48 protein-coding genes and 1 pseudogene (2 of these 49 only partly in view) are annotated in these 57,349 nt (G+C 62.8%); 28 read left to right on the forward strand and 21 right to left on the reverse strand.

Translation table 11 applies throughout. The annotated features are described in order from the left end of the window. The 7 genes from NKH16_RS07730 to NKH16_RS07760 form a co-directional block, all read left to right on the forward strand. On the forward strand, positions 1 to 753 hold the 3' portion of the coding sequence (locus NKH16_RS07730) for an ABC transporter ATP-binding protein (RefSeq protein ID WP_352448436.1). 45 nt of this gene lie to the left of the window's left edge; the window shows 753 of its 798 coding nt (coding positions 46-798); its start codon lies off the left edge, out of view; it ends in the stop codon at positions 751 to 753. 391 nt (positions 754 to 1,144) lie between these two features. Beyond that, complete coding sequence (locus NKH16_RS07735; RefSeq protein WP_352448437.1) at positions 1,145 to 1,342, forward strand: twin-arginine translocation signal domain-containing protein; 198 nt, start codon at positions 1,145 to 1,147, stop codon at positions 1,340 to 1,342. 58 nt (positions 1,343 to 1,400) lie between these two features. Then, positions 1,401 to 2,702: an MFS transporter gene (locus NKH16_RS07740; protein ID WP_352448438.1), complete on the forward strand. Its 1,302-nt coding sequence runs from the start codon at positions 1,401 to 1,403 to the stop codon at positions 2,700 to 2,702. A gap of 19 nt (positions 2,703 to 2,721) precedes the next feature. Continuing rightward, positions 2,722 to 5,172: a nitrite reductase large subunit NirB gene (gene nirB, locus NKH16_RS07745; protein ID WP_352448439.1), complete on the forward strand. Its 2,451-nt coding sequence runs from the start codon at positions 2,722 to 2,724 to the stop codon at positions 5,170 to 5,172. A 66-nt stretch (positions 5,173 to 5,238) separates the two neighbouring features. After that, entirely contained in the window at positions 5,239 to 5,568 is a 330-nt protein-coding gene (nirD, locus tag NKH16_RS07750; protein ID WP_352743030.1) for a nitrite reductase small subunit NirD, read from the forward strand. 3 nt (positions 5,569 to 5,571) lie between these two features. Further along, positions 5,572 to 8,526, forward strand: a complete 2,955-nt coding sequence (locus NKH16_RS07755; protein ID WP_352743031.1) for a nitrate reductase — start codon at positions 5,572 to 5,574, stop codon at positions 8,524 to 8,526. Positions 8,527 to 8,628: 102 nt separating this feature from the next. Further along, positions 8,629 to 9,114, forward strand: a complete 486-nt coding sequence (locus NKH16_RS07760) for a hypothetical protein (RefSeq protein ID WP_352743033.1) — start codon at positions 8,629 to 8,631, stop codon at positions 9,112 to 9,114. Between the two features lie 27 nt (positions 9,115 to 9,141). On the opposite strand, the gene NKH16_RS07765 is transcribed toward NKH16_RS07760, so the two are convergent. Next, positions 9,142 to 10,173: a hydroxyacid dehydrogenase gene (locus NKH16_RS07765; protein WP_352743035.1), complete on the reverse strand. Its 1,032-nt coding sequence runs from the start codon at positions 10,171 to 10,173 to the stop codon at positions 9,142 to 9,144. Positions 10,174 to 10,348: 175 nt separating this feature from the next. On the opposite strand from NKH16_RS07765, the gene NKH16_RS07770 reads away from it, so the two are divergent. Beyond that, positions 10,349 to 11,785 carry an aldehyde dehydrogenase family protein gene (locus tag NKH16_RS07770; RefSeq protein ID WP_352899040.1) on the forward strand — a complete coding sequence of 479 codons (1,437 nt, stop codon included), beginning with the start codon at positions 10,349 to 10,351 and terminating at the stop codon, positions 11,783 to 11,785. Between the two features lie 37 nt (positions 11,786 to 11,822). Continuing rightward, positions 11,823 to 12,404 (forward strand): DUF1349 domain-containing protein, encoded by a 582-nt coding sequence (locus tag NKH16_RS07775; protein WP_352448444.1) that lies wholly within the window; start codon positions 11,823 to 11,825, stop codon positions 12,402 to 12,404. A gap of 41 nt (positions 12,405 to 12,445) precedes the next feature. On the opposite strand, the gene NKH16_RS07780 is transcribed toward NKH16_RS07775, so the two are convergent. Further along, positions 12,446 to 13,198, reverse strand: a complete 753-nt coding sequence (locus NKH16_RS07780; protein WP_352448445.1) for an SDR family NAD(P)-dependent oxidoreductase — start codon at positions 13,196 to 13,198, stop codon at positions 12,446 to 12,448. Positions 13,199 to 13,526: 328 nt separating this feature from the next. On the opposite strand from NKH16_RS07780, the gene NKH16_RS07785 reads away from it, so the two are divergent. After that, positions 13,527 to 14,798: an O-antigen ligase family protein gene (locus NKH16_RS07785; RefSeq protein WP_352898917.1), complete on the forward strand. Its 1,272-nt coding sequence runs from the start codon at positions 13,527 to 13,529 to the stop codon at positions 14,796 to 14,798. Positions 14,799 to 14,923: 125 nt separating this feature from the next. Here the strand turns inward: NKH16_RS07785 and NKH16_RS07790 are convergent, their stop codons facing one another. Beyond that, complete coding sequence (locus NKH16_RS07790) at positions 14,924 to 16,135, reverse strand: polysaccharide biosynthesis/export family protein (protein ID WP_352448673.1); 1,212 nt, start codon at positions 16,133 to 16,135, stop codon at positions 14,924 to 14,926. 207 nt (positions 16,136 to 16,342) lie between these two features. After that, a complete protein-coding gene (locus NKH16_RS07795; protein WP_352898919.1) occupies positions 16,343 to 17,020 on the reverse strand; it encodes a sugar transferase in 678 nt (225 codons plus the stop codon). A gap of 558 nt (positions 17,021 to 17,578) precedes the next feature. Here NKH16_RS07795 and NKH16_RS07800 point away from each other — a divergent pair. The 8 genes from NKH16_RS07800 to NKH16_RS07835 all read left to right on the forward strand — a co-directional run bounded on the left by NKH16_RS07800 (position 17,579) and on the right by NKH16_RS07835 (position 26,393). After that, complete coding sequence (locus NKH16_RS07800; RefSeq protein ID WP_352454700.1) at positions 17,579 to 17,899, forward strand: exopolysaccharide production repressor protein; 321 nt, start codon at positions 17,579 to 17,581, stop codon at positions 17,897 to 17,899. 456 nt (positions 17,900 to 18,355) lie between these two features. Beyond that, entirely contained in the window at positions 18,356 to 19,378 is a 1,023-nt protein-coding gene (locus NKH16_RS07805; RefSeq protein ID WP_352448449.1) for a glycosyltransferase family 2 protein, read from the forward strand. Positions 19,379 to 19,647: 269 nt separating this feature from the next. Continuing rightward, complete coding sequence (locus NKH16_RS07810; RefSeq protein WP_352743037.1) at positions 19,648 to 20,049, forward strand: hypothetical protein; 402 nt, start codon at positions 19,648 to 19,650, stop codon at positions 20,047 to 20,049. Positions 20,050 to 20,181: 132 nt separating this feature from the next. After that, positions 20,182 to 21,048 carry an endo-1,3-1,4-beta-glycanase ExoK gene (exoK, locus tag NKH16_RS07815; protein WP_502894792.1) on the forward strand — a complete coding sequence of 289 codons (867 nt, stop codon included), beginning with the start codon at positions 20,182 to 20,184 and terminating at the stop codon, positions 21,046 to 21,048. Between the two features lie 85 nt (positions 21,049 to 21,133). Continuing rightward, positions 21,134 to 22,465: a UDP-glucose dehydrogenase family protein gene (locus NKH16_RS07820; protein ID WP_352448451.1), complete on the forward strand. Its 1,332-nt coding sequence runs from the start codon at positions 21,134 to 21,136 to the stop codon at positions 22,463 to 22,465. Between the two features lie 31 nt (positions 22,466 to 22,496). Further along, a complete protein-coding gene (locus tag NKH16_RS07825) occupies positions 22,497 to 23,576 on the forward strand; it encodes a glycosyltransferase (RefSeq protein ID WP_352898922.1) in 1,080 nt (359 codons plus the stop codon). A 70-nt stretch (positions 23,577 to 23,646) separates the two neighbouring features. Continuing rightward, the gene (locus tag NKH16_RS07830; protein ID WP_352448453.1) at positions 23,647 to 24,933 is read left to right on the forward strand and encodes a glycosyltransferase; all 1,287 of its coding nucleotides are present in this window, start codon (positions 23,647 to 23,649) and stop codon (positions 24,931 to 24,933) included. Further along, positions 24,930 to 26,393, forward strand: coding sequence for a lipopolysaccharide biosynthesis protein (locus NKH16_RS07835; RefSeq protein WP_352448454.1), 1,464 nt, complete (start codon positions 24,930 to 24,932; stop codon positions 26,391 to 26,393). Before NKH16_RS07830 ends, NKH16_RS07835 begins: the two co-directional genes overlap by 4 nt. Before the next feature lie 222 nt (positions 26,394 to 26,615). On the opposite strand, the pseudogene NKH16_RS07840 reads toward NKH16_RS07835, so the two are convergent. After that, a pseudogene (locus NKH16_RS07840) lies at positions 26,616 to 27,668 on the reverse strand (polysaccharide pyruvyl transferase family protein); the annotation flags it as partial. 301 nt (positions 27,669 to 27,969) lie between these two features. On the opposite strand from NKH16_RS07840, the gene NKH16_RS07845 reads away from it, so the two are divergent. The 6 genes from NKH16_RS07845 (at position 27,970) to NKH16_RS07870 (ending at position 35,578) form a co-directional block, all read left to right on the forward strand. Further along, on the forward strand, positions 27,970 to 29,142 hold the full coding sequence (locus NKH16_RS07845) for a glycosyltransferase family protein (RefSeq protein WP_352898924.1): 1,173 nt from the start codon (positions 27,970 to 27,972) through the stop codon (positions 29,140 to 29,142). An 11-nt stretch (positions 29,143 to 29,153) separates the two neighbouring features. After that, on the forward strand, positions 29,154 to 30,146 hold the full coding sequence (locus tag NKH16_RS07850; protein ID WP_352898927.1) for a glycosyltransferase family 2 protein: 993 nt from the start codon (positions 29,154 to 29,156) through the stop codon (positions 30,144 to 30,146). Then, positions 30,146 to 31,096 (forward strand): glycosyltransferase family 2 protein, encoded by a 951-nt coding sequence (locus NKH16_RS07855; protein ID WP_352898929.1) that lies wholly within the window; start codon positions 30,146 to 30,148, stop codon positions 31,094 to 31,096. Before NKH16_RS07850 ends, NKH16_RS07855 begins: the two co-directional genes overlap by 1 nt. Next, positions 31,086 to 32,036, forward strand: a complete 951-nt coding sequence (locus NKH16_RS07860) for a glycosyltransferase family 2 protein (RefSeq protein WP_352681431.1) — start codon at positions 31,086 to 31,088, stop codon at positions 32,034 to 32,036. Before NKH16_RS07855 ends, NKH16_RS07860 begins: the two co-directional genes overlap by 11 nt. A 75-nt stretch (positions 32,037 to 32,111) precedes the next feature. After that, the gene (locus NKH16_RS07865) at positions 32,112 to 33,008 is read left to right on the forward strand and encodes a UTP--glucose-1-phosphate uridylyltransferase (protein ID WP_023676320.1); all 897 of its coding nucleotides are present in this window, start codon (positions 32,112 to 32,114) and stop codon (positions 33,006 to 33,008) included. Between the two features lie 149 nt (positions 33,009 to 33,157). Further along, a complete protein-coding gene (locus NKH16_RS07870; RefSeq protein ID WP_352469932.1) occupies positions 33,158 to 35,578 on the forward strand; it encodes a polysaccharide biosynthesis tyrosine autokinase in 2,421 nt (806 codons plus the stop codon). Positions 35,579 to 35,593: 15 nt separating this feature from the next. Here NKH16_RS07870 and NKH16_RS07875 read toward each other — a convergent pair whose 3' ends face one another. Together NKH16_RS07875 and NKH16_RS07880 are read right to left on the reverse strand one after the other, a co-directional pair. Further along, entirely contained in the window at positions 35,594 to 36,295 is a 702-nt protein-coding gene (locus NKH16_RS07875; RefSeq protein WP_352743046.1) for a metallophosphoesterase family protein, read from the reverse strand. 193 nt (positions 36,296 to 36,488) lie between these two features. Continuing rightward, complete coding sequence (locus tag NKH16_RS07880) at positions 36,489 to 38,396, reverse strand: propionyl-CoA synthetase (protein ID WP_352898932.1); 1,908 nt, start codon at positions 38,394 to 38,396, stop codon at positions 36,489 to 36,491. 170 nt (positions 38,397 to 38,566) lie between these two features. Here NKH16_RS07880 and NKH16_RS07885 point away from each other — a divergent pair, with 170 nt between their 5' ends. Beyond that, positions 38,567 to 39,358 carry a DUF2259 domain-containing protein gene (locus NKH16_RS07885; RefSeq protein ID WP_352898934.1) on the forward strand — a complete coding sequence of 264 codons (792 nt, stop codon included), beginning with the start codon at positions 38,567 to 38,569 and terminating at the stop codon, positions 39,356 to 39,358. Between the two features lie 284 nt (positions 39,359 to 39,642). Here NKH16_RS07885 and dhaK read toward each other — a convergent pair whose 3' ends face one another. From dhaK to NKH16_RS07955, 14 genes are all read right to left on the reverse strand, one after another. Then, positions 39,643 to 40,629 (reverse strand): dihydroxyacetone kinase subunit DhaK, encoded by a 987-nt coding sequence (dhaK, locus tag NKH16_RS07890; protein ID WP_352835627.1) that lies wholly within the window; start codon positions 40,627 to 40,629, stop codon positions 39,643 to 39,645. Positions 40,630 to 40,655: 26 nt separating this feature from the next. Then, positions 40,656 to 41,078 (reverse strand): hypothetical protein, encoded by a 423-nt coding sequence (locus NKH16_RS07895; RefSeq protein ID WP_023676327.1) that lies wholly within the window; start codon positions 41,076 to 41,078, stop codon positions 40,656 to 40,658. Positions 41,079 to 41,086: 8 nt separating this feature from the next. Further along, a complete protein-coding gene (gene ptsP, locus NKH16_RS07900; RefSeq protein ID WP_352898937.1) occupies positions 41,087 to 42,703 on the reverse strand; it encodes a phosphoenolpyruvate--protein phosphotransferase in 1,617 nt (538 codons plus the stop codon). Further along, the gene (locus NKH16_RS07905) at positions 42,687 to 42,989 is read right to left on the reverse strand and encodes an HPr family phosphocarrier protein (protein ID WP_023676329.1); all 303 of its coding nucleotides are present in this window, start codon (positions 42,987 to 42,989) and stop codon (positions 42,687 to 42,689) included. Before NKH16_RS07905 ends, ptsP begins: the two co-directional genes overlap by 17 nt. Before the next feature lie 22 nt (positions 42,990 to 43,011). After that, positions 43,012 to 43,401 carry a dihydroxyacetone kinase phosphoryl donor subunit DhaM gene (gene dhaM, locus NKH16_RS07910; RefSeq protein ID WP_352898940.1) on the reverse strand — a complete coding sequence of 130 codons (390 nt, stop codon included), beginning with the start codon at positions 43,399 to 43,401 and terminating at the stop codon, positions 43,012 to 43,014. Continuing rightward, complete coding sequence (gene dhaL, locus NKH16_RS07915; protein ID WP_352448467.1) at positions 43,398 to 44,000, reverse strand: dihydroxyacetone kinase subunit DhaL; 603 nt, start codon at positions 43,998 to 44,000, stop codon at positions 43,398 to 43,400. The genes dhaM and dhaL overlap by 4 nt, the downstream gene beginning before the upstream one ends. Positions 44,001 to 44,081: 81 nt before the next feature. Then, on the reverse strand, positions 44,082 to 45,725 hold the full coding sequence (locus NKH16_RS07920) for a dihydroxyacetone kinase subunit DhaK (protein ID WP_352898943.1): 1,644 nt from the start codon (positions 45,723 to 45,725) through the stop codon (positions 44,082 to 44,084). Positions 45,726 to 45,792: 67 nt separating this feature from the next. Continuing rightward, the gene (locus tag NKH16_RS07925) at positions 45,793 to 46,806 is read right to left on the reverse strand and encodes an ABC transporter ATP-binding protein (RefSeq protein WP_352448469.1); all 1,014 of its coding nucleotides are present in this window, start codon (positions 46,804 to 46,806) and stop codon (positions 45,793 to 45,795) included. Next, positions 46,799 to 47,911 (reverse strand): ABC transporter ATP-binding protein, encoded by a 1,113-nt coding sequence (locus tag NKH16_RS07930; protein WP_352448470.1) that lies wholly within the window; start codon positions 47,909 to 47,911, stop codon positions 46,799 to 46,801. Before NKH16_RS07930 ends, NKH16_RS07925 begins: the two co-directional genes overlap by 8 nt. A 3-nt stretch (positions 47,912 to 47,914) precedes the next feature. Further along, a complete protein-coding gene (locus tag NKH16_RS07935) occupies positions 47,915 to 48,115 on the reverse strand; it encodes a hypothetical protein (RefSeq protein WP_023676334.1) in 201 nt (66 codons plus the stop codon). After that, positions 48,112 to 49,062, reverse strand: a complete 951-nt coding sequence (locus NKH16_RS07940; RefSeq protein ID WP_352448471.1) for a carbohydrate ABC transporter permease — start codon at positions 49,060 to 49,062, stop codon at positions 48,112 to 48,114. Before NKH16_RS07940 ends, NKH16_RS07935 begins: the two co-directional genes overlap by 4 nt. After that, a complete protein-coding gene (locus NKH16_RS07945) occupies positions 49,059 to 50,006 on the reverse strand; it encodes a carbohydrate ABC transporter permease (RefSeq protein WP_031211681.1) in 948 nt (315 codons plus the stop codon). Before NKH16_RS07945 ends, NKH16_RS07940 begins: the two co-directional genes overlap by 4 nt. 110 nt (positions 50,007 to 50,116) lie before the next feature. Further along, a complete protein-coding gene (locus NKH16_RS07950; protein ID WP_352454682.1) occupies positions 50,117 to 51,448 on the reverse strand; it encodes an ABC transporter substrate-binding protein in 1,332 nt (443 codons plus the stop codon). Positions 51,449 to 51,660: 212 nt separating this feature from the next. Next, positions 51,661 to 52,350, reverse strand: a complete 690-nt coding sequence (locus NKH16_RS07955; protein ID WP_352743063.1) for a PIG-L deacetylase family protein — start codon at positions 52,348 to 52,350, stop codon at positions 51,661 to 51,663. Between the two features lie 27 nt (positions 52,351 to 52,377). On the opposite strand from NKH16_RS07955, the gene NKH16_RS07960 reads away from it, so the two are divergent. From NKH16_RS07960 to NKH16_RS07970, 3 genes are all read left to right on the forward strand, one after another. Further along, on the forward strand, positions 52,378 to 53,268 hold the full coding sequence (locus tag NKH16_RS07960) for a DMT family transporter (protein WP_352743064.1): 891 nt from the start codon (positions 52,378 to 52,380) through the stop codon (positions 53,266 to 53,268). A 75-nt stretch (positions 53,269 to 53,343) separates the two neighbouring features. Continuing rightward, positions 53,344 to 55,962, forward strand: coding sequence for an ATP-dependent helicase HrpB (hrpB, locus tag NKH16_RS07965; protein ID WP_352898948.1), 2,619 nt, complete (start codon positions 53,344 to 53,346; stop codon positions 55,960 to 55,962). 90 nt (positions 55,963 to 56,052) lie between these two features. Further along, positions 56,053 to 57,349: the 5' portion of an ActS/PrrB/RegB family redox-sensitive histidine kinase gene (locus NKH16_RS07970; protein ID WP_352448476.1), read on the forward strand. 29 nt of this gene lie beyond the right edge of the window; 1,297 of the gene's 1,326 nt are visible here — the first part of the coding sequence; its start codon is at positions 56,053 to 56,055; its stop codon lies off the right edge, out of view.

A 57,349-nucleotide genomic window follows, 5' to 3' on the forward strand; every position in this document is an offset into this window, starting at 1 on the left:
CGCGGCAGCCAGGTCAGCGACGTGCTGAAGGACATCCGGCTGACCATCGACAAGGGCGAATTCGTCTCGATCATCGGCCATTCCGGCTGCGGCAAGTCGACCTTGCTCAACCTGATCGCCGGCCTGACCAAGGTCTCGGCCGGCGCCGTTCTGCTCGAAGACAAGGAGGTCGATAGTCCCGGCCCGGAACGCGCCGTGGTGTTCCAGAACCACAGCCTGCTGCCATGGCTCACCGTCTACGAAAACATCAATTTGGCAGTCACGAAGGTCTTTGGCCGGAGCAAGAGCCGGGCCGAGCGGCATGAATGGATCATGCGCAATCTCGATCTCGTGCAGATGGGGCATGCCAAGGACAAACGTCCGGCCGAGATTTCGGGCGGCATGAAGCAGCGCGTCGGCATCGCCCGGGCGCTGGCCATGGAGCCGAAGATCCTGCTGCTCGACGAGCCGTTCGGGGCGCTCGACGCGCTGACGCGCGCCCATCTTCAGGACGCGGTGATGGATATCCATTCGAGGCTCGGCTCGACGACGATCATGATCACCCATGATGTCGACGAGGCGGTGCTGTTGTCCGACCGCATCGTGATGATGACCAACGGCCCGGCGGCCACCATCGGCGAGGTTCTTGCCGTGCCGCTGGCCCGGCCGCGCCGGCGCATCGAGCTTTCCTCCGACCGCACCTTCCTGCGCTGCCGCGAGGCGGTGCTGAAATTCCTCTACGAACGCCACCGCTTCGTCGAAGCCGCGGAGTAAGGCCATAACGGGAAAACTCGTCATCATCATTGGCAATCTGCATCGGCAATGGGCAATCTACCGCATTGCACAAATATTATGCTGCTGTGCAAGGCATTTTGACTAATCTTTGATCCGCTGCCGAGCTTGGTCAAAAGTCGCGCGGCTGCGGTTCATATTGATTTCATTCGATTATTAAGAGCGCTGTCGAATTGGCACGCTTCCTGCTTTCCGAAATGTAGGGTCCGCAAGGGCCAAGTGAAACGGCGTCCAATGGCGGGCGCCACAGGCAAAGCTGCCGCTCAGGTCCACACGCGCTCCCGGAACCCGGACGCGAAGACCTGGCCGGCGGCTTTTTTGTTTTAACGCAATCGACGGCGCTGATCCAAGCGGCGTCCAACCGGAGACGACGATGACGAAACGGATCGGAACTGCCGCGTCCCTCGCGGACTTCACGCGCCGTGATTTTCTGGCCGTCAGCGCGCTGACGGCGGCGCTGTTCACCGCCGCGCTCCTCCTCTTTCCCGACGGCGCCAAGACTGACGGCAAGGGTCTCGAAGTGACCGCGCACAGCTCGGTTTCAACCAGTTCGCCGATGCTGCGCCGCTGACAGTCGCGAACGAACAGACAAGGGCGGTGCCTCCCACGCCGCAAACCGGAGCCAGAAAATGACCGCAAATCTCCCAGCCGCGCCCAGCCAGGACAGCGCTCCCCGGCAGGCGCTTGCCATGTCCACCATCGCCTTCACCGTCTGCTTCGCGGTGTGGACGATCTTTTCAATCATCGGCGTGCGCATAAAGCAGGAGCTGGGGCTGAACGAGACGGAGTTCGGCCTGCTCGTCGGCACGCCGATCCTCACCGGCTCGCTCGTGCGTATGGTGCTCGGTGTCTGGACCGACCGTTTTGGCGGACGGCTGGTATACACCGCGACCATGCTTGCGGCGGCGGTCGCGACCTTTCTGCTCGCTTTTGCGCACACCTACGGGCAGATGCTGGTCGCCGCACTAGGCGTTGGGCTCGCCGGCGGTTCCTTCGCCGTCGGTGTCGCCTATGTCTCGCGCTTCTTCCCGGCCGGCAAGCAGGGTACGGCGCTTGGCATTTTCGGTGTCGGCAATGTCGGCGCCGCGGTCACCAAGTTCCTGGCACCGTTCGTGCTTCTCTCCTGGGGCTGGCAGTCGGTCGCGCTGATCTGGGCGGCAGCACTCGTCGTCATGGCCGCCGTCTTCTGGTTCACGACTGGCGACGACCCGGTCATCCGCGAGCGCCGCGCCGGCAAGGCAGCGCCCAAGAGAAGCTTCTTGCAGGAATTCGCGCCGCTCAAGAACCTGCAGGTCTGGCGCTTCGCCTTCTATTATTTCTTCGCCTTCGGTGCATTCGTGGCGCTCTCGCTGTGGCTGCCCCGGTACCTGATCGGCGTCTACGGCTTCGGGCTTGCGACCGCCGGCATGATTGGCGCGGCCTATTCAATTCCGGCAAGTATTTTCCGCGCCTATGGCGGCGTGCTTTCCGACCGGATCGGCGCCCGCACCGTGCTCTACTGCACCTTCGCTGTCAGTGCCGTCGCGACTCTCGTTCTGTCTCTCCCCTCGGCAGACTACGTCGTGCGCGGTATCAGCGGGCCGATCGCCTTCCATTTCGAGATCGGCCCGCTCGCCTTCATAGCCGTTGCCTGTGTGCTCGGCTTCTTCATGAGCCTCGGCAAGGCCGCCGTCTACAAGCACATCCCGGCTTACTATCCGCAGAGTGTCGGCGCGGTCGGCGGCGTTGTCGGCATGATTGGCGGGCTCGGCGGCTTTATCCTGCCAATCGCCTTCGGCGTGCTCAACGACCTCACCGGCGTCTGGTCGAGCTGCTTCATGCTGCTCTTCGTCATCGTCGCCACCTGCTTTGCCTGGATGCATTTTTCCATCCGGCGGATGGAGCGCACGGCGTCTGACGAAGCTTCAGGCCTTTCCTACGCGGCTGAGTGAGAGCGGAGTGGATCAGGACATGACCGAGAAACTCGTCATCATCGGCAACGGCATGGCCCCCGGGCGCATGCTGGAGCATCTCCTGGAAAAGGCGCCTGGGCGCTACCAGGTCACCATCTTCAACGCCGAGCCGCGCGTGAACTACGACCGCATCATGCTGTCGCCGGTTCTGTCGGGAGAAAAGGCCTATGAGGAGATCATCATCCATGGCGACGGCTGGTACATCAAGCACGGCATCACCCTCTACAAGGGCCACAAGATCGTCGCCATCGACCGGCAGGCAAAGACCGTCACCTCCGATCATGGCGTGACCGAGCCTTATGACAAACTCGTCATCGCCACCGGCTCGGTGCCGTTTATCATTCCGGTGCCAGGCCATGACCTGCCGGGCGTGCTCACCTATCGCGATCTCGACGACGTCCGGGCGATGATGCTTGCCGCCCAGTCGCGGGCCAAGGCTGTCGTCATCGGCGGCGGCCTGCTCGGCCTGGAAGCGGCTGCGGGTCTGAACGCGCAGGGCATGGACGTCACCGTGCTGCACGTCATGCCGACGCTGATGGAGCGTCAGCTCGATCCGGCCGCCGGATATCTCCTGCAGCGCGCCGTCGAGCAGCGCGGCATCAAGGTCATCACCAAGGCCAACACCCAGGCGATCACCGGCAACGGCAAGGTCGAGCGGGTGGAGCTTGCCGACGGCACAGTCATTCCCGCAACGCTCGTCGTCATGGCGGTGGGCATCAGGCCGAATGCGGCGCTGGCGAAGGAAGCCGGCATTGCGGTCAATCGCGGCATCGTCGTCGACGCCGGCATGCGCAGCAACGATCCCGATATCTACGCAATCGGCGAATGCGCCGAGGTCAACGGCCAGGTCTACGGGCTGGTCGCGCCGCTCTACGAGATGGCGCGCGTCGCCGCCAGCCATCTGGCCGGCAATGAGGCGGCGGCTTTCGTCCACATGGACACGCCGACCAAGCTCAAGGTCACCGGCATCGAGCTGTTCTCGCTCGGCGACTTCGCCGAGGGCGATGACCGCCAGGAGATCGTGCTGCGCGATGCCGCGGCCGGCGTCTACAAGCGCCTGGTACTCAAGGACGACCGCATCATCGGCACCGTGCTCTATGGCGAGACGGCGGACGGCGCCTGGTTCAACGACCTCAAGAAAAAGCAGACCGACATATCCGAGATGCGCGATACGCTCATCTTCGGCCAGTCCTACCAGGGAGGCGCCCCCCTGGACCCTATGGCGGCCGTTGCAGCCTTGCCGGATGATGCGGAAATCTGCGGCTGCAACGGCGTATGTAAGGGAAAGATCACCGGCGCGATCACGGCCAGGGGCCTGACCTCGCTCGACGACGTGCGCGCCCACACCAAGGCGTCGGCCTCCTGCGGCTCCTGCACCGGGCTGGTCGAAAAGCTGATGGTGCTGACCATCGGCGACAAATACAACCCCGCGGCGGTCCAGCCGATGTGCAGCTGCACCGCGCTTGGCCATGACGAGGTCCGCCGGCTGATCAAGGCCAAGGGCTTGAAGACCATTCCCGCCGTCATGCAGGAACTGGAGTGGAAGACCTCCTGCGGCTGCGCCAAATGCCGGCCGGCGCTCAACTATTATCTCGTCTGCGACTGGCCCGACGAATACGCCGACGATTACCAGTCGCGCTTCATCAACGAGCGCGTCCACGCCAATATCCAAAAGGACGGCACCTATTCGGTAGTGCCGCGCATGTGGGGCGGCGTCACCAACGCCGCCGAATTGCGCGCCATCGCCGACGTCGTCGACAAGTTCGAGATCCCGATGGTCAAGGTCACCGGCGGCCAGCGCATCGACATGCTCGGCATCCGCAAGGAAGACCTGCCGGCGGTATGGGCCGATCTCGGCCAGGCTGGCTTCGTCTCCGGCCACGCCTATGCCAAAGGACTGCGCACGGTGAAGACCTGTGTCGGCTCGGACTGGTGCCGCTTCGGCACGCAGGATTCGACCGGCTTGGGCATCCGTATCGAAAAATTCATGTGGGGCTCGTGGACCCCGGCCAAGGTCAAGATGGCGGTGTCGGGCTGTCCGCGAAACTGTGCCGAGGCGACCTGCAAGGATGTCGGCGTGATCTGCGTCGATAGCGGCTACGAGATCCATTTCGCCGGCGCGGCCGGTCTCGACATCAAGGGCACCGAAGTGCTCGGCCAGGTCAAGACCGAGGACGAGGCGCTGGAGCATATCGTGGCGTTGACGCAGATGTATCGCGAGCAGGGCCGCTATCTCGAGCGTATCTACAAATGGGCCAAGCGCGTCGGCATAGCTGAGATCAAGCGTCAGATCATGGACGATGGCGAGAAGCGCAAAGCCTATTTCGACCGCTTCGTCTTTTCGCAGAAATTCGCCCAGGTCGACCCATGGTCGGAACGTGCTTCCGGCAAGGACAAGCATGAATTCCGGCCGATGGCTTCGGTCGGCTTTGCCCAGGCGGCGGAGTAGGCGCGTGTTCCCGAAAAGTGGAATGCGGTTTTCGGACAAGAACACGCGCAAAAGAGGAATAGCCACATGAACTGGGTATCGATAGGCACGCTCTCGGACATTCCGCGTCGCGGCGCGCGCTGCGTCGCCACGCCCGAAGGCAAGATCGCCGTCTTCCGCACGGCCGACGATCAAGTGTTCGCCATCGACGACCATTGCCCGCACAAAGGTGGGCCGCTCAGCCAGGGCATCGTCCATGGCACGGCGGTGACCTGTCCCTTGCACAATTGGGTGATCTCGCTGGAGACAGGCAAGGCGCTCGGCGCGGACGAGGGCGCGGTGCGCACCATTGCGGTGCGGATCGACGGCGAGCGGCTGTTCATTGCGCTGGAAGCGCTGGCCAACCGCGCGGCGTGAACCATGCAGATTGATGAAGCGCGCGAGGTGAGGACCACCTGCCCCTATTGCGGGGTGGGTTGCGGCGTGCTGGCGAAGGTCGCCGCGGACGATGAAATAACCGTTCGCGGCGACCCGGACCACCCGGCGAATTTCGGCCGGCTCTGCTCCAAAGGCTCGGCGCTGGCTGAGACCATCGACCTCGACGGCAGGTTGCTATACCCGGAGATCCACGGTCGCCGCACCGACTGGGACGAAGCGCTCGACCTTGTCGCTTCGACCTTCTCGCAAACCATTGCCGAACACGGCCCCGGTTCGGTCGCCTTTTATGTTTCCGGCCAGTTGCTGACCGAGGACTATTACGTCGCCAACAAGCTGATGAAAGGCTTTATCGGCTCGGCCAATATCGACACCAATTCGCGCCTGTGCATGGCCTCGTCGGTCGCCGGCCACCGCCGCGCCTTTGGCTCGGACACCGTTCCGGGAAATTACGAGGATCTGGAACTTGCCGACCTGATCGTGCTGGTCGGCTCCAATCTCGCCTGGTGCCATCCGGTACTCTACCAGCGCATTGCCGCCGCCCGGGAAAAGCGGCCCGAGATGAAGGTGGTGCTGATCGACCCTCGCCGCACCATGACCTCAGACATCGCCGACATGCATCTGGCGATCGCGCCCGACGGCGACGTCGCTTTGTTCACCGGGCTGCTCGCCTATCTCGGCCAGCACAACGCGCTGGACCGCACCTATATCACGGCGCACACGACCGGCTTCGGGCAAGCGCTTTTCGCCGCCTCGGCGCTCGATCTTGCCGGCATCGCGGCTGCCACGGGTCTCAGTGAGGACGAACTGGCCCGCTTCTACAGCCTGTTTGCCGCGACGGCGAAGACGGTGACCGTCTACAGCCAAGGCGTGAACCAGTCGTCTTCGGGCACCGACAAGGTCAACGCCATCATCAACTGCCATCTGGCCACCGGCCGGATAGGCCAGCCCGGCGCCGGGCCGTTCTCGGTGACCGGCCAGCCCAACGCCATGGGCGGCCGTGAGGTCGGCGGCATGGCCAACATGCTGGCCGCCCACATGGAAATCGAAAACCCCGAGCACCGCGAACGCGTGCAGCGCTTCTGGAATGCCCCAACCACCGCCGAAAAACCCGGCCTGAAAGCGGTCGAGATGTTCCAAGCGGTGGCCGACGGACGCATCAAGGCGCTGTGGATCATGGCTACCAACCCCGTCGATTCGATGCCGGACGCCGATGCCGTCGAGGCGGCGATCAAGGCCTGCCCGTTTCTCGTGGTCTCGGACGTGCTGGCCAAGACCGACACGGTCCGCCACGCCCATGTCCGGCTGCCGGCTACCGCATGGGGCGAAAAGGATGGCACCGTCACCAATTCGGAGCGCCGCATCTCGCGCCAGCGAGCCTTTTTGGCCACGCCCGGCGAGGCAAGAGCCGACTGGTGGATCATCGCTGAAGTCGCCAAGCGGATGGGCTTCGGCGAGGCTTTTTCGCATGTGTCGCCGGCCGACATCTTCGCCGAGCACGCGGCGTTGTCGACATTCGAGAATGACGGGGTACGCGATTTTGATATAGGCGCGTATGGCGATATCGGTGCAGAGGCCTATGAGGATCTTCTGCCGTTCCAATGGCCAGCGCCGGCCTCACCCTCCCCCTTGAGGGGAGGGTCGGCACGCGCGTTGAGCAAAGCGAAACAAGCGGGATGGGGTGGGATCGGTGGTGAAGTCTCGACCTCTCCGGGTCGCCCCACCGAGGTGGAGGCCGTCGCAGATGACCCTCTCTGGCCTGCCGGCCATCTCCCCCTCAAGGGGGGAGATCAGCCTGCTGCTCGGCTGTCGCCAGTCTCCCAGGTTGATGAGTGGGCGCAGCCGGCAAAGCCGCCAATCTCCCCCCTTGAGGGGGAGATGGCCGGCAGGCCAGAGGGGGGTGTTCAGGCTGGACATAGCTCAGCCAGCACCCGCTTCTTCGCCAACGGCAATTTCTACACGCCCGACGGCAAGGCGCGCTTCATTGCCATCCGCCCAGCCGCACAAACCCGCACCAACCCGGACTACCCGCTCGTCCTCAACACCGGGCGCGTCCGCGACCATTGGCACACCATGACGCGGACCGGCAAGAGCCCGCGTCTGTCGCAGCACATGGCCGAACCGTTCGTCGAAATCCACCCGGCGGATGCGCAGCACTATGGTATCGGCGATGCCGACATCGTGCGCGTCTCGACTGCCCATGGCGAGGTGCTGGTCCGCGCCCTGGTGACGGTGCGTCAACGCCAAGGCTCTGTATTCGTACCGATGCACTGGACCGATCAGATCTCCGCCCGCGCGCGTGTCGATGCACTGGTCCCGCCGACGACCGATGCGATTTCAGGTCAGCCGGCCTCGAAGAACGTTGCCGCCCGCATCCAGCGGTTCGCCGCCACTGCCTTCGGCTTCGCCATGCTTGCCGAACGGCCCGCATCGATCGACGCCGATTACTGGAGCCTCGCCCGCTGCCCCGCCGGCTGGCGGCTTGAAATTGCGCTGCAGGACAGCCGTGACTGGACCGGGTTTGCCGCCTCCCTGTTAGGCATGGAAGGCGAGACGCTCGCCTATCACGACATCGCCGGCGGGCACCATCGTTTCGCCCGTTTCGCGGGAACTCGGCTGGTCGGCGCGCTTTATCTTGCGCCTACCCCGGTAGCGGTGTCGCGCGGGTGGGCAGTCGAACAACTTGGTGCTGACCATGCCAATCGGCAGGCGCGGTTGGCGATTGTCGCCGGGCGGCCGGGCGGCAACAGCGTCGACCGCGGTGCCATCGTCTGCGCCTGTTTCGGGGTCGGTGCCAACCAGATCGCGGAAGCGGTACGCGGCGGCTGTACCAGCGTCGCGGCAATCGGCGCCGTCCTTCACGCCGGCACCAATTGCGGCTCTTGCCGCGCCGAGATCAAGACCATTATCGACGGGCGGCGTCTGCAAGCTGCGGAGTGATGCGCCGGGAACTCTGCCGTGCCGCTACATGATGCTTACTAGCAATTTACAAACCATGGGCTACCAACGCTCTGACTTCGATTCGCTCGGAACGGGAGCCTCATGAGCAAAGCCCTGACCTCATTCGCGCTTGCCGCCGCGCTGGCGGCCTTGCTGATGGCGCTCAGCCTGATGGTGGCCAGGCATGGCTATCCCTATGGCGCGATCGGCGCCAAGCGCTTGAGCGACATCGCCGATGCGGGGACGTTCATTCCGCTCGCGGCGATCTATTTTTTCAGCGCACTGCTGATGATGGTTCTGCCGATCAGGCTCGCTGGCATCGTCCTGACACATGCCGCCGATGCGATCTTCTGGACGGTCATCGTGTTGTTTGCGGTCTTCGTTGGATGTCTCGCCGCGAGATTTGCTTTTGGTCAGCGCGATGTGCTCTCCGCACTGCTGAACTGGCGGTTCCTGTTTGTCGCAGCCGTCGTCGGATGCCATCTGTTCATCAACGAGCTGCGCCGCAACATCTTGTTGAGAAGCCTGTTCTTCGTCGTCTTCGCCGCAGCGACACTGGCCTGCCTGTTTTGGTCCTTCACCGTCTGAGCATGTGCGACCCGTCGGGCAGACGGCCTAATTCTTGTCGACCGGCTTCGAACGCATTCGCGAAACGGTCTCACGCTCGGCCCGCTTCGAACGCATCGGCGGCAGGCCGCGGTCGACCAGGTCCATGTCTTCCAGCACCATGTCGCCCATCCGCTTGAAAGCGATGTCGAGCGCACCGGCCCGGTGGGCGGAGCGCAGGAACCCCGGCAATGTGCGGACCGGGTGATCCTGGGCAAGCGGCTCCTCAGGAAAAACATCGCTGGCGGCGACGATATGGCCGCTGCGGACGGCGTCCATCAGTGCCGGGAAATCGACCACGCCGGCTCGGCTGAGCAGGATGAAAGCGGCTCCCTTGCGCATCCTGGCAAACGCCTCGGCACCAAGGAAACCCTGGTTTTCGCTGGTCACCGAAGCGACGACGAAGATGAAATCGCTGTTCGACAGAACGTCGTCGAGAGAGGCCGGCTCGACGCCGTTTTCGATCAGGATCGACGGCGGCAGCCACGGGTCGAAGACTTTTGTCCGCGTGCGAAAGCCTGACAGCAGCCGGTTGAGCGCACGGCCAAGATCGCCGAAGCCGATAATGCCGACATCCGCGCCGGAAAGAAGCCGTGCCGTCCGGTTGCCGTCGCCGCCCCACAGCTCCTTGCCGTGACGAAATGCGAGATCGGCGTCGACGATGCCGCGGGCGAGGTTGAGCGCCATGGCAAGGCCGAGCTCGGCCACCGGTTCGGCAAACACCAGCCCGGTGGTGACGACATGGATGCCGCGCGAAAACAGCGTCTCGTAGGGCATGTTGTTGATGAGGTTGCTCTCGACATTGAAGATGCAGCGCAGCGCCTTCATTCTTTCCAGCGTCTCCGGCGCGATAGGTGGCTGGCCGACGATGTAGCGCGCCTCGGCAAGGATATCGGCCGGCAGCGCCGCCACCGCTTCGGGCGATATTTCGACGATGCGGTATTTCGATCGAAATTTCGCCAGCGCAGCCGGCGTGAAGATCAGGTCGAGCGTGCGCGGTTCGGGTGCGCTGATCACCAGCGGCAAGGCGCTGTCGGACATGATGATTTCCTCCCGTGCGATCCGCGTCGCACCACACTAGAATCGTCTTCCCCGCCCCGACACCTATCACATGCCTGTCGAGGAGGAGAAGTTTGCCTGCCTTCGGCCTTGCGGTGCGGCGGTCGGTGGTCCAGATAGACGGCGATCGAAGGACGACAAGGAAGACAGCGACATGATCCCGTTTCGAAAGAACCTCATCGATGGAGAGTGGGTAGGCGATGCCGGCTCCCGTAACATCAACCCGTCCAATCTCGACGACGTGGTCGGCGAATATGCATCGGGAGGCGCCGAGCACGCCCGGCAGGCCATCGCGGCGGCGAAAGCGGCATTTCCGGCATGGTCTCGATCGGGCCTGCTGGCACGCCATGCGGTGCTGAGGAAGGCGTCGGACGAGATCACCGCGCGGAAAGATGAAATAGGCCGGGCGTTGGCGCGCGAAGAAGGCAAGACGCTGGTCGAGGGCATCGGCGAGACTGTGCGGGCCGCCCAGATATTCGATTTTTTCGCCGGCGAGGCGTTGCGCCTGTCGGGCGAGCTGGTGCCGAGCGTGCGGCCCGGCGTCGGCGTCGAGATCACCCGCGAAGCGGTCGGCGTCGTCGGCATCATCACGCCGTGGAATTTCCCGATCGCCATTCCGGCTTGGAAAATCGCTCCGGCGCTGGCCTACGGCAACACCATCGTCTTCAAGCCGGCGGAACTCGTTCCGGAGAGCGCCTGGACCATTGTCGACATCCTGCACCGCGCCGGGCTGCCCAAGGGTGTGCTCAACCTGGTGATGGGCAAAGGTTCGGTGGTCGGCCAGGCGATGCTCGACAGTCCTGACCTCAACGCCATCACCTTCACCGGCTCGGTCGGCACCGGCAAGCGCGTCGCCGCCGCCAGCGTCGAGCACATGCGCAAGTTCCAGCTCGAAATGGGCGGCAAGAACCCGCTTGTGGTGCTCGACGATGCCGACCTTGCCGTCGCCGTCGACTGCGCCATCAACGGTGCCTACTTCTCGACCGGCCAGCGCTGCACGGCGTCGTCCCGCCTGGTGGTGACGGACGGCATCCACGACCGCTTCGTCGAGGCGCTCAAGGACCGCATGGCCAAGTTGGTCGTCGGCGACGCTCTCGATGCCAAGACGCAGATCGGGCCGGTTGTCGACCAGAGCCAGCTCAAACAGGACGAGGACTATATCGCCATCGGACGTCAGGAAGGTGCCAATCTCGCCTTCGGCGGCGAGCGGCTCGATCGCGAAACCCGCGGCTTCTATTTGCAGCCTGCGCTGTTCACCGAAACCACCAACGCCATGCGCATCTCGCGCGAGGAGATTTTCGGCCCGGTCGCCAACGTCATCCGCGTCAAGGATTATGACGAGGCGCTGGCGGTGGCCAACGACACGCCGTTCGGGCTGACGTCCGGCATCTGCACCTCGAGCCTCAAGCATGCCACGCACTTCAAGCGCAATTCGGAAGCCGGCATGGTCATGGTCAATCTGCCGACGGCCGGCGTCGACTTCCACGTGCCTTTCGGCGGGCGCAAGGGATCGAGCTACGGCCCGCGCGAGCAGGGCCGCTATGCCGCAGAGTTCTACACCACGGTGAAGACCGCTTACACGTTTGCCGGCTAAGAAAAGGCGGCAGACCAGCCAGGCAGCGAGCAAGTCGATGGCATCTGAGAATACGGACCTGACCTGGCTCAATCCGCCGCCGCACCACGCCTTCGGCAACAATACGGTGCATGTACGGACCGGTGAGGAGACCGACTTCTGGCGCGAGACGTTCTACGGCTTCTGGCGCGACAATGGCCATTTCCTCTATCGTGAGGTCGAGGGCGATTTCAGCGCCGAAGTCACCGTCAAGGGGCACTATGAGGTGCTTTACGATCAGGCCGGGCTTATGGTCCGCCTGAGCGAGACGCACTGGATCAAGGCCGGCATCGAATACACCGACGGGCTGATGTATTTTTCCGTCGTCGTCACCAACGATGCCTCCGACTGGTCGCTGGCCAGCATTCCGGCCGATCCGGACGGGGTCAGGATCCGCATGACCCGCCATGCCGAGACGATCCGCGTCCAGTATCGCGACCCATCTGACAAGCACTGGAAACCGGTGCGGCTTGCCTATTTCCCCCCGTCGAAAACGGTCGATGTCGGCATGATGTGCTGTTCGCCGCAGCGCGAGGGCTTCGAAGTGACATTCAGCGACTTTTCGATCGGCCCGCCGATCTCGCGGGAGCTTCACGACTGAGGCGCCGCGATCCGGTCGGGCGGTTTGCGTCCGGCCCCGCCTCAGTAGGTCGCCCGGCCGCCGGAGACGTCGAAGACGGCCGCCGTTGTGAACGAGCATTCCTCGGACGCGATCCAGCAGATCAGCGCCGCCACCTCCTCGACCTCGCCGAACCGCGCCATCGGTATTTTGGACAGCATGAAGTCGATGTGTTGCTGGCTCATCTGCTGGAAGATCGCGGTGCGCACGGCCGCCGGCGTGACGCAGTTCACCGTTACTTTGGTCTTGGCCAGTTCCTTGCCGAGCGATTTGGTCATGCCGATCACCGCCGCCTTGGAGGTGCTGTAGGCCGAGGCGTTCGGGTTACCTTCCTTGCCGGCAATCGAGGCGATGTTGATGATCCTGCCGTAATTGCGTTCGAGCATATGCGGGACCAGCGCCTTGTTGCAGAAGAAGACGCCGTTGATGTTGATGTCGGTGACCCGGCGCCAATCCTCCACCGAATACTCCCAGGTCGTCATGTTCGGCCCGGTGATGGCAGCACTGGTGACAAGGACATCGACCGCGCCAAGCGCTTCGATCGTCTCTCCGGCGGCGGCTTCGACCGCTATGGGGTCGGCGACGTCTAAGGTGACGCTGTGCAGGCCTGGAACAATGGCCTTGGCCTGCTCGATCTGGGCGGCATCGCGATCCCAGACCGAAACACGCCCGCCTTCGCCAGTGATCCTTTGCGCGACGGCCAGGCCGATGCCTGAGGCGCCGCCGGTGATAACAGCAGATCGTCCGGCAAATCGTCCCGCGAAACTCATCGGCATGTGGTCTTCCTCCCAATTGGCGGCGAATGTGAAGTCAACGGCGGACAAGTTCAAGCGCGGACTTGCAACCTCAGAACAGCTTATGATGGGCCAGCACCGGTCAATTGTACGGCACTGCCTTCTGGCCAAATCGTCTCGCCCGGTATGGAGAGAACGGCTGGAACGACGCGCCCGGTTGGCATCCGGGTGACAGGCGGCGCCGGATGGGTTATATTGCACTGCACAATGCGAGCGCCTGCAGGCGAGGCTCCCATCGATCCGACGAATCGGCCCACGAGCGGCCCATGAAATCGGCATTGAGCTGCAAGGACGGAAAACCGCTATCGAGATGAAGATTCCAAAATCTCTGTTGATCGATCCGGACAAGAACACGGTCTATGGCAGCTTTGCCGTTGCCGTCTCGATCTGGGTGTTTTCCTACTCGACCATTTTCGGCCAGGCCATGATCCTGGCCTACTATGCAGTCTGGCTACCGCTCATCCTGGTCGACTACCGCAAGATATTAAGGCACGCTTCCAGCGCCTGGCTTCCGCTGGCCTTTGCAACCTATGTCTGCTTCTCGGTGTTCTGGTCGGCGGCTCCCGGCACCACGGCAAGAACGGCCGTCCAATATTGCTCCCATATCGCCTGCGCCTACATTGCCGCGCGCACCGTCAGCGTCCGGACCTTGACCATAGGCGCCCTGATCGGGATTTTCGTCGTCCTGCTCTACTCGCTCAAGGTCGCGAGCTATTCCTACGACGTTCTCGATGGGACGTATAATTTCGTCGGCGCGTTCAGCTCCAAGAACCAGATCGGCTTTGTCGCATCGCTTGGCATCTATTTCTGCGTTGTCTACCTGGCCTTTCTCAGGCGCGGCCGGATAAGCTGTTTGTTGATCGTACCGATTGTCCTTCTATCGGGCTATCTGCTGGTGGTGTCGCATTCCGCCACTTCGATGGCATCTACCCCCGCGGTTCTCGCTCTGGTCGCCCTGCTTTCCATCGGCAAGCTGCTTTCGCTCCGCCATCGCCGGGTAATTTTCATAATCGGTGCGGGCGGGCTGGTCGCCTGCACCGTGATTGCGCTGAATCTCGGGCTGATGGACTTTGTCCTTGGCCTTTTCGGCAAGGATTCGACGCTCACCGGACGAACCTACCTCTGGCAACAGGGCTGGAATGCCGCGCAGCAATCGCCCATCCTCGGCGTCGGCTACGCGGCTTATTGGGTGCAGGGCTTCTCCGAGGCCGAGCGGCTGTGGAACGAATTCTATATCGCCGCGCGAAGCGGCTTCCACTTCCACAACACCTACATCGAGACCTTGGTGGAACTCGGCTTCGTCGGCGCGACACTGCTTTCGCTGATCATCCTGCGCACGCTCTGGGGTCACGTCTCGGCGCTGATATTCAGGACATGGCAAGCCGACTCCGTGATTCTTGCCGGCGTCATGGTGCTTCTGTTCATCCGATCCTTCGTCGAGGTCGAGACCCTCAATCCCTACATCATGGGATCGTTCCTGCTGTACTACAGCTACTTCAAGCTGGTGAGGGTGCCGGCCGTCGCTCCTTCCCGGTGGAGCGCCGTGAACCATCTCGAGGAACCGGACGCCGTGCGAGGCTAGAGCGGGCGGATCCAGGCGGTTCGTTGCCCGAAGGCCGCCTTGTTTTCTGATCCATAAGATCCCAAACGCAAAAACCCCGCAGACCGCTGCCTGCGGGGTTGGTGCTTTGCTCCGGTGGAAAGAAGCTACTGGATGGCCATGGGCGCCGGTTTGACCTTGATCACGTCCCCTGGCAGCACCGGCGTGTCTTCATCGGCGGTGATTTCGCTGGTCTTGCCGTCGACCACCCGCACCAGGGAAAATGACAAGGCCGCTGGTTCGTTGTTGCCGTAGAATTGCGGCATGGGGCTGCCCGACAAGGCTTCGGACATCAAGGCCTTTTCCATATTCAGCTTCAGCGTCGCCTCGTTGAGATCGGCTTCCGTCTGTTGCCGGTCGGTCGCGAGGCTGGAGTTCTGGGTGTTCTCGAGATCGATGGCGTCCTGGGTGGCCTTGCTGATCGACTGCTTGGCCGTGAGAATCGCCGTTTCGTAATCCAGGATCTGGCCCTCGAGGTCGGCGATGGTTTGCTGCGAGTTCAAAACCCGCGTGTTGACGACCAGGCCCTTTTGCGCCAGCGAGCCGATGCCGTTGAGCTGCTCCTTCGCCAGATCAACCTGCTTCTGCTGGTTGACGATCTTTTTCTGCAGCGAATCGATCTCGCTCTGCAGCAGCGCCTTCAAATCGTCGAGCGCCTGCAAGCGCAGCTTGAGTTTCTTCTGGTCGGCCGCCAGGATCGCCGTCTCATCGGCAACGATGCTGGGCAGCTTCGGATCGTCGGCCACCTCTTTCGGCACCGCGAATGTCGGCTTGTCCGCCAGTTCCGCTTCGATGCGGGCGCGCTTGACGGTCAGCCTGACCAATTGGTCTTGTAGTACGTCGAAATTGCCCTTGGCATTGATCAGGTCGCGGTCGTAGCGCTGTCCGCTCTCCGGGTTCCGCCGGGCTCCGCCGGCAATGCTCATCGCTTTCAGCACGGACAACCCAGGCACACAAGGATACTGGCCGGGCGATTGCACCTCGCCAGAGATGTAGAATGGCCGGTACTGCGCCATTTCGACGGAAGCCTCCGGCTTGTCGGCCAGAGCGAGCTTGCGCTGCAGCGCCTCGCCGAGCGATGCCGCGATCTCCGAAGTCGTCTTGCCGGATGCGGGCATCTCGCCGACGAAGGGAACCGACAAGGTTCCAGCGGGGCCGACCGTGTATTCTCCATTGATGGCCGACCAGTCACGGAACGTGCCTTCGACGGTCTGCCATTCCGCCACGCGGATGGTCAGCTTGTCCTGTGCTCCAAGCCGATAGTCGTCGGCGAAGGCAAACTGTGGCAAGGCTAGCGACAGGGTCAGGCCGGTCGCCATTGTAAGGCAAGTCGTCAAAAGCCGTACTCGCCGCATGCGTCTGGAGAGAATGCCGGTGCAAAAGATATCGATTATATCTGCTTTCAACTGAGCGTTTCCGATCTGGTTTGCCCCGCCCGATGAGCTGCCGATGCCTGAGTTAGGGGCCTGAGTTCCGGGCCCGAATTCTGGACAGCCGCTCCTCGATGCACGGCCAGCAAGCGGCCGTCAGTAGCAGCCTCGCGACATCCAGACCGCAGGTACGGTCTTGATGATGATGCGAATGTCTTCGAACATCGACCAGTTCTCGACATAGTGCCTGTCGAATGCGACGCGGCTGTCATACGAAACATCGTTGCGTCCGCTGACCTGCCAGAGCCCGGTGAGGCCGGGGCGCGATTTCAGGTAATAGACGGCCGAATTGCCATATATCTCCAGCTCATCGCGCACCACGGGACGAGGCCCGACCAGGCTCATATCCCCCTGCAGGATGTTGATGATCTGCGGCAACTCATCGAGGCTGAGCTTCCTCAGCACCGCTCCGACGCGCGTGATCCGCGGGTCGTTCTTCAACTTGCGGGTCGCTATCCATTCGGCGTTGGCCTCCGGATTCGCGGCGAGATAGGCAGCAAGCACCCGCTCGCCGTCTGCAACCATGGTGCGGAACTTGAGGCACGGAAAAATCCGTCCTCCGCGGCCGATTCGGCTGTGACCATAGAAAATCGGCCCGCCATCGGAAAACCTGACAAGCAGCGCTATCATTACGAACAGCGGGCTGAGAGTGACCAGGCCGATCAGCGAACCGACAATATCGAAGCTGCGTTTGAGCAGGCCGCCAATCGGCGGCGGAAAATCGACGCCGGCCTGCGAAAAATCCGCATCGGCCGGCTTGGCTACGTCCCTCATGCGTAAACTCCATACGTTGAACGGATGGTTTACCGCACGATACCAAAAAAATGTTGCAGCGCAACACACAATTTCTCAGACGGCTGTAATAGTCGCGTCATGAACTGACTAAATAATAAACTCGTCCTGCACAAAATTTCCCATTTATGTCGCAAAAGAGACAGATTATGGGCAATTTTGGAAAAGCTAGTCCAATTTTTGGGCTGATTTTAGGCGAATCGCTCTTTATACCCTCCTGTGGAGCTTTGCCGTCATTTAGAATTTCAAGATAATGACTGATGTTATGATAAAATACTATTCAATATTATGAATCATACTGGAGCGAGTCGATATCCGGCAATCAGTGGTGATGCCGACGTGTGCGTTGCACCATGGCGGAGTCGATCCCGAGGATTCGTTTAAAATTTATTCCGCAGCTGCCCTTGCCGCCTATTGCGCGGCTCAATAGAGTTGCAAATTGTTTCTGTCGGACTATGGACAGATTGGGCTAGGCCGGAAGCAACCGGCCAGAAGCGGGCAACCTAAATAAGCTCGCAGAGTTTAAGGGAGGTGCTCGGGGTGGGCTTGTCGACATTTTTTCCCGAGCCGGTTGATGGGCTATCGGGTATGTCACTGCCAAAGTTCATTATCGGAATGTGTTTTGCGCTGGCGATCGTGATCGTCTGGTCCTATTTGGGCGGCGCCTCGCTCGGTACGACGCTGTTTCGTGTCATCGGCTGCGCTATAGTCATCCAACTGGGTTATTTTCTGCTGGTCTTTGCCATGGTTGCCAGAAATGCCCCGACCCCGGCCGACAAAATCCGCGACGCTGAACGAAAGCTGAGTTCGAACGAAGCGGCCGAAGGCGAGAAACTCAGCGCCAGGAGAGGCCTTCACTGATTTCGGGCCTGGTCGCGGTCTGCGATGTCCATGTGACCTGTGGTTAAGCTCGCCGGTCCTCTGACGAATTGCTCGCCTCAAACGACACCGGCAGTCGGCATTCCTGCTCTTTCAATTCCTTGACACTGCGGGCCTCGACGCGCTCGCTCCGCCCCGCCGCCGTCCGGTCGGCGAGGATCAGCAACTGGTTTCTGCCAGTCGAGCGCTCTGATGGAGCGTGTAGGAACGGCTCTGCCAAGCGGCGCATTTCTGGAGCCATCCCGATTGAGGCTCGCCGCCTGCCCAACCGGGCCATGACACCCAGCAAAATGAAAAACTGGACGGCGCCGATGATTTTGGCGATGCTTGCTTCGCACTTGCAGCATAGGCGTTTGGGCCGATGCATTTCAGAATGGGCGGTGGGGCATTGAGCGGACGGGGCGAGGAAATCCGCAACGACTTCTGCAATCGAGAGGCATGTTCATGACATCATTCCAGGTCTGCGTGATCATCGCCGCCCGCAATGCGGCGCGGACAATCCCGGCTGCCATTGCATCGGCATTACGCGAGCCTGAGGTTGCGGAAGTTGTCGTCGTCGACGACGCGTCTACCGACGATACCGCGAAAGTCGCCCACGCGGCCGGCGACGGCACGGGCCGCCTTTCCGTCATCCGCTTCGACGTCAATCGCGGCCCATCGTTTGCACGCAACGCCGCGATAGCCGGTTCCAGGTCGCCGTTCATCAGCATTCTGGACGCTGATGATTTCTTTTTCGAAGGCAGGTTTCACAGACTGTTCGCCAGCACCGATTGGGATTTCGCCGCAGACAACATCATGCTTGTCAGGGATGACGCGGCAACCGACGTTTCGAAAATCGTTGCTCCACCGTTCTCGCCCGAGCCGGAATTCCTCGATTTCGAGGGTTTCATCGACGCCAACATCTCCAGGCGCCGTGTGCAACGCGGGGAACTGGGCTTCCTCAAGCCGGTGATCAGCCGCGCCTTTCTCGATCGGCATGGGCTGCGCTACGACGAGAAGCTGCGCCTGGGTGAAGACTATGAACTCTATGCGCGCGCGGTTGCCCATGGCGCGCGCTTCAAGGTCATCAAATCCTGTGGCTACGGCGCGATCGTGCGCGCCGATTCGCTGAGCGGACGGCACAAGACCCAGGACCTGAAGCATCTGGCCGATGCCGACCTGGCGCTGCTTGCGATCGACAGTTTGCCGGAGGCATCGAAGGCTGCGCTGAGAAGGCACGAGCGGCACATCCGCGACAAATACCGGTTGCGGAAGTTTTTAGACGTGAAGGCTGAGCGTGGGCTGGCGCCGGCCGCGGCCTACGCCTTGGCCGGCTCGTCCAACCTCACAGCCGTCGTCCGCGGCGTCGCCTCCGATAAGCTGGATGCGCTGTTTCGCCGCGCCGGCCTCGCCGCGAAGCGTCAGCATGTGCCGCCGCTGCGCTTCCTCATGGCCGGAACCAGCACGGCCAGCGAAAGCTAGGCCCGTCAACGTGCGACGGCGGTAGCTACTCCCTTACCCTTCGGTCGGCTCGGACCGTTTCAACGAGATTCATGAGTTTACGATCTAGGTGGTTGCCTATCCGCGCAGGGAATGGCAATCTATGTTGCGGTGCAGCAATTTTGGACGGCCAACCGAACTGGCCCGAGACATACCCTGTCGGAGGAGCTGGACGATGCAAGAAATGTCTGTTGAATGTGGACGCGCACTAAGGCCGTTCACCAGCTCGACGATGATGGGGCGCTGACTGCATGGCCTCGATCTTTCGCTTCCGATCGAGAGATCCGGCGCGCGACACGCAGACCGACACCTCGCGCCTCGATCGGTTGGCAAAGCTGCTGGACCAGATCTCGGCCGAAGTCGAGGCGGAGAAGAGCGGCCTTGAGAACCGCTACAGGACGACGGCTACCAATGCCGCCTTTCTGGTCGAGGCCATGGAGAACGGAGCGGTCTCCTCTCGCAGGTCTTCCGAAGTCGGCGAACTGACCAGGTCGATTCTGAATTGCGAGCGGCGCATCGCAGCGCTGTCGCGCCAGATGCAGATGATGAAGGATCTCCGTCATTCGCTGGATGAAATCTTCGACGAGAAGCGGCAGAACGGTCCCGACATAAGGACCGATGTTGTGAAGCCCGCCGATTCCGGCACAGGCTGAGCGAACACCCCGGGTCGGCGCAATGGTTTTAGGCACAACACGGAGCTTGGGAGCGACAGAGGTCAAGATCAGGTTGTTTCGTCACGGTTCGAACGATCGCTTTGGGGGCGCACAGCACAAGGTGAGTTTGATATGAATACAGATCCTAAAAGCACGTCCGCCCCGGCAACCCGCGGCACCCCGTTCACGCGCCCGATCCCAGGCAAGCTGCAGCGGCTCCTTTCAGACGGCGCGTTTCTGCTGGTCGTTCTCGGCAGCATGGTTGCGGGCCTGGTCCCCGTGCGCGCCCAGGATCTCCCAACCGCGCCGTCCTTTGTCGATGATTTCACCAGCCTCAGTCGCGCGCGCTGGTACATTTCCGACGGCTGGACGAACGGCAAGCATCAAAACTGTACCTGGTCCAAAAGCCTGATCGGGCTTTCCAACGGCATGCTGACGCTTGGTTTGGAGAAGCGCAAGCTGAAGGATCGCGAATTCGCCTGCGCCGAGATCCAGACCAAGCAGCGCTTCGGCTACGGCACTTATGAGGCGCGGATGAAGACCGACACGGGCTCCGGCGTCAACGCGGCATTCTTCAGCTTCGTCGGCGATGCCGACAAGCAGCCGCATGATGAAATCGACTTCGAGGTGCTGACCAAGGACACGTCCAAGGTTCAGGTCAACGCCTACATAGCCGGCAAAGGCAAGAACGAGAAACTGGTCGACGTCGCTGGCGGCACCGACAAGGCCTTCAACGACTACGCCTTCGTCTGGGAAAAGGACCGGCTGCGCTGGTACGTCAACGGCAAGCTTGTCCACGAGATCACCGATCCGGCGAAGCTGCCCACCCATTCGCAAAGGATCTATTTCAGCCTGTGGGGCAGCGATACGATGAAGGGCTGGATGGGGCCGTTCTCCGATCCCGGCCGCAAGCTCACCATGCAGGTGGATCGCGTTGCATTCACCGCACTTGGCCAGCCCTGCCAATTCCCCGAATCGCTGGCATGCAACACAAACTAGAGGCGCATCTGAACCGGCCGGCCCGAAGGTGGTCGGAAACCCGAAGCTCGAAAAGGCCCGAAACCTTGAACAGGAATGAAACCGAATGAATTTGACTGTCTTTGGAATCGGCTATGTCGGTCTTGTACAGGCGGCGGTGCTTGCCGAAGTCGGCCATCAGGTGGTCTGCGTCGACATCGATGCAAAAAAGGTCGAGCGGCTCAACCAGGGTCATGTCCCGATCTTCGAGCCTGGGCTCGAAAACATGGTCAAGGAGAACCATGCCGCCGGCCGCATCAAGTTCACCACCGACGCCGCCGCGGCGATCAAGCATGGCCAGATCCAGATGATCGCCGTCGGCACGCCGCCGGGCGAGGATGGTTCGGCCGACCTCAAATATGTGCTGGCCGTCGCCGAGGCCATCGGTCGTGAGATGGACGAGCCCAAGATCGTCGTCGGCAAGTCGACCGTGCCCGTCGGCACCTGCGAAAGGATAAAGGCCAGGATCGCCGCAACGCTGAAGGCGCGCGGGCGCGAGGATCTGGCTTTCGACGTCGCCTCCAATCCGGAATTCCTCAAGGAAGGGTCCGCTGTGAGCGACTGCATGAAGCCCGACCGGATCATCGTCGGCACCAGCAACGAGGACACCGAGGCGGTGATGCGCGAACTCTACGCGCCGTTCAACCGCAACCACGAAAAGATGATCGTCATGGATGTGCGCAGTGCCGAGTTCACCAAATACGCGGCCAATTGCATGCTGGCGACCAAGATCAGCTTCATGAATGAAATGGCCAACCTGGCCGAGCAACTGGGCGCCGACATCGAGGAAGTCCGCAAGGGCATCGGCAGCGACCCGCGGATCGGCTACCACTTCATCTATCCGGGCCTCGGCTATGGCGGCTCGTGCTTCCCGAAGGATGTGCGTGCCCTGATCAAGACCGCCGAGGCCGTCAAGTTCGACGCCAAGCTGCTGCGTGCCGTCGAGGAGCGCAACAACCAGCAGAAGTCGGTCCTGTTCGAGAAGGTGGACCGCTATTTCAAGGGCAATCTCAAAGGCAAGACATTTGCGCTATGGGGCTTGGCCTTCAAACCCAATACCGACGACATGCGCGAGGCCCCGGCCCGCACGCTGATGGAAGCGCTCTGGGCCGCCGGTGCCAATGTCCAGGCCTACGATCCCGAGGCGATGCAGGAATGCCAGGCGATCTACGGGCTGCGCGACGACCTGCAACTGTGCGGCACCAAGGAGGCCGCGCTGCGAGGCGCCGATGCGCTCTTGATCGTGACCGAGTGGAAAAGCTTCAGCGCGCCGTCTTTCGATGCGCTGAAGAACGCGCTGACCACGCCCGTTATCTTCGACGGACGCAATCTCTACGACCCCAAGGTCATCGCCCGCCACGGCATCGAATACCACAGCATCGGCAGGATGGCGGCGTGACGCTAGGGCGGTCCAGCAAGGAGCCAGGTCCATGAAAGTTCTGTTTGCGGGCGGCAACGGCTACACGCCGCAGTTCAGCGGTGGCGTTCAGTCGAGCACGCATCATCTGGTCGAGCAGCTGCGCGAGCACGGTCATGACGCCTCGGTTCTGGCGGCGCTGTTCGGTGACGGCATATTCGGCTTCAAGGCGCGCGCCAAGATGAAGCTGCTTCGGCAGCGAGCGGTCATCGACAGCTATCCCGGCTATCCGGTCGTGCGGGCATGGTTTCCCTGGGAGGCGGCGCGCTTCGCGGTCGAACGGCTCGATCCCGATGTCGCCGTCGTGCAGTGCCACAAATCGGTGCCGATCGGAAAGGCGCTGCAGGCGCTCGGAATACCGCTGGTGGTCTATCTGCGGAACGTCGAATTCCACGAATTGGCCGGCGACCTGCGCGAATTGCATTCGGCGCTTTATATCGCCAATTCCGAATTCACTGCGCGCACCTACAAGGAAAGGTTCGGCATCGACTCGACCGTGATCCCGCCGACCATCAATCCCGGGCTCTACAGCACGCCGACCACCGGTGAATTCGTCACGCTGATCAATCCTTACAACGAAAAAGGGTTCGAACTCGCCGTGCGCATCGCCGGCCAATGCCCCGAAATTCCGTTCCTGTTCGTCGAAAGCTGGAAGCTCGACGACGACCATCGGGCGCAGATCGAACAGATCATCGCCCCGCTGCGCAACGTCAGGCTGGAAAGCCGCACCAGCGACATGAAGACCGTCTATGGCCGCACCAAGATTCTGCTGGCGCCCAGCAAATGGGAAGAGGCCTGGGGGCGGGTGGCATCCGAGGCCCATTGCAGCGGCATTCCAGTCGTCGGGTCCCGTCGCGGCGGCCTGCCGGAGGCGATTGGCGCCGGCGGCGTGGTGCTCGACTATGACGCACCGCTCGACGACTGGGTCGCCGCGGTCAGGCGACTATGGAGCGACAAGGCCGAGTACGATCGGCTGTCGGCGGCGGCGCAGCTGTTTTCGGAGCGGCCGCAAATGAACCCCGACAGCCAGTTCGCGACCTTCCTCCGCGTTCTCGACAACGCCAGGCAAGGCGCGCTGGAGCGTGCCGCCTGATGCATTTCGTCCAAAACCATGCACGTTGCCCAAAAGCCGGCTCTCGCGCCTGACCGGGGTGGGAGCTGCCTTGGGACAAAGACACGCACAACACCAGACGCTTGAGGCGCCTCGCACGGTGGCGACGGGCGTCATCCCTCATCCGCGCGAGCAGATCGCCGACCGGCCTCGAAAGATCGTCCATTCGATGAAGATTTGCTTCGTAGTTGATAAGTTCCCCTCTTTGTCGGAGACCTTCGTCCTCGACCAGATAGAAGGGTGCCTCGAGCGCGGCATGCAAGTCGGCGTCGTCTGCAACGAGACGTCCTTCGGCAAGGACAGCAACATCGACGATCGCCGCTGGCAGGCTCTCCCTGGCAAGGTCGTCTGCTGGTGGGGCGGGCTGGGGCGCTTTCGCCCGACGCTCAGGAGATGGTCGGGCAGGTTCTGGGATAAGCTCTCGACCGCTGTCGACATCGCTTTTGCGCGCAAATTGCAGAACGCCGATGTGATCGTCGCGCATTTCGGCAATAACGGCATGCGCGTCGCCCGCGCCATGAAACGAGGCCGGATTTCCGCTCCGCTGGTGACCATATTCCACGGCCGCGATGTCGGCGAACCGCTGCATGACAACACGCTCACGCGCTACAAGGTTGTCTTCGACAAGGGCGTTCTCCAGCTCCCGGTGAACGCGTTTTTCCGCGATGCCCTGATCGGCGTCGGAGCACCCCCGGCGCAAGTCATGGTTCACCATATGGGCGTGCGGCCCGGTGAGATCGGCTACCATTGGCGTTCCTGGGACCGGGACACGCTGTCCTTCATCTCGGTCTGCCGGCTGACCGAAAAGAAGGGCATCGAATTCGCCCTTCGCGCGCTCGCCAGCCTGCCGCGGCGCGACTGGGTCTATTCGGTGATTGGCGGCGGCGAATTGCTGGAAGAGTTGAAGAAGCTCGCCGCAAATCTCGGCGTTGCCGACCGGGTGACTTTCCTCGGGCCGCGTCCGCACGCCGAGGTCAAGCAGCGCCTGCGCAATGCCCACGTATTCCTGCTGCCTAGCGTTGCCGCGCGAGACGGCGATCTCGAGGGTATTCCGGTGGCGCTTATGGAGGCTATGGCCGCCGGGCTGATCGTCGTCAGCACCTATCACTCGGGCATTCCCGAACTGATCGAGGATCAGGAGACAGGCTTCCTCGCACCGGAGCGAGACGTTGCGGCGTTGGCCCGCAAGCTTGTCTGGGTGGCCGAGAACCCGGACAAATGCGAGCGCATCGCACGTGCGGCGCGCCGCAAGATCGAGCAGGATTTCAACGCGGACGTACTCAACGAACGTTTTGCGCAGATCGTTGCTCAACTGGCCGAAGCCAGGCAGCCGGCATGAACGCCAACCCGCCCCCCCAGTTCGGTCGCGTCGCCCTGCGCGGCGGCGTGGTGACGATCGGCGCGCAAGGCTTCAAGATGGCGATCCAGTTTCTCTCCGTCATCGTGCTTGCGCGTCTGCTCGTGCCCGAGGATTTCGGCCTGGTGGCTTCCGTCGGGCCGATCGTGGCCTTTGTCGGGCTGCTTCAAAACCTTGGCCTGCAGCAGGCCGTGGTCCAGCGCAAGGACATCAGTACCGAGCAGCTCAACCAGGTATTCTGGATCAGTGCGCTGGTGGGGCTGGGCAGTGCCGTGGTGGTTGCATGCCTGGCGCCCGCCATCGCTGCCTTCTATGGCGATCAACGCATGGTCGGGATCACCATCGGCTCTGCCTTGCCGCTGCTGCTTGGCAGCCTCGCCGCGGTGCCGCTGGCGCTGATGAACCGTCACTTGCGCTTTGGCCAGCTCGCGCTGAACGACGTGATAACCGCTGCTGCCGGACTTGCGACTACCGCAATCGCCGCCTATGCGGGGCTGGGCTACTGGTCGCTGGTCATCGGCCCTGCGGTATCGGCCGTTGTCGCGCTGGCCGCGGCATGGCAGGTGGCGCGCTGGACGCCGTCGCGGCCGGACCTGAAGGTCGATACCGACATATTGTCTTTCGGCGCCAATCTGACCGGCTTCAATCTGGCCAACTTCTTCTCGCGCAATCTCGACAACATCCTGATCGGAAAATATTCGGGCGCGATCGAGCTCGGCTATTATGACCGCGCCTACAAGCTCCTGCTGTTTCCGCTGCAGAACATCAACCAGCCGCTGACACGCGTGATGGTGCCGCTGCTGAGCCGCATCCATGAGGACAAGGCGCGGTTTCGCGACATCTATGTGCGAACCAATTGGATGCTGGCGGCCATCACTATGCCCGGCATCGCGGCGCTGACGCTGACGTCGGACCAGGTCGTCGGGCTTCTCTTCGGCGAGCGCTGGACGGCGGTGGCGCCGATCTTCGCCTGGCTGGGCATCGCCAGCCTAATCCAGTCCGTCTCGAGCACCACCGGCTGGATCTTCATCTGCCAGGGCAAGACCAAGACCATGTTCCACTGGGGCATCTACTCGTCGCTGACGACGGTCGCCGCCTTCATCATCGGCCTGCATTGGGGCGCCGTCGGTGTCGCGGCGGCCTACGCGATCAGCGGTTATATGCTGCGCGTCCCGGTACTTGCCGTTCTTGTCCACCGGGTCGGCCCGGTGACCGCAGCCGACTTCCTGGTCATGCAGGGACTTTTCATCGCGTCGTCGCTGCTTGCCTGGTCCGTGTACCGCGAGTTGCCGGCATCGCTGACCGGCCAGTCAGACCTGCTCGCGGTGGTCCTGGCGGTTGCCCTCAATTATTCGATCGGCCTGGTCCTCATGCTTGCCCTTCGCCAGTCGCGCACCGCCCTGTTCACCACGCTTTCCAGCGCCATGCGCAACGCCCGCTAGGCCGGCAATCACCGGCCTCAAAAGCTCACCTGCCGACATCGCCGACGCATGCTCCTCAAGCACTGCCTGAAGGCTCGTCCTGCGATAGAGATCGAGATTGGCGGTAAGTCTGCCGAGCTTCTCGCTCGCTTCCTCGGGCGTCACCGTGTCGATGTCGAGCAGCAGGTCGGCGACGCCGATCCGCTTGGCAAGTTCCTTGGTCTTGAATTCATAGGCGATCGGCAGCACCGGCGTGCCGACGCAGAGCGACATGATCATCATGTGCATGCGCGTTGCGACAACGAAGTCGAAGCCTTTCACCAGTGCCATCAGTTGCTCCGGCGTGTGGAACGAAGCGTCCACGCTGACATGCTTGGCGATCTCCGAATCGAGTTCGGCAACGATAGCCCGCGCCGTCTTGGAATCATCATGGGCGTATTCCGGCACGCCCTGGCAGGTGGAGACGAAGGTGACCTCCTTGGCGTGGTCCCTGACCAGGATGGTCGCGATCGCGCGGATCGAGTCGATGTAGCGGCGCATGCCGCCCTCGCCGTCGCTGACATAGTTCCAGTGACGGACTGAAATGGCGACGCGGCCGGTGACGGTCGCCGACCGACCGGAGGCCAGAATTTTTCCGATCCTGTCAGTATCGGCCAGGGCAAAGACGGCGTCGGCCACGACGTGGCATTTGCCGGGGTCTTTCACCATGTCCACAATGTGACCTCGCGAACGTTCGTCGCGCAGCAGGATGAGCGGGCTCCGATCGAAGATTGGGCTCAACTCCTGGCGATTGTAACTTTTGTTGAACGGGCCGAGCGATTGCGTGAAGAAGACGGGGTCCTTCCCCAGAATCGCGTCGATCCGGAATTGATTGAGTCGCCGTTCCAGATTGTAAGTCTCGACAAGATAGGTTCCGCCTGTCGTGACCACGAGGTCGGCGTCTTTGTAGATCTCGAGACCACGGCGATTGCTTGAGTTGAACAAACGCCCGAGAACTCCGCGGAAGCCGAACCGCCGCAGGGCATTGAGGACGAGCCGATTGTAGATCGGCTTGAACAGGTTCTTCAGCCCGCTGCCGTATTTGTAGCGGAACAGCGATTCCGACAGCAGCTTGTGGAATTCGAGATCAGGATACTCTTTCTTCGTGTAGAGCCTCGCCGCCACCTCCGGCTGGCTGTCGAAGACGTAGAACTGGATATCGTCTAGCACGATCGTCTTGAAAACATGGCGGATCGCCAGGAGAATCGCTGCATCCCCGGTATTCAGGCAGACGGTGTTTTCAACCGCGATCTTCATGGAATGACCTCATTTCGTGAGTAGTCCCGTGCTTCCATCGACGGGTGCGAAGGGCGGATTGCAGGCGGGTTGGCCGAAAATGCTGCACGCCAAGGATGGTCCTCGCGTCGTGATTATTGGCGCGCAGCCCGATGGCAGGCCAACGCGCGGTCCATGTGGCCCAAGCAGAGCGAGATTAACCCATCGATTTTGCAGTGCAACAAAAAACGGGGATCTTTGCTACGCTGCAACCAAAAATGTTGCGATGCAGCAAGAGCTGTACTAGCATTGTCGCGGGCGGGCCAACAGCGGTCGAGTTTTCATGCTGCATGTCTTGTACTTGGTACACGACGTCTCCGACCCGGCAGTGCGCCGGCGGATCATAATGCTCAAGGCAGGCGGCGCCCAGGTTACGCTGGCGGGCTTTCGTCGTACGGCAAGCGCAGTTGCTGATGTCGAGGGCTTGCAGCCGATCGATCTCGGCCCGACTCGTGATGGCCGATTCGCCCAACGTCTGGCCGCGATCATGAAGGCAGTTGTCTCGACCGGCTCGAAGCTGGGCTCAATGCCACGGCCCGACCTCATTGTCGCGCGCAATCTGGAAATGCTGGCGCTTGCCCGCCGCGCCAGATCGGCTTTCCAGGCAACGGTGCCGATCGTCTACGAGTGCCTGGATATCCATCGCCTGCTGCTTCGCGACGATCCGCTGGGATGGGCGATGCGCGGCGCAGAACGCTTCCTGGCTAGGGATGTGAAGCTTCTGGTGACCAGCTCTCCGGCCTTCATCGCCAACTATTTCAAGCCGTTCGGGCAGATTGCCGCCCCAGTCGAACTGCTCGAAAACAAGTATTTCGAGCCAGCCGCGGCCTCGCTGGATGACCACGCGGCGCCGGAGAACCCCGTAGCGCCGCCTTGGCGGATCGGCTGGTTCGGGGCGCTCCGCTGCCGCCGTTCCCTGGAGCTTCTGGCCGAATTTTCGCGCCGCCTCGACGGCCGCTTTGAAATCGTCCTCAGGGGCCGCCCGGCGCTGTCCGAATTTCCCGATTTCCACGGTTTCGTCGAATCGGAACCCTGGCTCTCGTTTGGCGGGCCCTACCGCAATCCCGAGGATATGGCGGCGATCTACCGCGAGGTCCACTTTTCCTGGGCCATCGACTTTTTTGAGCAGGGCCTGAACTCCGAATGGCTGCTGCCCAACCGGCTCTATGAGGGCTGCCGCTTCGGAGCCGTGCCGATTTCGATGGGAGCCACCGAAACCGGCCGGTTCCTCGACCGGCAAGGCATAGGGGTTCTTTTGCCAGAAGCCACGCCCGAGGCGCTCGAAGTCGCCGTCGGCACGATGGAGCAGCATCGGTTCGGGACATTGAGGGCGCGTGTTCTCGCCCGCAATCCGCGCACCTGGAGCTACGACCGCGCCGATTGTCGGGCGCTCGTCGAAAAGCTCCGCGGGCTGACTGCGGCTCCCGGTCCATATGCTGCCGAAGCATTGGCATAGAAGGACTGCCGATGACGCAAACCGAAATTCCATCCTGCACGATCGTGGTTCCGTGCCTGAACGAGGCGGCCCATATCGGCGCGTTGCTTCGAGAGCTCCGCCCTGCGGCCGAGAGGCTGGGCGCGGTGATCATCGTTGCCGATGGCGGCAGCACGGACGGCACCAGGACGATCGTCGCGGACATCGCCGCAAAAGATCAGTGGGTGATCCTGCTGCACAATGAAAAGCGCTTGCAGAGCGCGGCAATCAATCTCGCCGTCGCCAGGTTCGGGGAAGGCGTCGACTATCTCATTCGCATCGACGCGCATGGCGGCTATCCCGCGGATTATTGCGACCGGCTGGTCGAAGAAGCGCAGGCCACCGGTGCGGATTCGGTCGTCGTCTCGATGCTGACCAGTGGCAGCGGCATGGTTCAGAAAGCAGCGGCAGCGGCGCAGAACTCCAGGCTCGGCACCGGCGGTTCCAAGCACCGGCATCTTTCGGCGGGGGAATGGGTCGATCATGGCCACCACGCACTGATACGGATATCGGCGTTCACCGCGGTCGGCGGCTATGACGAAACCTTCAGCCACAATGAGGATGCCGAACTCGACTATCGGCTCCGCCAGGCCGGCTACCGCATCTGGATGACCGGCAAGACGCAAATGGTCTACTACCCGCGCTCCTCGCTGAAGGGCCTCTATTTTCAATATCTCGGCTATGGCCGTGGCCGGGCGAAGAACGTTCTCAAGCACCGCATGATCCCGAAGATCCGGCAGATGGTGCCGCTTCTGGTGTTCCCCGTGGTTCTTCTCGCCGCCTTTTCCTTCGTCCACTGGCTGGCGGCCGTGCCGCTTTTGCTATGGGCGTCGGTCTGCCTCGGCTACGGCTTTTGGACCGCCGTCAGCCAGCGCAAAGCCGACATTGCGCTGGCCGGGGTCTCGGCAATGGTCATGCATTTCGGCTGGTCGGTCGGTTTCTGGCTGCAACTGCTCGCACCGCGACCGCAGCGCGGGGTAGCGTGATGGACCCGGTCAGGAAAAATCGAAGCATCGATATCTGCGTCTGCACATTTCGCCGGCCGGAGCTTGCCGACACGCTTCGCTCCATAGCGGCCATGGATATGCCCGCGGGATTCGACGTCGGTGTTATCATCGCCGACAACGACGATACGCCGACGGCCGAACAGATGGTGACGACGCTGGCTGCGAAGTTGAAGCTGCCGGTGACCTACCGGCACGCCCCGGCCCGAAACATCTCGATCGCGCGCAACGCTTGCCTCGATACCAGTGCGGCGGATTTCGTCGCCTTTATCGACGATGACGAGACGGCCACCGCTGGCTGGCTTGCCGAACTGGTGGCGACGGCGGAAGCAACAGGTGCTGCGACGGTGCTTGGGCCGGTGCAAGCCCGTTACCTGCCGGATGCGCCCGCCTGGATGCGCAAAGGCGATTTCCACTCGACCTTGCCGGTCTGGGTGAGCGGCGAAATCCGCACCGGCTACACTTGCAACGTCCTGCTCAGGATTGGCGCTGAGAGCCTGCGCGGCCGGCGCTTCAGCTTGGCGCGTGGCCAGACCGGCGGCGAAGATACGGAATTCTTCGACCAGATGGTCAAGGCCGGCGGCCGCATCGCCTTTTCGCCGGAGGCTTGGGTCGACGAAGCGGTGCCACCTGCCAGGGCGGCATTCGACTGGCTCGGCCGCCGCCGGTTCCGCGTTGGGCAGACGCACGGTCATCTTCTGGGGCGCAACACACACGGCCTTGCCCGGCTCAAGCAGGTCGGCATTGCCGCGGCAAAGGCCGCCTACAGTTTCCTGTCGGCAATTCCGGTCGCCATCGACCCCGTACGTCGGAACCGCAGCGTGCTTCGCGGCATTATGCATGTCGGCGTCGTCAGCGGCCTCGTCGGGGTTCGTGAAATCCGCCAATACGGCCTGTCTTCGCCGCAGCAAGGGGGCAAGCGTGCAGCCTGACGTGAGCTTCGTGATTGCCGCCTACAATGCCGAGGCGACCATCGATCGGGCGATTGCCAGCGCCGTCGCCCAGCGCAATATCAGCGTCGAGGTCATCGTCGTCGACGACAAGTCGCGCGACCGGACGCTCGACCTGGCGAGATCCTACCCCGAAGACATCGTACGCGTTGTCGCGCTTGAGCAAAACCGTGGCCCCGGCGGCGCCAGGAATGCCGGCCTTGAGCTTGCCCGCGGCAGGTGGGTCGCGGTCCTAGATTCGGACGACGCGGTCTATCCCGGGCGAATCTGCACCATGATCGAGCGCGCGGAGAAAGCGGGCGCCGAGATCGCGGTCGATAATCTGCAGGTCGTTCGCGAGGATGGCGTTGCCGAAGAGACGATGTTCCCGGCCGACTATCTGGAAGGCCTCGGTTCAATCTCGCTGGCGGATTTCATCGGCGGTAACGTCCTCTTCGAATCGAGGTTCAATCTCGGCTACCTCAAGCCGATCTTCCAGCGCCGGTTCCTGAACGAGAACGGGCTTCGTTACGATGAAAGCCTGATCATTGGCGAAGACTATATCCTCCTGGCCAGTGCTCTGGCTAAAGGCGGCAAATGCGTCGTCGAGCCGACGACGGGCTATATCTACCACATTCGCACCGGTTCCATCTCCCGGGTGCTCGAACTTCATCACGTCGAGGCGATGCGCAGGGCCGATGCCACCTTCGCCGCGACCCATTCCATGGATGCTGCGGCCGAGGCGGCGTTCGCCAGGCGCGCTCGCAGCCTGCGCCGGGCGGCATCATTCCTGTCGCTGGTCCAGCACATCAAGGCGCGGTCCCCGCTCAAGGCGATATGGACGGCGCTCAGCGATCCGGCGGCGGTTCGGCATATGAGCATGCCGATCGCCGTCCGGCTGCGAAGGGTAGCGGCACAGTTTGCCGTGGTGGCGGGGAGGTGAAGGGCTGCAGGTGAATGAAGACAGTTTCGCCGCCTGCGACAGGGTTGAAATCGATCTCCTCAGAAGGAACATGCAATGAAAAAAGTCAGGAAGGCAGTCATACCGGTGGCGGGGCTCGGAACGCGGTTCCTGCCGGCGACCAAGTCCATGCCGAAGGAAATGCTGCCGGTGGTCGACAGGCCTGTCGTGCAATATGCGGTTGACGAGGCGTTCGAGGCCGGCATCGAGCACATCGTCTTCGTCACCGGCCGCAACAAGGCGGTGATCGAGGACTATTTCGACCTGCATCCTGAACTGATCGGAACCCTGGAGCAGAGCGGCAAGAAGGCGCAACTCGAATCGCTTGAAAGCCTGCTTCCCGTCGCCGGCGCGACGAGCTTCATCCGCCAGCAGTCGCCGCAAGGCCTCGGCCATGCCGTCTGGTGCGCGCGCGAAGTCATCGGTGACGAGCCCTTCGCGTTGCTGTTGCCGGACATGGTATCCTTTGGCGGGCGCGGCTGTCTCGCCGAAGTCGCCGATCTTTATGCGCAGACTGGCGCAAACGTTATTGCCGTCGAGCGTTGCGACCCGACCGAGACCAGCAAATACGGCATTGTCGGGCGCGGCGCGGATGTCGGCACGGGCTTCGAGGTGACGGCCATGGTCGAAAAGCCGGCTCCTGCCAACGCGCCATCGAACTTCTACATCAACGGCCGCTACATCCTGCAGCCCGAGATATTCTCGTTGCTGGCCAGCCAGCAGCGCGGCGCCGGCAACGAGATACAACTGACCGACGCAATGGTGCGTCTCGCACAGACCCAGGCCTTCTTCGCCCAGCCTTTCGACGGCCGCATGTTCGACTGCGGTTCGAAGGAGGGCTTCATTCAGGCCAATGTCGCTTTCGCGCTGGCGCGGGAGGACATGAAGGGCCCGATCTTCGAGATGCTGCAGGAATTCGTCCGGTCGCATCAGCGTCGGGAAGAAGCCGCATAATGTCCATTTTTTCGAGGCATTGTGGGTGCGGCTGATGACGCAGGACAGGCCGTTGCGCCGCGCGCGACGCGCACTGTCCGGCGCAAGGTTTGCACCCTATGTCCCGACCTTCGAGGCGGTAGCGCCTGCAAACTAGAATTGGACCGAAGATGAACTATGCCAATTTTCCTGTCGACAAGAGGACGCCATTGCCGGCTTCTAATGCGGCAAACGCCGAAGACTTCATCGACATCGAGCGCCTGCTTGGCATGGCCGCGCGGCAGGCGAAAGTGGTTGCCGCCTGCGCCGTCATCGGTCTCTTTCTCGGCGTGCTCTATTTGCAGACGACGCCTCCTACCTATGTGGCGACGAGCAGCGTGCTGATCGACGAAGGATTGAACAAGGTCGTCGACGACATTTCGGCGGCGTCGGTCAGCATGCAGACCGACTCCGCCGTTCTGAGCCAGATCGAAATACTACAGTCGGCCAGGCTGGCTGGGGTGGTCGTCGACAAGCTGAAGCTCGATCAGAACGACGCTTTCATGAACCCTCCGACGTCGGCCCTGTCGAAGGTTGCTGGCTTTGTGCGCGGTATCGTCCAGTCTGTCCGCCCCAAGCGCGCCGCTAGCACAACCGATGTCACTCAGCTTGATGCTGCGACGCGTGACGCGATCACCGCATCCTCATCGCCCCGTGACTACGCAATCTTCAAACTGCAGACCCAACTCGATGCCGAGCGGATCGGCCGGAGCTTTGTCATCAGCATCTCCTTCCAGGCGACGGATCCGGCGCTTGCGACCGCCATCACCAAGGCCTATGCCGATGCCTATCTAGCCGATCAACTCGATGCCAGCTTCGACGCGACCGAGCGGGCGGCGGTCTGGCTGCAAGGCAGGCTGACCGAGCTTCGTGAGAGCTCCCAGGCGGCTGCACTGGCGGTCGAAAAGTTCAGGGCCGAACACGGATTGGCCGTCAATGACGGCCAGCTGATCAGCGACAAGCAATTGTCCGATCTCAACACCCAGCTGATCGTCGCGCAGGCCGATACAGCACGTGCCGGCGCCCGCTATCAGCAGTACAAGTCGATCGTCGAAAGCGGCTCGGACAACGCGTTCAAGGACGCTGCGATATCGAACGACCAGCCGAGCAGCTCGGTCATCACGACGCTGAAGAACCGCTATCTCACCGTATCCAAGCGACAGCAGGATGTCGAAGCCAATTTCGGCCCGCAACATCCGCAGGCCGTCGCGCTCGCCAAGGAGAAGGCTGACATATCGGCGCAGATTTTCGGCGAGCTGAAGCAACTGACCGAAAGCTACCGCAACGAATACGAGGTCGCTCTGGCGCGCGAAACCGCGCTCCGCGCAAATGTCGCCTTGGCGGCTGGCAAGAGCTCCATCGACAACCAGTCGCAGGTCAAGCTGCGTGAGCTGGACCAAAAGGCGACGGCGCTGTCGACGCTCTACCAGACGTTCCTGAACCGCTATGAGGAGGCCGCCCAGCAGCAATCCTTCCCGGTCGGCAAGATCCGGGTCATCTCGGACGCGACGATGCCGCAGTCGGCCGCAACCCCCCGCACAGCCATCGTGCTGGGGCTTTCGCTGGCGCTTGGCATGATGCTGGGGGCAGGGGTTGGTGGCCTGAATGAATTCAGGGAACGCTTCTTCAGGACCGGCGAGGATGTGCGCGACCGGGTCGGCCTCAAATTCCTCGGCTATCTGCCGGTCATCGGCAAGGCTGGCAAGGATGACCAGCGCAATGGCGGTCAGCCTGACGTCAAAGTCGTTGAATCCAAGACCGCCAAGTCCTCCAAATCCCAGCCCTCCAAAACATTGTCGGCAGCCGAAAAACGTGCGCGGATGCGGGTAACCGTCGATGCCCCGGCATCGATGTTCTCCGAGACGCTGCGCAACGCCAAGATCGCCTTCGATGTCGTCATGGAAGGCCAGGGCAGCCGGGTCATCGGCGTGGTCTCGGTGCTTCCCGGCGAGGGCAAGTCGACGGTGGCGGCCAATCTTGCCGGGCTGCTTGCCGTCAACGGATCGAAAACGCTGCTGATCGACGGCGACCTGCGCAATCCCGGCCTCAGCCGCAGCCTCGGTATGGAGGCCGAGCAGGGCCTGATGGAAGCTGTGGTGAGCGGGCAGACATGGCAGTCGGTCGGCAAGATCGACCGGCAGACCAAGCTGGCTATCATTCCGGCCGTCCTGCGTGGCCAGTTTTCGCATACCAGCGAGCTTCTGTCTTCAGCCGGCATGCGGCGTTTCATCGATAACGCCAAGGAAACCTTCGAATACATTATCGTCGATCTGCCGCCGCTCGGGCCTGTCGTCGACGCCAAGGCCTTCGCTCCGCTTGTCGACGGCTTCGTGCTGGTCACCGAATGGGGACGCACGCCGCGTGCGATGGTGCAATCCATGCTCAGCTCGGAGCCCTACATCGCCAAGAAGATCATTGGCGCGGTGCTGAACAAGGTCGAACTGAAGAAGCTGGCCAAATATGGCGCGATCGGCGGCTCGGAAAAATTCTTCGACAAATATTCGAGCTACTATCTGGAAAAATCGGAAGCGCGCACCAAGGCAGCCGCCTGAGCGACGACATCGCGTTCAGGAAAATATCAACCTGGCGCGGTTGTCGACGATCCTGAGGGCGGTCAGCTGGCCGGTTTGGAAGGCGCCGGTGTCTATGCCAAGCCGGCGTCCCTCGAGCTTCGGAGTGTCGACCGGCGTATGTCCGTGCACGACATAGCGGTCGAGAAGATGCGCAGCGTCGAAGAAGTCCGAACGGATATTCAGCAGGTCGTCCTCGTCCTGCGCGGCGAGGTCGATGCCGGGCCTGATGCCGGCATGGACGAACACGAATTTCGCCGAACAGACCATGACCGGCAGCGCGCGCATGAAGCTAATGTGGTCGGCTGGAATGACTTCCCGAATGCGCTTGTCGACCTCCTCGCTTGACCCATAGAGATCGGCCATGCGCGACGGGTCGACGCCGTAGGAAAACAGCGTTTGCAGGCCGCCTATCGCCAGCCACGACTCTCTCGAAATGATCCCGTCGACGTAGTTCAGCATCACGACTTCGTGGTTGCCGGCAAGGCAGATGCGCTGGAAATCACGGAGCGGTGGCGCCAGCAGATGATCGAGCACACGCGCCGACTGGGGTCCACGATCGACGTAGTCGCCAAGCATGATGATGAGCTTGCGCCCTTCGAAGGGCGCCGAATCGAGCAGGATCTTCTGCTCCAGGGCGCGGAGTTCCTTGTAGCAGCCATGCACGTCGCCGATCGCATAGACGACTGCGCCCCGCATATCGATCTCCAGCCGCTGGCGTGCCGCGGCCTGGGGCTTTCTCGATCGCTGGAACAGGGTCACGTATGGCGTCTCGCATGGCTGTGGGTGCGTCTCGATTCCGAAACAACATGACGACACCGCGCGTGGATACCACGTCCGGCGCCGGTCGTTCCATACCGGAGCTTCGGACGCAACTCGGCTTCGGCGCCCCTTACAGGCCGATGCCGCGCCGGTTCAGCGCGGCGGTGATCTCGTCGAGGATGGCCGGGTCGTCGATCGTTGCCGGCATGGCCCATTCCTCCTTGTCGGCGATCTTCTGCATGGTGCCGCGCAGGATCTTGCCGGAGCGCGTCTTCGGCAGGCGCTTGATCGTCACCACCGTCTTGAAGGCAGCGACCGGGCCGATCCGTTCGCGCACCAGGGTGACAACCTCATTTTCGATGATGCCGGCGTCGCGGTCGACGCCGGCATTCAGCACGACGAAGCCGAGTGGAACCTGGCCTTTCATAGCATCGGCAATACCGACGACGGCGCATTCGGCGACGTCGGGATGCGCGGCCAGAACCTCCTCCATGGCGCCGGTCGATAGCCGGTGGCCGGCGACATTGATGATGTCGTCGGTGCGAGCCATGACATAGAGATAGCCATCCTCGTCCATCATGCCGGCATCCGCGGTTTTGTAGAAGCCGGGGAACTCGTCGAGATAGGCTTGGCGAAACCGCTCGTCGGCATTCCACAGCGTCGGCAGGCAGCCGGGGGGCAACGGCAATCTCACCACGACATTGCCAAGCGTACCACGCTTGACCTCATGCCCGGCATCGTCGAGCACGCGGATGTCATAACCGGGCATCGGCACGCCGGGCGAGCCGTATTTGACCGGCAGCAGGCCCAGTCCGGCGGGGTTGATGGTCATCGGCGAGCCGGTCTCGGTCTGCCACCAATGGTCGATCACCGGCACGGTCAATTTCTGCTCCGCCCATTTGATGGTTTCCGGATCGGCGCGCTCGCCGGCGAGGAACAGCGTCCGGAATTTGGACAGGTCGTATTTCGGGACGAATTCGCCCTTCGGGTCCTGTCCTTTGATGGCGCGAAAGGCGGTTGGCGCGGTGAACAGCGCGACGACGCCATGCTCGGCGATCACACGCCAATAGGTGCCGGCATCGGGCGTGCCGACCGGCTTGCCCTCGAACAGGATCGTTGTGCAGCCATGCAGCAGCGGGCCGTAGACGATATAGGAATGGCCGACCACCCAGCCGACATCGGAAGCCGCCCAGAACACTTCGCCCGGTTTGACGCCGAACTCGTTTTCCATCGACCATTTCAGCGCGACCATATGGCCGCCATTGTCACGCACGATTCCCTTTGGCTGGCCGGTCGTGCCCGACGTGTAGATGATGTAGAGCGGATCGGTGGCAAGCACCGGAACACAGTCGACATTGGCACCCGCGGCCCGCTCGCGCGCCACGGCGTCGGCATAGTCGATATCGTGGTTTTCCCTGAGTTCGCAGCGCAGTTGGTCGCGCTGCAGGATAAGGCAGCTTTCCGGCTTGTGCCGCGACATCTCGATCGCCTTGTCGAGCAGCGGCTTATAGGCAACGACGCGCCCTGGCTCCAGGCCGCAGGAAGCGGAGATGATCAGCTTCGGCTTGGCGTCGTCAATGCGGGTGGCGAGCTCATGCGAGGCAAAGCCGCCGAAGACCACCGAATGCACGGCGCCGATCCGCGCGCAGGCGAGCATGGCGAAGGCTGCTTCCGGCACCATCGGCATGTAGATGATGACGCGATCACCCTTTTGAATGCCGCGATTCTTGAGCACCGAGGTCAGTGCGACCACCTCGCGCTTCAACTCGGCATAGGTGAATTTCCTGATTGTGCCCGAAATCGCGCTGTCATGAATAAGCGCGATTTGGTCGGCGCGGCCGCCCGCCACATGGCGATCGACGGCATTGAAGCAGGTATTGCACGAGGCGCCATTGAACCACCGGCCATAGACGCCGGCATTGGCGTCGAACACGGTCTCGAAGGGCGAGAACCAGTTGATTGCGCCGGCAGCATCAGCCCAGAATTTTTCCCGGTGGCGTTTCCAGCCGTCGTAGACCTCATGGTAGCGTGACGCCATCCAGCTTCCTCCCCAGGAATGTTTGCTGTCCTTGAAATAGCGTATGCTGGTTTGTGTAACCATGTATTTGTGCGTTTCGTTTGCTGTCGTTCTAACTTGGCCGCAAGTGCGGGTCATGGTGGTCTGGGGGCCGGTATCGTTCGAATTTTCGGCATTAGGGGCAGGGCGCGATGAAATTGCGATATGAGCTTGGGTTTGCCGCGGTTGCGACGCTGGCGGTGGTGCTCGCTTCAGCTGCTCAGGCAGGCGACGCGGCGGCAAGGCGCATCATCGGCTTTTCGCCAGACGGCAACTACTTCGCCTTCGAACAGTACGGCACGCTCGATGCCGGTGCTTCGGATTCGGGCTGGTCGGAGATCGACATCATCGACACGCGGACCGATGAGTTCGTCGGCGGCAAGCCGATCGTCATCGCCGACGAGACGGAGGATTCGACATTGACGCTTGCGCAGGCGAGGGCACAGGCCGCCGAACTGGCGGCGCCCTTGCTGGCCAAATATGCCATCGCGCCGCGCGGCGAGCGGACTGCCTTGGACAGGTTCACCTTTCCCGACGACATGGTCGCCTACAATGACATTGCGCGCCTCGAGCAGGTTTCGCAAAAATGGCTTTCGCCGGCCTATGACGAACTTGGCACCATCCAGCTCGAGCAGATCCGTGCCGACAGCACGGCGGATTGTTCAGCGAGTTTCGACGCGACGCAGCAAGGCGAAACGACCGGCAAGGCGCTCGGCTTTCGCCTGACGCTGCAGGGTCAGGACGGCAAGCCGATCAAGCTGCTGCATGAGGACAAGGCGGTGCCCGGTTCGAGGAATTGCCCGACTTCCTACAGCCTGTCGGAATCTTACGCATTCGCCCCGGATGGAAAACCGGGCGTGCTTGCGGTGCTCGTGCAGCGCTTCAGCCAGGGATTTGAAGGGCGCGACCGCCGTTTCATCGCCGTGACTGGCCAGGCGCACTGAGGCAACGCGCAGAGACGTAGTCCGCTACCCGAGTTTGTTGTCCCTAAAGCGGGAGGGCAGCGAGCATAAGTCCGACCCCGCCGACGATCAGCAAGGCGGCTGCCAGCACCTTTCCATGGCGCTCGAAACCCGTCGGTGCCCGATCCCAATTGTAACGCATGCTCGAACTCCCCAAACCCGCAGATTCTTTATCTTACGCAGGGTGAGGAGGACAACTGTCTGGCGATGCGCGGCGTTGCCGACACCGGTCTTGTCACCGACTATTTCTGGGGCATTCTCCGCCGCTACATGCCCCAGCGCAGCGCGGCCGTATGTACCGGTGCATCCCACCAAACAGCCGCCTCGTCGTCGAGCATGCTCAGCGTGATCGAACAGCCGGCCATGTCGAGCGAGGTCACATAGGACCCGACCAGCGACCGGATCACCGTCACGCCGTGCTTCTCGAAGATTTTGCGGGCGCTGTTGTACATCAGATAAAGCTCCATCAACGGTGTGCCGCCAAAGCCGTTGACGAAGAGTAGCGCCTGGCCTCTGGCACCGTCGCCCAGGTCACCTAGGATTGCGGTACAGATCTCCTCGGCGATAGCATCGGCGCTTTTCAATGTGTCGCGCCGCCTCCCAGGCTCGCCGTGGATGCCGACCCCGAACTCCATCTCGCCGTCGCCGATATCGAAGGTCGGCTTGCCCGCCGCCGGCACGGTGCAACTGGTCAGCGCCACGCCCATCGAGCGCGTCGCGCCGTTGACGCGCTCGCCGAGCGCTTTCAACGGCTCCAGTGCCATGCCTTGTTCGGCCGCCGCGCCGACGATTTTCTCGACCACCAGCGTGCCGGCGACGCCGCGCCGGCCGGTGGTGTAGGACGAGTTTTCGACCGCAACGTCGTCATTGGTCACGATTTGCATCACGCCTTCCGACATTTCAGCGGCCATGTCGAAATTCATCACGTCGCCCTCGTAGTTCTTGACGATGAACAGGCAGCCGGCGCCCGTATTGACGACTTCGGCCGCCGCCATCATCTGGTCAGGCGTTGGCGAGGTGAATACCTGGCCGGGGCAGGCCGCATCCAGCATGCCGTGCCCGACGAACCCGCCATGTAGCGGCTCGTGACCCGAGCCGCCGCCGGAGATCAGCGCCACCTTGCCCGGTGTGAGCAGCTTGCGGCGGACAAATTTGTGTTCCTCGCCAAGCGCCAGGATATCGGCATGCGCGGCAACGAAGCCTTCGAGGCTCTCGGTCAGCACCGTATCGACCGAATTCAAAAATTTCTTCATGGCCGTCCTCCCGAAATAGCCCAGCGTCAGCTGCCCTTGCCGGCGATGCTGGTGATCTTCTGGATGAAATCGTTGACCGCCCGGTCGAGCGCCGCGTTCTGCTTGTCGTCGCCGAAATCGGGAACGATCAGCGAGACATGGCGTGTCTTGCGCAAGCCTGCGGCCAGCGACATCTTTCCCGGATGCGCCCGATGGTAGGCCTCAAGGAAATGATCGCGTTCGGCCGGGCTGAAATGGCAGACGGAGAAGATAGCCGGCAAATGCTTCGACGGGATCGGCGTCGAATAGGCCGGGCTGGAAATCTGCGTGACGAAGCTGCGATGCTTGCCCAGCGCATCAGCGAGGCGCTGGCGCATGCCGGACGGGCGCTGGTCGATCACCTGCGACAGGATCGTCTTGTAGGCGCGGATCGCCTCTTCGGGGCCGGATTGCGACGCCTTGTCTGCCATACCGGGGCCTAGATCGAAACGTCCGCGATGGCCGCCTTGGCCATCGCGAGTTGGGCGGGAGCGACGGAGAGGTCACGCAGGCCGGTTTCGAGCAGCGCCGGGATCGAGGCGGGGTCGCCGCCGGCATCGCCACACAGGCTGACCGGCATATTATGCTCGCGGCCGAAGGCGGCAACCGAGGCGATCAGCCGGAGCACGGCCGGGTGCCTGACGGAATTCAGATGTGCGACCGACGCATTGTCGCGCGCGGCGGCCATCACGTATTGGGTCAAATCATTCGAACCGATCGAGAAGAAGGCGGCCTTGGCGAATGCCTCCGGTGCGATGGCCACCGACGGCACCTCGACCATGATGCCAAGCGGCGGTATTTTGTGCGCGATGCCGCGCGCCAAAAGGTCAGCCTGCTCCTCAGCGAACAGCGCGGTGGCGTGTTCATACTCTTCCGGAACGGCGATCATCGGGAACATCACCTTCAGATTGCCGTGCATGGCGGCACGTAGCAAGGCGCGGATCTGCACACGAAAGACCTCCGGACGCATCAGCGACAGCCTGATCCCGCGCAGGCCAAGGAATGGATTACCTTCCTCGACGGTCAGGCCCGGCACAGGTTTGTCGCCGCCCGCATCGACAGTACGGATCGTCACCGGCCTGTCGCCTGCCCATTCCAGCACGCTACGGTAGGCGCGATATTGCGTCTCCTCGTCCGGCAGCGTCTTGCCGAACAGGAATTCGGTCCGCATCAGCCCGACACCGTCGCACGCCGCAGCATCGATGCGGTCGACATCGGACGGATCGGCAATATTCACCTGCACGTGGACCGCTATGCCGGTCTTCGTTGCTGCCGGCCTTGTCAAATAGGCTGCCGCTTTGTCGCGATGCGCCGCGAAAGACGACGACGATCGCCGGAATGCGTCGATCTCCGCTTTCGAAGGCGCCAACACGATGCCGCCATGTTCGGCATCGAGCAGTGCGATTCTGGCAAGGTGAGCCGGCGAAGCACCGGGCCCGGCTACCCCACGCGCTACGAGCCCCAACCCCACCACCATTGGCACGCCGCGTGAGCGTGCCAGCATTGCGACATGACTTGCGGCACTTCCGGCCGTAAGTGCTATGCCGCCGCCGGCACTCCAGTCGGTTTCGAGGAAGCGCGTCGGTGCGATATCCTCGCCGTAGAAGATCGCACCTGCCGGCGCGGCAATGTCGCCGCCCCCGGCAAGCGCGCGTAGCACCTGGTCGCGTATGTCGCGCATGTCGGCCGCGCGCGCCCGGAAATAGTCCTGCTCGGATGTTTCATAGCCGGCTATCTCGGCGTCGAGCGCTTTTCGCCAAGCCACATCAGCAGCCATGCCCTCGGCAATTCGCGCAAAGGCCGGGCCGGTCAGCGCGTCGTCCTCCAGCATGGCGAGCTGGAATTCGAGGATCCCGGCCGCCTCGCTGTCGCTGGTTTCGATCAATGTCGCGAGCCGGCCTGCGGCAATGGAGATGGCGGCCTCAAGCGCCGCCTTCTCGTCCGCGGCAGTCGCCTTGCGGACATAACGCACAGCAGCCTGGTCCAGATCGAACAGCGGCCCCTCGGCATAGCCGGCCGATGCCGAAATGCCCTGCAGCCTAAGCGGTTCGGGCATGGTCCTTGCCTTCGTCGAAATCGCGCCGCACCAGCTCGACCAGTGCGCCGACCGCCTCGCCGGCGCCGTCCCCTTTGGCTCTGATATGCAGGACAGTGCCTTTCGGCGCTTTCGCCGCCATCACCTTGACGATGCTCTTGGCGTCGAACCATGGCCCGTTGGCGGCGAGCGCAATCTCGACGTCGGCCGAAAACGTCTTGGCAAGCTTGGTGAACTTCACCGAAGGACGCGCATGCAGTCCCACCTCATGGGTGATCAGGACGCTGGCTTCGGCTGCTGCGGACATGCTTGTCAAAATTCCCGTTCGTTCACGACGGCGACAATTCGTGCGCCGTCGCCACCACTTCCCTGAGCGAGGCGCCGCCGGAAGCCTCGGTCGCCGCCATCACCGCGCCTTCGACGATCGGCGCATTGCAGACGATGATCTTCTGGGCGCGTGGTTCGCCGATCATCTCGACCGCCATCTCGCTATTGGTCTCGGCACCGCCGAGATCGACGAGGATCGCGACCCCCGCCTCCGACCAGGCCTTGTCGATGGCGCTCATGATCGCCTCGACATTGGTTCCCAGCCCGCCATGGCCGTTTCCGCCGCACCATGCAAGCGGCACTTCGTTGCCGACCATCTGCCGCACCATGTCGGCGGTGCCTTCGGCGACCAGCGGCGAATGCGATACGATGACGATGCCGACATTGCTCATGCGCGCCTCTCGATTGCCTCGGCTACGGCCCGCACCAGAAGCGCAGTCGAGCGTGCGCCGGCATCCATATGACCGATCGAACGGTCGCCAAGGAATGAGGCGCGTCCACGCAGCGCCTTCATCGGCACGGTCGCGTCGGCCGCGTTGTCGGCGATCTCGACGATGTCCGCTGCCGTCTTTCCCTGCAGCAGGGCCTCATGCACCGGCTGCAGCACGTCGAGCATGGTTTTTTGCCCGGCCTGCGACTTGCCTCTGGCGGCAACCGCTTCGATCGCCTTGCCGAAGGCCGCCGCCAGGTCGGCGCGACCCGGCGCGGCGGAAATCTCCTTGCCGAGCGCCATGAACAGCGTGCCGAACAAGGGACCGGAGGCTCCGCCGACGGTCATCACCAGTTTGGTGCCGATCGCCTTCAGCGCCTCGGGCAACGGCTTTGCCGCAACCGCGCCGGCCTCGGCCCGCACTGCCTCGAAGCCGCGTTTCATGTTGAGCCCATGGTCGCCGTCGCCGATGGCCTGGTCGAGACTGGTCAGCTCTTCGGCATGTGCGGCGATCGTGTTTGCCGCCGCCTCGATCAGCCTGAAAATATCCGCTGCCGCCATATCACCCATGCTCCTGGCCCCTGCGCTGCCGGCAGTACGAGAAAATTGCATATCCGGCAATTGAAGCATTCTTTTCCCCAGTCAAGCGGGTTCGAGCAACGCAGCGAGGGCAGTGAAGACCTCGGCGACGGCAAAGGCGCCGGGGTCGACCACGCCGTCGAGCTGGCTGCCAATATAGGCGGACCGCCCGGCCTTGGCCTTACGCATGGCAGCGGTGGCCTCGGCTCCGCGTTGCGCCGCGACCGCCGCATCTTCCAGACTCCCCCTATCCAGCGCCCTCAAGGCGGGTTCCAGGGCATCGATCATCGTGCGATCGCCGACCCTCGCTCCACCATAGAAGGACATCCGATCGAGGCCGGCGAGAAGCGCCTTGGGAAGCGTTTCGCCAGACTCCAGCGCCTGCGCGGCGGCGGTGAAGAAGATCGACAACAGCACGCCGCTAGAGCCGCCCATGCTGGCGCTCAGGATGTCGCCGACGACGGCGAGCGTTGCGGCAGGGTCAGCGAGCGGCAGTGTTGCAATGCGGCCAAGCACACTGCGCGCACCGGCCGCCACTGTCGATCCGGTGTCACCGTCTCCCGCCTTGGCATCCAGTCCGTTCAACGAGCCTTCAAGCGAGATCAGCCGTTCGCAGACCGCGACAACCAACCGGTCGGTGCGTGCGTCCTGGCTGGCTTTCGACGCGTTGTTCGGGCCGGCGGCTTTGGCCATCGGCACGACGCTGGCTTGGCGAACGGCTCTTGCCGGCAGCCAGGCGTGGGGGCCTACCGGCGCCCGCAACGCCGCTTCGCGCGACGCATCGAGCCGGATCAGCGACAGGGAAAAGCCGTTCATGTTGAGCGCGGTCATAAGCTGCCCGGGCCCGATTGTCAGCGTCACCTTTTGCGCCAGCGGTGAAGCCAGTACCGCATTGGCGACAAGCAACATTTCCAGCGGTGGCACCGAACCGAGATTATTGATCAGCAAGGCGTAGTGGCTGACCGGATCAAGCCGCGCGGCAAGGCGCTCCGACATGATCGCAACCAGCCTTTCGGCACTTTGCACCGCAATCCGCTCAACGCCCGGTTCGCCATGGATGCCGAGGCCGAGTTCGGCATCGTCCGCCCCGAATCTTTCTTCATGGCTCTGGCCGGGGATCGAGCAGGATGACAGCGATATGCCGAGCGAAACGATATCCGCCGCCACTGCCCGCGCCGCCCCGGCAATCGCCGCCAGGTCAATGCCGGCTTCCGCCTGGTGGCCGGCGATCTTGTGCACGAACAAGGTGCCGGCCAGGCCACGCGGCTGGGCAATGTCCGGCAGGGCGATATCGTCGGCGACAATCACCATCTCGACCCGGAAGCCTTCGGCGCGCGCCTTCTCGGCTGCCAGGCCGAAGTTGAGGCGATCGCCGGTATAGTTCTTGACGATCAGCAGACACCCGGCGGGACCGGTCACCGCGCGGATGGCGGCCAATACCGCTTCCACGCTCGGCGAAGCAAAGATCTCGCCCGAAACCGCCGCCGTCAGCATGCCAATGCCAACAAAGCCGGCATGGGCAGGTTCGTGCCCGGCCCCGCCGCCGGAAATGACCGCAACCTTGGTCTTATCCCAGTCCGCGCGGAGAATGACCTTGATCTCGGGATAGCCGTCGAGGCGAGCGAGATCGCCGGCGCCGGTAGTATCGAGGAAGCCGTCCAGGGCCTCAGTTACGATCGTATCCCTGCGATTGAAAAAATGCTTCATCGAATTAGTCCAGTCCGGTGCCCGAAATTGCCGGTTGAAAGGTGCCAGGAAAACACTCGCGCAGCGCTCACATCAGCCGTCGCCCATCGGGGCCGAAATACAGCGGCGAGCGATAGCGGATCATGATCTTGTCGCCCTGAGCCAGGTCGGTGTCGGGGTCGGTTAGCGTCACCAGCTTCCTGGTCCCCACCGTCACATGCAGATGGTTCTGGTCGCCGAGATGCTCGACCCAATCGACGACGCCGTCGGCATGGCCGTTCGCCGCCTTCTCGATCGAAAGATGTTCGGTGCGAGCACCGATCGTCTTTGTTCCCGCCGGCGCGCCGCCATCCGGCAGCAGTCCGACCGGCAACAAATTGATTGCCGGTTGGCCGAGCCGTGCGGCGACGTGTAGGTTTGCCGGCTCAGAATAGATCGCGCGCGGGGAACCGATCTGCACCAGCACGCCGTCGGCGAGAATGCCGATGCGGTCGGCCATGGTCATCGCTTCGATCTGGTCGTGCGTGACGTAGAGCATTGTGGCGCCGAGTTCCGCCTGGATGCGCTTCAGCTCTAGCCTGAGATCGGCGCGCAGCTTGGCGTCGAGCGACGACAGCGGCTCGTCCATCAGGTAGATCGACGGCTTGCGCACCAAGGCGCGGCCGATGGCGACGCGCTGCATCTCGCCGCCAGAGAGTTTGGTCGAGCGATTATTCAGCTTGTGGTGGATGCGCACCATCTTGGCCACGTCCTCGACGCGGCGGCGGATCTGATCCTCCGGCATTTTCCGTGCTGGCGAGCGCAGCGGAAAGGCGAGGTTGTCGTAAACCGACAGATGCGGATAGAGCGAATATTGCTGGAATACGAAAGCGGTGTCGCGCTCGGCCGGCGACAGCGTCGTCGTGTCGTGGCCGGCAATATGGATCGAGCCCGCTTCCGGACGCTCCAACCCGGCGATCAGCCTGAGCGTCGTCGTCTTGCCGGCGCCGGTCGGCCCGAGCAGCACGACGAATTCCCCGTCGGCGATATGCAGGTCGAGATTGTCGACGGCGACATGCTCGCCAAAAGCCTTGGTCACGCTTTTGATGTGAACGTCAGCCATGATGTGCTCTCCCCTGGGAGGCCGAGTCATGGATTTCGGTGCGCACCGCACGCCCGGATCCTTTTGCGAACAGCGACAGCCGCGCGCTGCTCAGCGCCAGGCCCACATGATCGCCCGGATTGAGCCGGATTTCGGCCGGCACCCTGGCCTTGATGATGCCGTCCGCTGTCTCCACCGCGACGATCTGAGTGGTGCCGAGATATTCCGTGCCGTAAATAGCACCGCGCAGCTTCGAAGCGTCATCGAAGCGGATGTGCTCCGGTCGGATGCCAAGCGCCATCTCGGCCGGCGCGACGTCCTCGCGGATCTCCGGCACGGCCACCTTCGCGCCTTGCACAACAATTTCCCTGGCGCCCTTTGAAAGCCCGCCGCCGAAGCCGAGGAAATTCATCGGCGGCGAGCCGATGAAGTCGGCGACGAACATCGTCGCCGGCCGGTCGTAGATCTCGCGCGGCGTGCCGAACTGCTCGATGACGCCGTGGTTCATCACCGCGATCTTGTCGGCCATCGACATCGCTTCCATCTGGTCATGCGTGACATAGACGGTGGTGGCGTGAATGCGGTTGTGCAGTTCTCGCAATTCATGGACCATCAGGTCGCGGAATTCGGTGTCGAGCGTGCCGAGCGGCTCATCCATCAGGAAGCATTTTGGCCGCCGTACGATGGCGCGGCCGAGCGCCACGCGCTGGCGATCGCCGCCGGCAAGCCCGGAGACCGATTTGTTGAGCAGATGGTCGATCCGCAAAAGCTTCGCCGTCTCCTCCACTCGGCTCCGGATTTCAGCGCCTGGCACGCCTTGCGCCAGCAGTGGAAAGCCGATGTTCTTCCGCACATTCATGTGCGGATAGAGCGCGAACAGCTGGAAGACGAAGGCGATGTCGCGCTCGCGGGCACGCCGCATGGTGACGTCCTCGCCGCCAAGCAGGATCTTGCCGCCGGTTGGCAGTTCGAGCCCGGCGATCATGCGCAACGTCGTCGTCTTGCCGCAGCCGGACGGCCCCAGCATGACGAAGAATTCGCCGTCCTCGACGACGAAGTTGGAATCTTGCACGGCGACGAAATCGCCGAATGCCTTCCTCAGATGTTCGACCCTGATCTCGGCCATCGTCTACTCCGGAAATTTCGAGACGATGATGAACATCGCCGTGCCCGCAAGCATGGTGATGAAGGAATAGGTGTAGAGCACCAGTGCGAAGGGCTGGAACAGCATCAGGAAGCCGATGGCGATGATCGCGGTGGCGACGTTTTCCATCAGCCCGCGCCTGGCCCAGACGGGCCAGCGCGATTTGCGTTTTGCGGTCATGCTCATTTACGCACCGCGCCAAAGGTGATGCCGCGCAGCAATTGCTTGCGAAGCAGGATGGTGAAGACCAGGATCGGCACCAGAAAGATCGTCGTGCCGGCCGCGACCGCCGGCCAGTCCTGACCGCCTTCGCCGATGATGGTCGGAATGAAGGGCGGCGCGGTCTGCGCCGTGCCCGAGGTCAGCAGCGCAGCGAAGGCATATTCGTTCCAGGCAAAGATCAGGCAGAAGATGGCGGTTGCGGCAATACCGGTGGTCGCCTGCGGCAGCACCGTGCGCCAGAACGCCTGCAGCCTGGTGTAGCCGTCGATCATCGCCGCTTCTTCATATTCGCGCGGGATCTCGTCGATGAAGCCTTTCAGCAGCCACACCGCCAAGGACACGTTGACCGCCGTATAAAGCAGGATCATGCCGAGAGCCGTGTCCGACAGGCCAAGCTCCCGGTACATCAGGTAGATCGGGATGGCGACCGCGATCGGCGGCATCATCCGCGTCGACAGGATGAAGAACAGAAGGTCGTCGGCGAGCGGCACCTTGAAGCGCGAAAAACCATAGGCCGACAGCGTGCCGAGGAAAACCGCGCAAAACGTCGAGCCGAACGCGATAATCAGCGAATTGACGAAGCGCGGCATGAAGTTGGACGGGCCGGCGATCACCATATTGCGCTTGCGCACCGTCTCGTCGCACAGGCCCGTCGCCGGTCCCAGCGAGTTGATGTATTCCGGTGTTTGCCGAGTCCGGGTCGAGAACAAATTGCAGTAGCCCTCGAGGCTGGGCTGGAACAGGATCTTCGGCGGATAGGCGATCGAATCCGGCGGCGTCTTGAAGCTGGTGGCGAAGATCCACAGCAGCGGCACGATCGAGATCAGCGCGTAGGCGACGATGATGGCGCCGGCGACGCGCTTCGACGTGGCCGACGGCGCGACAACGGAATGGGCTGACGTCAGGCTCATCTCTGCTTCACCTTGTTGAGCGCCTTGACGTAGATGTTTGCGAGGCCAAACACTGCGACGAACAGGATGATGGCGAAAGCCGAGGAATAGCCCGTCCGCCAGCTTTCGAAGGCCTGCCGCTTCAGCGTGATCGAGGCCACTTCGGTGGTCGATCCCGGCCCGCCGCCGGTGAGCAAATTGACCATGTCGAACATCTTGAAGTTCTCGATGCCGCGAAACAGCACCGCCAGCATGATGAAGGGCAGCGCCATCGGCAGCGTGATCGACCAGAACTGCCGCCAGTTGGAGGCGCGGTCGACCTCGGCCGCTTCGTAGATGTATTCGGGGATCGAGCGCAGGCCGGCGAGGCAGATCAGCATTACGTAAGGCGTCCACATCCAGGTGTCGACGATGATGATCGACCATGGCGCCAGTGACACGTTGGAGAGCATGCTGATCTCGGTTGCCGGAATGCCGGTGACGAACGAAACGGCGTAGGCGAACAGCCCGATCTGCGGCTCGTAGAGAAAGCGCCAGAAATTGCCGACCACCGCCGGCGATAGCATCATCGGCACCAGGATGATGGTCGTCCAGAAGGCGTGGCCGCGGAACTTGCGGTCGATCAGCCAGGCCAGAGTGAAGCCGATCAGCGTCTGCAGCAGGATGGTCCAGAACACGAAATGCGCCGTCGTCTGCATGGCGATCCAGATGTCCTGGTCGGCGAGGATGCGCTTGTAGTTGGCCAGCCCGAGGTTCTTCACAACCTCGTTGGGCCGATTGGCGCGAAAATTGGTGAAGGACAGATAGATTGCCCAGAACAGCGGAAAGATGTTGATAGCTAACAGCAACAGGATCGTCGGCGAGATGAACAGCCAGGCGAGGCCCTTGTCGCTGATGCCCCGGACCTTGCGGGCCAACGGCTCGGGCGTAGCCCGGGCAACGCTGTCCGCCGTCCGATTGAGCATGGTCAGTCCTGCTTCGGTCACTTGGCTCGTCTCGACAATGGAATTTATCTGAACTGTGTCCCGTGCCAAGTGGCACGGGACGGTTCGGTCATGGGCTCGGGAGGAGCCGTTTACATCTTGCCATCGTCCTGGAAGACCTCGGTCCAGTCCTTGACGAGGCCGTCGAGCGCATCCTTGGCCGAGCCTTGCCCGGCAACGACATAGTCGTGGAAGCGCTTCTGCGATGCCTGCAACAGCGGGGCATAGCTCGGCTCGGCCCAGAAGTCCTTCACGATGGCCATCGAGTCGAGGAAGGTCTGCGCATAGGGCTGGCTGGCCGGGAAGGCGGGGTCCTTGACGACCGCGTTGAGGCAGGAATAGCCGCCGAGCGACCACCATTTGGACTGCACGTCCTTGTTGGCGAACCATTTGATGTATTTGAGCGCGGCTTCCTGCTTGTCGGAATAGGAGACCACCGAGATGCCCTGGCCGCCGAGCTGGGCGAACTGGTCCCCGTCCGGACCTTTGGGATTGACGAAATAGCCGATCTTGTCGCCGCCGACATTCTCGTCCTTCTGCAGGCCTGGCCAGGTGAAGGCGAAGTTCATGTGCATCGCCACCTGGCCGGATTTGAAGGCATCAACGCCTTCGCCCATGTAGCTGTTCGAGGCGCCGGGAGGGGTGCAGCAATCGTAGAGGGCTTTGTAGAACTCCAGGCCCTTCACCGATTTATCGGAGTTGACGAAGCCTTCCATCTCGTAGGGTTTTTTCGGGTTTTCGTACTGGAAGCCAAAGCTGTAGAGCACGTCCATGGCGCCCATGGTGATGCCTTCCGAGCCGCGCTCGGTGTAGATCGACGCGCCATAGACGGTCTTGCCGTCGATGTCGCGCTTCTGGAAGAATTCGGCGATCTGCTTCAATTGGTCGAAGGTCGTCGGCGGGCCGAGATCCCAGCCGTACTTTTCCTTGAATTCCTTCTGCAGCTCCGGCTTGGAGAACCAGTCCTTGCGGTAAGTCCAACCGACGACGTCACCCATGGCCGGCAGCGCCCAGTAATTCGGCGAGTTCTTCGGCCATTCCGAATAGCCGACGACGGTCGCCGGCACGAAATCGTCCATGCTGATCTTCTCCTTGTCGAAGAAGTCGTTCAGCTTGACGTAATGGCCGTTCTCGGCGGCACCGCCGATCCACTGGCTGTCGCCGATGATGAGGTCGCACAGCTTGCCGTGCGAATTCAGCTCGTTGAGAAAGCGATCGGCATAGTTGGTCCACGGCACGAATTCGAATTTCATGCCGATGCCGGTTTCCTTGGTGAAGTCCTTGGACAATTCCACAAGCGCGTTGGCCGGGTCCCAGGCTGCCCAGCAAAGCGTCAGATCTTCTGCCTGCGCGACATTCGAAACGGCTGTCGACGCAAAGAGTGTCGATGCCAGTCCCAACGCCAATTTCAAGGTCGATTTCATGCCTTCCTCCCATTTGCGAAACGCGTCCGGATGACGGTTTCAAGAGCCCGCTAAACCCCTCCTCCGGGGCCCAAACACAACGACGCGGCGGCGCACCGGATGTTTAGTAATTTGTTTAGTGATGCAATTTTTACTAAATAAGGCAAGCGAATTCGTTGCTGCATCGCAGCATGCTGGATAGGAAAGCAACGTGAGAAGTTGCGGCGACCTGCCTAGGTCACCGTCTTGTTGCTGACGGCCACCGGACGGATCACTGGGGCTGGCGGCAGCAGCGCGCGGATATCGGCGAAGGGGAAGACTGGCTCGAAGCGGAAGGCCTCGGCGAACGATCCGGCTGGGCCGTTGCACTGGCCGGCGCGAAAGGCGTTCTGCGTGCGCGCCGCGTCGACGAAACGCTCGGGATCCTGCGACTGGTGCGCCCGGATCGCCTCCGCCTTGAGATCGAAATGCCTGGAGGTATCGACGTAGTGCGTTGGCGAAAACCCGGTGCCGCCGAACGTGTCGGCATGTAGCACCGGCACCGAGAATGACGCTGCGATGCGCACGCCATCCGACAGCGCGCGGTGGTCGCCATGATAGTCGTTCGGCGCATGCGTTATCACCAGATCCGGCCCTATCTCGCCGATCAGTGCTTTGAGCGCCCCGATCAGCGCGGCATCCGCGACCAGCCCGCCATCGGGAAAGTCGAGGAAGCGCGGCGTCACGCCAAGCAGGCCGGCCGCCGCCGTCGCCTCCTTGCGGCGCGTGCGGGCAAGTGCGGCCGGATCGCCATAGCCGCCCCTGGCGCCATCCGTGGCTATGGCAAAAAAGAGTTCTGCGCCTTGCGCGGCATAGGCGGCCATCGTACCGAACATGAAGATCTCGATGTCGTCCGGATGCGCGCCAAGCGCCAATATCTTCACTCTCATCTCTCCCGGAAATGGAAAAACGTGCCCAACGGAATTCTGCTCGCGCTCATCGCCTATGCAAGCTATTCGTGCAGCGACGCGGTTGTCAAAAGCCTGGGCGGGCAGTTCAACGTCTTCGAGATCGGCTTCTTCTCGACATTGTTTGCCGGCTGCTTTCTGCTCTTTGCCAGGCCGGCAGGCGAGCGCTGGCTCGATTTCTGGCGCACCAACCGGCCCTGGGCGGTACAGGCCCGGGCCTGGGCCGGCATCGCCTCGGGCGTGCTCAGCGTCTATGCCTTCACCACCATCCCGCTGGCGGAAGTCTATGCGCTCATCTTTCTGGCGCCGCTGTTCGTCACTATCCTGGCCACGCTGGTCCTCAAGGAAAAGGTCGGCCCATGGCGGTGGCTGGCGGTCGTCGCCGGCTTTGCCGGGGTCATGCTGGTCGTCAGGCCGGGGTTTCGCGAATTGCATCTTGGTCATCTGGCGGCGTTCACCATCGCCTTCCTGGCCGCCACCAATGTCATCCTGATGCGTTCGCTCGCCGCGCAGGAAAAGCGCACAACGATGCTCGGCGTGCTGATCGGCTACGGCCTGCTCTTCAACGGCGTCGGTGCGGCGGCTACCTCGTTCTCGCTGCCGGATGGCAGGCAATGGGCCTGGCTGGTGCTGGCCGGCGGCTTTACCGCCGGCGGCCAGCTGCTGCATCTGCTGGCGGTCAAATACGCGCCGGCCAACCGCATCGCGCCGACGCATTACTCGCAGATCGTCTGGGCGGTGGTTCTAGGTGCGCTGTTCTTCAGGGAATATCCGGATTTTCTGTCGCTGGTCGGCTTGGCCGTGGTCGGCGGTTCCGGCCTGCTGACGATGGTGCGCGAGGAGGTGCGGCTCGGCACGGTGCGCTGGAACCCGTTTTCGCGGACCAGGCTTTGAGTCGGCGCCGAGGTTGCGTCGCGACCGCCACCGCTGATATGCGGTCGCTGCCAACTGGCTGCACAGCATAGCACAATGACGACAAAACCCTTGCCGGAACTGCCGGTCTCCGTTGTCTTGCCGGCGCTCAATGAAACGCTGAGCCATGGTAACAGCGCCGTGCTGGTGGCGCCGCCCGGTGCCGGCAAGACGACGCTGGTTCCACTGGCGCTGCTCGACGCTGAATGGCTCGGCGCCGGAAAGATCATCCTGCTCGAGCCGCGCCGCCTCGCCGCCCGCGCTGCCGCCCGCCGCATGGCCGAATTGCTCGGCCAAGAGCCCGGCGAAACCGTCGGCTATGCCATGCGCATGGAAAACCGCAGTTCCGCAAAGACCAGGATTCTCGTCGTCACCGAAGGCGTGCTGTCCCGCATGATCCTCGACGACCCGGAACTGCCTGGTGTCGCGGCGGTGCTATTCGACGAGTTCCACGAACGCTCGCTCGACGGCGATTTCGGGTTGGCGCTGGCGCTCGACGTGCAGGGTGCGCTGAGGCCCGAACTCAGATTGCTGGTGATGTCGGCAACGCTCGACGGCGCGCGTGTCGCAAAATTGCTGTCCGGCGCGCCGGTGATCGAGAGCGCAGGCCGCGCCTTCCCGGTCGACATCCGCTATGACGAGCGGCCGGCCGGCGTCACCATCGAGGACGCCATGGTCAAGGCGATCCGCTCGGCGCTTGCCGGGGAGGAGGGCAGCGTGCTCGCTTTCCTGCCCGGCCAGCGCGAGATCGAGCGCACCGCCGAGCGGCTGGCGGGCAAGGTCGGCGCCGATACCGACATCGTGCCGCTCTATGGAATGCTCGACAACAAGGCGCAGGACGCGGCGATCAAGCCGGCGCCGCTCGGCCGCCGCAAGGTCGTGCTGGCGACGTCGATCGCCGAAACCTCCATCACCATCGACGGCGTACGCGTCGTCATCGATTCCGGCCTGTCGCGGCTGCCGCGCTATGAGCCGGCGAGCGGCCTGACGCGGCTGGAGACGGTACGTGCTTCCCGCGCTTCCGCCGACCAGCGCGCCGGTCGTGCCGGGCGCACGCAGCCGGGCGTCGCCATCCGGTTGTGGCGGGCCGAGCAGATGGCGGCCCTGCCGGCCTTCACGCCGCCGGAAATCCTCGAGGCCGATCTTTCCGGCCTGTTGCTCGATAGCGCGGCGTTCGGCGTCGCCGATCCGACCAGCCTGTCCTTCCTCGACCCCCCGCCGGCTCCGGCGCTCACCGAGGCGAGGGTACTGCTACGTGCGCTCGATGCTGTCGATGCGGCAGGACGCCTGACGGATGCCGGTGCCGCGATGCGCAGGTTGGCGCTACCGGTGCGGCTCGCCCACATGGTCGCCGAGGCGGCAAGGACCGGAGAGGCGCTCGAGGCGGCGATGCTCGCCGTATTATTGACCGAGCGTGGCCTTGGCGGCGATGGTGCCGATCTCGAACGGCGGCTGCTGCGCTTTCGCGCCGAAAGATCGCCGCGCGCCACCGCCGCCCGGCAGCTGGCTGAGACGCTGGCAAAGCAGGCTTTACCCTCCCCCTCGAGGGGAGGGTCGGCGAGCGAGCCGAGCGCAGCGAGACGAGGGAGACGGGGCGGGGTCGTCGATGGGGTGCCCGAACCGACCCCACCCCGATCCGCTACGCGGATCGACGCGCCGGGGCGAGCCACGAGTCTCGCCCGTCCTTCCGACCCCCTCAAGGGGGAGGGCAGCACAGCCGGCGCTCTCCTCATCCATGCCTGGCCGGATCGGGTCGCCAAAGCGCGCGGCGAGCGTGGCCGCTTCGTGCTTGCCAACGGCTCGGGCGCCATGCTCGACGCCTCCGATCCGCTGGCCTGCGAGACCTGGCTCGTCGTCGCCGACCTGCAGGGCAAGGCGCAGAACGCCCGCATCACCGCAGCGGCAGCCATCGATGAGGCCGACATCCGCACTGCGCTGGCGGAAAAGACCGAGACCCACCGCGAGGTGAGCTTCGACCGCGACAGGCGCGCGGTGCGGGTGCGCGAAACGGTTCGCCTCGGCGCCATCACGCTGTCCGAACGCATGCTGCCGGCGCCGACCGGTGCCGACGCGGATCGCGCCATCCTCGACGCCTTGCGCGAACACGGCCTGTCCCTGTTGCCGTGGAACAGGGAGGCGGAGACGTTGCGGCAGCGGCTCGGCTGGCTGTATCGCGGCCTCGGCGCGCCATGGCCCGATGTCTCCGATGCCGCGCTCGTCGAGCGCCTCGAGGACTGGCTGCTGCCATTCCTTTCCGGCGCGGCATCCTTTGCGGCAATCGATCCCAGCGTGCTTTCGCAAGGCCTGATGACGCTGGTGCCGCACGAATTGCAGCGCAAGATCGACACATTGGCGCCGACCCATTTCGACGCGCCGTCGGGCAGCCGGCTGCCGATCCGCTATGACGGCGAATGGCCGGTGCTGGCGATCCGCGTGCAGGAACTGTTCGGCTTCGACCGGCATCCGGCGATCGCCAACGGCACTGTGCCGCTGACGCTCGAATTGCTGTCGCCGGCTCACCGGCCGATCCAGACGACGCGCGACCTGCCCGGCTTCTGGCGCGGCTCCTGGGCCGATGTGCGGGCAGAGATGCGCGGCCGCTATCCCAGGCACGTCTGGCCGGAGAACCCGCTTCTCGCCGCCGCCACCAGCCGGGCCAAGCCGCGCGGTACCTGATGCTTCCAGACTGTCATCCCGAACCGAGGGCCGGCTTCGGCGGTTTTTCGGAAAAGACCTCCGGCTGTTTCCCCTCTATAATCACTGGCCATGATAAACATCCTGCACGCACCCGACTTCCAGCAAAGCCAGCGGCTGCGCCTCAACACGCTGATCAGGTTGCGCTGGCTTGCCATCGTCGGCCAGAGCCTGACCGTGCTTGTCGTCGCTTACGGGCTGAAATTTCCGCTGCCGGTCAGCATGTGTTTTGCGCTGATCGCCTGTTCGGCCTGGATGAACCTTTTGCTGACCTTCCGCTATCCGGCGGCGCATCGGCTTACCCCGTTCTCGGCCTTCGCCATCCTGACCTTCGACAGCCTGCAGCTTGCCGGCCTGCTCTACATGACCGGCGGACTCACCAATCCGTTTTCGCTGCTGATGACCGTGCCCGTCGTCGTCTCGGCGACGTCGCTGCCGCTGCGGCTGACCGCCATGCTCGGCGCGCTGGTGATCGTGGCGGCGACGCTGCTGGTCTTTTACCACCTGCCGCTGCCATGGCATGAGGGCGCGCCATTGGCGATGCCGTTCATCTATGTCGCAGGCATGTGGATGGCGGTGTTCTGCTCCATCGCCTTTACCGCGATCTATGCCTTCCGGGTGGCCGAGGAGGCGCGGCTGCTTGCCAACGCGCTTGCCGCCACGGAATTGGTGTTGCAGCGAGAGCAGCATCTCTCTGCCCTCGACGGCCTCGCCGCGGCCGCCGCGCACGAGCTCGGCACACCGCTCGCCACCATCACACTTGTCGCCAAGGAAATGGAGAAGGCGCTTGGCGAAGATCCGAAATACGGCGAGGACGTGAAGCTGCTGCGTTCGCAGAGCGAGCGCTGCCGCGAAATCCTGAAGCGCCTGACCAGCCTGTCCTCCGAGAGCGAGGTGCACCTCTCGCGCCTGCCGCTGACCTCGCTGGTCGAGGAGGTGACGGCGCCGCACCGCGATTTCGGCATTTCGATCAAGCTTCGGCCGGGCGAGCGCATCGGCCCGGAACCGGTGGGCCGGCGCAATCCCGGCGTCATTTACGGCCTCGGCAATCTGGTCGAGAACGCGGTCGACTTCGCCCGCAACAGCGTGACAGTGCGCTGGAACTGGAATGAGGCCGCCGTCAGCTTCTCGATCATCGACGACGGGCCGGGCTTTCCACCGGAGATCATCGACCGTATCGGCGAACCCTATATGTCGACGCGACAAGGCACCGAAGCTGGCGGCGGCCTCGGCCTCGGCCTATTCATCGCCAAAACCTTGCTCGAACGCTCCGGCGCGACGCTCGATTTCCGCAATTCAAGCGAGCCCGGCGAGGGCGCTATCGTGCAGATATCGTGGCCGCGCAGCGTCTTCCTCAATCCCGAGCAGG

This window comes from Mesorhizobium sp. M1307 (genome assembly GCF_040318155.1).
GTDB lineage: Bacteria > Pseudomonadota > Alphaproteobacteria > Rhizobiales > Rhizobiaceae > Mesorhizobium.

What these genes read in the sequence shown, in the direction of transcription:
- NKH16_RS07735 (WP_352448437.1), top strand. Translation starts at nt 1,145, where the DNA reads ATGACGAAACGGATCGGAACTGCCGCGTCCCTCGCGGACTTCACGCGC.
- NKH16_RS07740 (WP_352448438.1), top strand. Translation starts at nt 1,401, where the DNA reads ATGACCGCAAATCTCCCAGCCGCGCCCAGCCAGGACAGCGCTCCCCGG.
- nirB (WP_352448439.1), top strand. Translation starts at nt 2,722, where the DNA reads ATGACCGAGAAACTCGTCATCATCGGCAACGGCATGGCCCCCGGGCGC.
- nirD (WP_352743030.1), top strand. Translation starts at nt 5,239, where the DNA reads ATGAACTGGGTATCGATAGGCACGCTCTCGGACATTCCGCGTCGCGGC.
- NKH16_RS07755 (WP_352743031.1), top strand. Translation starts at nt 5,572, where the DNA reads ATGCAGATTGATGAAGCGCGCGAGGTGAGGACCACCTGCCCCTATTGC.
- NKH16_RS07760 (WP_352743033.1), top strand. Translation starts at nt 8,629, where the DNA reads ATGAGCAAAGCCCTGACCTCATTCGCGCTTGCCGCCGCGCTGGCGGCC.
- NKH16_RS07765 (WP_352743035.1), bottom strand. Translation starts at nt 10,173, where the DNA reads ATGTCCGACAGCGCCTTGCCGCTGGTGATCAGCGCACCCGAACCGCGC.
- NKH16_RS07775 (WP_352448444.1), top strand. Translation starts at nt 11,823, where the DNA reads ATGGCATCTGAGAATACGGACCTGACCTGGCTCAATCCGCCGCCGCAC.
- NKH16_RS07780 (WP_352448445.1), bottom strand. Translation starts at nt 13,198, where the DNA reads ATGCCGATGAGTTTCGCGGGACGATTTGCCGGACGATCTGCTGTTATC.
- NKH16_RS07785 (WP_352898917.1), top strand. Translation starts at nt 13,527, where the DNA reads ATGAAGATTCCAAAATCTCTGTTGATCGATCCGGACAAGAACACGGTC.
- NKH16_RS07790 (WP_352448673.1), bottom strand. Translation starts at nt 16,135, where the DNA reads ATGGCGACCGGCCTGACCCTGTCGCTAGCCTTGCCACAGTTTGCCTTC.
- NKH16_RS07795 (WP_352898919.1), bottom strand. Translation starts at nt 17,020, where the DNA reads ATGAGGGACGTAGCCAAGCCGGCCGATGCGGATTTTTCGCAGGCCGGC.
- NKH16_RS07805 (WP_352448449.1), top strand. Translation starts at nt 18,356, where the DNA reads ATGTTCATGACATCATTCCAGGTCTGCGTGATCATCGCCGCCCGCAAT.
- NKH16_RS07810 (WP_352743037.1), top strand. Translation starts at nt 19,648, where the DNA reads ATGGCCTCGATCTTTCGCTTCCGATCGAGAGATCCGGCGCGCGACACG.
- exoK (WP_502894792.1), top strand. Translation starts at nt 20,182, where the DNA reads ATGAATACAGATCCTAAAAGCACGTCCGCCCCGGCAACCCGCGGCACC.
- NKH16_RS07820 (WP_352448451.1), top strand. Translation starts at nt 21,134, where the DNA reads ATGAATTTGACTGTCTTTGGAATCGGCTATGTCGGTCTTGTACAGGCG.
- NKH16_RS07825 (WP_352898922.1), top strand. Translation starts at nt 22,497, where the DNA reads ATGAAAGTTCTGTTTGCGGGCGGCAACGGCTACACGCCGCAGTTCAGC.
- NKH16_RS07835 (WP_352448454.1), top strand. Translation starts at nt 24,930, where the DNA reads ATGAACGCCAACCCGCCCCCCCAGTTCGGTCGCGTCGCCCTGCGCGGC.
- NKH16_RS07845 (WP_352898924.1), top strand. Translation starts at nt 27,970, where the DNA reads ATGCTGCATGTCTTGTACTTGGTACACGACGTCTCCGACCCGGCAGTG.
- NKH16_RS07850 (WP_352898927.1), top strand. Translation starts at nt 29,154, where the DNA reads ATGACGCAAACCGAAATTCCATCCTGCACGATCGTGGTTCCGTGCCTG.
- NKH16_RS07855 (WP_352898929.1), top strand. Translation starts at nt 30,146, where the DNA reads ATGGACCCGGTCAGGAAAAATCGAAGCATCGATATCTGCGTCTGCACA.
- NKH16_RS07865 (WP_023676320.1), top strand. Translation starts at nt 32,112, where the DNA reads ATGAAAAAAGTCAGGAAGGCAGTCATACCGGTGGCGGGGCTCGGAACG.
- NKH16_RS07870 (WP_352469932.1), top strand. Translation starts at nt 33,158, where the DNA reads ATGAACTATGCCAATTTTCCTGTCGACAAGAGGACGCCATTGCCGGCT.
- NKH16_RS07875 (WP_352743046.1), bottom strand. Translation starts at nt 36,295, where the DNA reads ATGCGGGGCGCAGTCGTCTATGCGATCGGCGACGTGCATGGCTGCTAC.
- NKH16_RS07880 (WP_352898932.1), bottom strand. Translation starts at nt 38,396, where the DNA reads ATGGCGTCACGCTACCATGAGGTCTACGACGGCTGGAAACGCCACCGG.
- NKH16_RS07885 (WP_352898934.1), top strand. Translation starts at nt 38,567, where the DNA reads ATGAAATTGCGATATGAGCTTGGGTTTGCCGCGGTTGCGACGCTGGCG.
- dhaK (WP_352835627.1), bottom strand. Translation starts at nt 40,629, where the DNA reads ATGAAGAAATTTTTGAATTCGGTCGATACGGTGCTGACCGAGAGCCTC.
- NKH16_RS07895 (WP_023676327.1), bottom strand. Translation starts at nt 41,078, where the DNA reads ATGGCAGACAAGGCGTCGCAATCCGGCCCCGAAGAGGCGATCCGCGCC.
- ptsP (WP_352898937.1), bottom strand. Translation starts at nt 42,703, where the DNA reads ATGCCCGAACCGCTTAGGCTGCAGGGCATTTCGGCATCGGCCGGCTAT.
- NKH16_RS07905 (WP_023676329.1), bottom strand. Translation starts at nt 42,989, where the DNA reads ATGTCCGCAGCAGCCGAAGCCAGCGTCCTGATCACCCATGAGGTGGGA.
- dhaM (WP_352898940.1), bottom strand. Translation starts at nt 43,401, where the DNA reads ATGAGCAATGTCGGCATCGTCATCGTATCGCATTCGCCGCTGGTCGCC.
- dhaL (WP_352448467.1), bottom strand. Translation starts at nt 44,000, where the DNA reads ATGGCGGCAGCGGATATTTTCAGGCTGATCGAGGCGGCGGCAAACACG.
- NKH16_RS07920 (WP_352898943.1), bottom strand. Translation starts at nt 45,725, where the DNA reads ATGAAGCATTTTTTCAATCGCAGGGATACGATCGTAACTGAGGCCCTG.
- NKH16_RS07925 (WP_352448469.1), bottom strand. Translation starts at nt 46,806, where the DNA reads ATGGCTGACGTTCACATCAAAAGCGTGACCAAGGCTTTTGGCGAGCAT.
- NKH16_RS07930 (WP_352448470.1), bottom strand. Translation starts at nt 47,911, where the DNA reads ATGGCCGAGATCAGGGTCGAACATCTGAGGAAGGCATTCGGCGATTTC.
- NKH16_RS07935 (WP_023676334.1), bottom strand. Translation starts at nt 48,115, where the DNA reads ATGAGCATGACCGCAAAACGCAAATCGCGCTGGCCCGTCTGGGCCAGG.
- NKH16_RS07940 (WP_352448471.1), bottom strand. Translation starts at nt 49,062, where the DNA reads ATGAGCCTGACGTCAGCCCATTCCGTTGTCGCGCCGTCGGCCACGTCG.
- NKH16_RS07945 (WP_031211681.1), bottom strand. Translation starts at nt 50,006, where the DNA reads ATGCTCAATCGGACGGCGGACAGCGTTGCCCGGGCTACGCCCGAGCCG.
- NKH16_RS07950 (WP_352454682.1), bottom strand. Translation starts at nt 51,448, where the DNA reads ATGAAATCGACCTTGAAATTGGCGTTGGGACTGGCATCGACACTCTTT.
- hrpB (WP_352898948.1), top strand. Translation starts at nt 53,344, where the DNA reads ATGACGACAAAACCCTTGCCGGAACTGCCGGTCTCCGTTGTCTTGCCG.